A 57,027-nucleotide genomic window follows, 5' to 3' on the forward strand; every position below is an offset into this window, starting at 1 on the left:
ACCCCGCCGAGACCCGGCAGGTCCTCGCCTCCTCCCTCGCCATGCTCCGCACCAAGCACGCCGACCTGCCCAGCCGCAAGCACGGCAACCCACCGATGTGACCGAGGAGCAGAGCATGACCGCAGCCACCACCCTCACCGTCGTCCGCGGCTCCCTCACCGACGAGGAGCTCGCCGCCCTCACCGCCGTCCTGCTGGCCCGCGCGGCCGCCGCCCGGGCCACCGCCGCCGTCGTGGTGCGGCTGCACAGCTGGCGCCCGGCCGACTACACCTCGCCGGTCAGCTGGCGGCGGGCCGCGTAGGCCCGTGGGCCATCCGTCCCGCCGGCCGTCGGCTGTCAGGAAATTGCCAGCCGAATTGAACGCCGGGTGAAGCCCGGAAGTGGTTGGCATCAAGTTGCCGGACCGATTGTCCTCCCGTGTCCGGTCTGAATAACGTGATGAGCACCGCAGAGGACTTCGGCAAGTCGACCGGTCCTTCTCCAAGCTGTCCGAGAGAGAGTGAGGCCCACCATGGCGGCCACCACCGCAGAACGCCGGGAGACCATCAAGGAGATTGTCTGCGACATCCTCGAGATCGACCCGGACGAGGTGACGCAGACCAGCCGTTTCAAGGAGGAGCACGACGCCGACTCGCTGCGTGCGATCGAGATCCTGGCCTCCCTGGAGAAGACGTTCGGGATCGTCATCAACCAGTCCGAGCTCGGCCGGATGGTGAATCTCGACGGCGTGTACGAGGTGGTCGCCGAGTCGGCCGGATGGAATTAGTCCACCGTCGGATTCCGGCCCGCCAGATATCGGGGGTGAACATGTCTGATGTACCGGCAAACAGGGTTGTCATAACCGGGCTCGGCGCGGTTTCCAGTATCGGCCTCGGCACCGCCGAGTTCCTGGCCGGGCTCCGGTCGGGACGCAGCGCCGCCAAGCCGATCACCGCGTTCGACACCGAGGGCTTCGAGCACGCCAACGGCTGCGAGATCGTCGACTTCGAGCCGGGGGAGTGGATCCGGAACTTCGACGTCGACGAGCTCGGCAGGGCCAGCCAGTTCTCGGTGGCGGCCTCCCGGATGGCGGTCGCCGACGCCGATCTGGCGGAGGAGGACCTGCGCACCCGCCGCTGCCTGATCTCGATCGGCACCACCGACGGCGAGTCGCGGGACCTGGACCAGCTGGTGGAGACCGAGGTCAGGGAGGGCCCCGAGCGGATGGACCGGACGGTCGCCGCGCGGGTGCCGGCCGGCCGGCTCTCCGCCGCCGTGGCCCGCGAGTTCAGGCTCAGCCAGGTCGAGGCGGTGACGCTGCCCACCGCGTGCGCGGCGGGCAACTACGCCATCGGCTACGGGTACGACGCCATCCGCTCCGGCGAGGTGGAGTTCGCCCTCTGCGGCGGCGCCGACGCGCTGTGCCGGAAGACCTTCACCGGCTTCTACCGGCTGGGCACCATCGCCCCCGAGCGCTGCCAGCCCTTCGACATCGACCGCAAGGGCATCCTCACCGGCGAGGGCGCCGGGGTACTGCTGCTGGAGAGCCTGGAGTCCGCGCTCTCGCGGGGCGCGCACATCTACGCCGAGGTGCTCGGCTACGGGCTCAACTGCGATGCGTACCACCCGGTCGCGCCGAACCAGGACAGCGTGGCGCAGTGCATGCAGCGGGCGCTCGACGGCGCGGGCGTGAAGCCCGAGGAGGTGGACTTCATCTCCGCGCACGGCACCGGGACCAAGGCCAACGACGTCACCGAGGCACGGGCGATCCGCCAGGTGTTCGGCGACCGGACCCCCAGGACCGTCTCGATCAAGTCGATGATCGGCCACAGCATGGGGGCGGCGAGCGCGCTGGCGTCCATCGCCTGTGCGCTGGCCATCACCGAGGGGTTCATCCCGCCGACCATCAACCACGTGGCGACGGACCCCGAGTGCAACGTCGACTGCGTGCCGAACCGGGCCATCGAGGCCGACCTGCGGGTGGTGCAGAACAACGGCCTGGCGTTCGGCGGCAACAACTCGGTCGTGATCTTCGGCAAGTACCAGGCGGCCCGCCCGTGACGGCGGCCCTCCCGGTGGAGCCGGGCACGCTGAGCCAGGCGGTGGTCGGCCTGGGTGCCGTCACCAGTATGGGCGAGGGGGTGGACGAGGTCTTCGACGCGCTCTGCGCGGGCCGTTCGGGCCGGGCCGAGCTCCGGGGCTTCGACCGCAGCCGGTTCCGGGCGCAGCACGCGTACGAGATCGACGACCGCCCGGCCGGCGGCGGGGACGTGCCGGGCCGGGCCACCCGCTGGCTGGTCCGGGCGATCGAGGAGGCGGCCAGGGACGCCGGTCTCGGCGAGGACCTGGCCGAGGTGCCGATCCTGATCGGCACCGGACTGCGGGAACTGCGCTCGGCCGAGCTGAAGTGGCGGGACGGGGCCGAATTCGACCTGGCCGCCCTGCACTTCGGGACGGCGCTGCGGGCGCGCTTCGGCGCGGTGCGCACGTACACCTTCTCCAACGCCTGCTCGGCCTCGCTCTACGCCCTGGCGCTGGGCAGCGACCTGCTGGCGGCCCACGGCGCGGACGCGGTCATCGTCGCCGGGGTCGACACGCTCACCGAGAGCATGTACGGCCTGCTCGACCGGGTGCACATGGAACCGCCGGACCGGGTACGGCCGTTCGACCGCGACCGCAAGGGCGTCCTGATGGGCGACGGGGCCGCCGCGGTGGTCCTGCGCCGGGACGGCGCCCGGCCCGGTGGCCGGGTCCGCGGCCGGCTGCGCTCGGTGCACGTCAACTGCGACGCGTACCACGTGACCGCGCCCGACCCGGACGGCGTCGCGGAGGCGGTCCGGGGCGCGCACCGGCTCGCGGGTGTCAAACCCGAGGACATCGACCTGGTCCTGCTGCACGGCACCGGGACGCTGCTCAACGACGAGGCCGAGGCCACGGCGATCGGCCGGGTCTTCGGTCCGCACACGGGCAGCCCGCTGATGACCGCGGTGAAGTCGATGACCGGGCACACCTCCGGCGGCTCGGGGCTGCTGAGCCTGATCGTCGCCCTGCGCTCACTGGAGTCCGGCCGGGTGCCGCCGACGGTCGGCCTGCGGACCCCGGTGGCCGAGGCCGCGGACTTCCGCTTCGTGCAGGGCACTTCGGCCCTGGCCGAGCTGAGGCTCGCCCAGGTGGACGCGTTCGGATTCGGCGGCGTCAACGCGGTCGCCGTGGTGGAGAGGGCGGACCAGTGAACCCGACGGGAATCCTGGTGACCGGGGTCGGACTCGCGCTCCCGGGGGCGAGCCGTCCGGCGGACCTGCTGCGGTCCGCGCCGACCGCGGGCGAGCCCGCGGTGGACCCGGCGGCCGTGCTCGGCAGGCGCGGACTGCGGTACAAGGACCGGGCCTCCCAGCTCGCGCTCTGCGCCGCCCGGGACGGGCTGCGCGCGGCCGGGCTGCTGGCGGACGAACTCACCGTCCCCGGCGGATCGGTAGGCGTGGTGGTGAGCTCCAACCTGGGTAATCTGGACACCGTCTGCGGCGTCGCGGACGAGATCAGGGAGCTCGGCGTCAACGGCATCAGCCCGATGGGCCTGCCGAACGCCTCCAGCAATGTGATCGCCTCCTCGGTGGCGATCAGGTACGGGCTGCGCGGGCCGAACCTGATGGTCTGCAACGGCGCCACCTCCGGCCTGGACGCGGTGTACTGGGGTGCGGCCATGGTCGCCGCCGGTCGCGCGGAGCGGATCCTGGTGGTCGGCGTCGAGACCAGGAACCGCTGGGTGAGCGGCCTGTCGGGCGCGCCGGAGGAGCAACTCCTGGACGGGGCGGTGGCCCTGGTGCTGGAGCGGGCCGAGGCCGCCGAGGCGCGCGGGGCCGTCGGCACCGCCGTCCTCGGCCGGTATGCCAGAGGGGCCGGGGAGGAGCGCTGCCTGGACCGCCTGCTCGACGGGTCCGGCGAGGCGCCCGTCGCCTGGTTCGTCCCGGAGGGCGGCCCCTCGACCGGCCGGCTCGCCGCCGACGTACCGCGCAGCGACCTCAGCGAGGTGTTCGGCCGGTCCTCGGGCGCCCTCGGGGTGCTCCAGTGCGCCGCCGCCACCGGCTGGTTCGCCGCGAACGGGGCGGACGGGCGGCGCCCGGTGCTGGTCACCTCCGGCACCGACCGGGACGACGCGGTCGCCGGGTTCCTGCTCACCCCGGTCGGGGCCGCCGGATGACCGCCGGCCCCGCCCCGGTGACGGTGCGGCTGCGGCGGGCCGGGCACGGCGACGCACCCCTGCGGGTGCTGCTGCTGCACGGACTGGCCGGCGGCGCCAACGTCTGGGACGACTACCTCGGCCTGGCCGGCCACGGCCATGAACTGTGGGCCGCCGAACTGCCGTGGCGCGCCGAGGCGGTACCGGACTGGTCGCGGCACCCGCCGGCGCACTGGACCGCCCGGGCGATGGCCCAGGTGCCCGGCGGCCCGGACGTGGTGGTGGCGCACTCCTTCGGCGCCGCCGCGCTGCTCGCCCTGCTCGACGGGCAGGGCATGCCGGCGGCCGACCTGGCGCCGGCCGGGGTGGACGCGTTCAGCTGGCACCGGCTGCGCGGGGTCGTCCTGGTCTCGCCGTTCTACCGGGCCGACCCCGGGCAGTTCGACTGGGAGACGATCTCCTACTACCTGAACGGGTTCGACCGGATCCTGGCCGACGGTCTGCGGGTGCGCTCCGGCGGCCGGATCGTCGGAGAGCTCCGCCAGGAGATGGCGCTCAAGGTGCGGGAGCGGATCGGACCCTACGGGTGGACCGGCTTCTTCGACACCTATCTGCGGACGCCGTACCTGGACACCCGGCGCCTCGCCGGGCCCTGCCTGGTGATCGGCGGGGAGGACGACTTCGCGGCCTTCCCCTCCGACAGCGAGGCGCTGGGCGCGGCACTCCCGGACGCCACCGTGAAGATCCTCGGCGGCTGCGGCCACTTCGCCATGATCGAGCGCGCCGCCGAGTTCGCCGCGCTGACCGACAGCTTTCTGGGCGCTGCCGCCACCCGGACCCGACCGGGTCCGGGCGGCGGGTGCCGGACACCCAACCAGCATGCAAGGGAGCAGTTCTGATGCCCGCAGTGACCGCCGAGGCCGTCAAGGCGCTCGTGGAGACCGAGACCAGCGTGCAGCTGCGGCCGCGCTACGAGGGCTCCAACATCAACACCTGGATCGGCTTCAAGCACGTCAACTACCTGGTGGAGGAGGCGATCCTGGAGCACTTCCGGGGCGCCGGCCTGGGCAGCCGCCTGCTGTTCGAGGAGTACGGGCTCGGCCTCGACCTGGTCGATCTCGACACCCGGATCCTGCACGCCTTCCACCAGGACGACGTGGCCCGGGCCGCGGTGGTCCCGAAGGCCGCGGACGCCGGCCTGCTCGGCTTCACCGTCGTCCTGTACGTCGAGCGCGACGGCAAGGAGCTGAAGGCCGTCACCGCGAAGGCCAAGGTGGCGCTGCGGGTGGACGGTTACCTGGAGCAGGCGGCGGTGCCCGCCGAGCTGGCGCGCTTCGCCGTCGAGCGGATCGGCGCCCTCGCCGAGCCGGGCGAGCACCACGGCGCCGAGGTGGCGGAGGCCGCCAACACCGCGCTCTCCGAGGGCCGGGGCACCTCCGGCGCCGACCCGGTGCTGGCCCTGCTGCTGGCCGGGTCGAACGCCTTCGGCTGGAAGTGGCGGATCCCCTACCCGTACTGCCACTTCAACGAGCGGCTGGCGATGTCGGGCTACCTGCGGCAGGTCGAGGAGGTCGTCGACCTCTTCCTGGCCGACCGGGGCATCTCGATCAAGACGCTGCTGGACGACCGGAAGTGGATCCCGGTGGTGCCGCACTCCCGGATCCGGTTCCTCGACGAGGCGCTGATGGAGGAGGACCTGTACACCGTGTTCACGGTGGAGGAGGTCTTCAAGGACTTCACCTACACCGCCAGGACCGACTTCTACGTGGTCCGGGACGGCCGCCTGGTGCAGACCGCCACCGGCCGGATCACCCACGGCTACGCGGTGTTCGAGAACCGGCGCGACTGGAGCCTGGTCACCTTCGACGACCGGGTGGTGCGCGCGTTCAACGGCGAGCCCGCAGCGCACTGAGACCGACCCGACCGGAGGGGGACCCGATGAACGACGTGCTGATCACCGGCCTGGGTGTGATCTCCCACCTGGGCAGCGGACTCGATGCCTTCTGGCAGGGGCTGAGCGCCGCACAGAGCGCCCCGTCGCGGGTCCCCGACCCGGACGCACGGATGGACCTGCCGCTGATGTACGCGGTGCCCGAGGCCGACCTGCCCCGGGGGCCCGAGCGGTACGGAGACCTGGTGCTGGGCCGGGGCTCCCGGCTCGCCGTCGAGGCGGCCGCCCAGGCGGTGGCCGACGCGGGCCTGGGCGACGTGCCGCCGCACCGGGTCGCGGTGGTGATCGGCACCGGGATGGGCGACTCCGGGCTGCACGAGGAGTGGCGGACGGCCGGCCGGCCCGGCCCGGGCCCGTGGTCGCCGGTGTTCTCGGTGGCCTCGGCGGTCGGCTCCTGGTTCGGTGCCGAGGGCGCCAACTCCAGTGTCAGCAACGCCTGTGCGGCCAGTGGCTTCGGGCTCTCGCTGGCCGCCGACCTGATCCGCTCGGGCGAGGCCGACGTGGTGGTGGCCGGTGGCGCCGAGGCGTACTCGCGGGTCGCGCTGGCCTGCTTCAACCGGCTCGGCGCGATCGACCCCGAGCGGTGCCGTCCCTTCGACCGGCACCGCAAGGGGACCCTGTTCGGCGAGGGGGCCGGGATGATGGTCCTGGAGTCCGCCGCCCACGCGCGGGCCCGGCACGCCCCCCGCTCCTACGCCAAGCTGGCGGGTATCGGCTGGAGTTGCGACGCCCACCACGCGACGGCACCCGAGCCGACCGGGGTCCAGATCACCCGGGCGATGCGGCAGGCGCTGGCCGAGGCCGGGGCCGGGCGCGAGGAGGTCGGCTGCGTGGTGCCGCACGGCACCGGGACCGAGCTGAACGACACGGTGGAGAGCCAGGTGCTCAACACGGTGCTGGACACCGGGCCCGACCGGGTGCCGCTCTACAGCCTCAAGGCCCTGCTGGGGCACACCGGCGGCGCCGCCGCCGCGCTCGCCACCGTGGCGGCGGCACAGATCCTCTACCGCAGGACCGTCCCGCCGAACGTCGTCACCGGCGAGCAGGACCCGGAGTGCAAGGTCTTCCTGCCGACCGCGGCGCTGCCCCTGGCCGGACGGTTCGCCCTGGTCAACGCGTACGCCTTCGGCGGCAACAACGTATCGCTCGTCCTGCAGGAGGCCGGGGTATGACCGCGTCGCAGAGCTTCACGTCTCCGGTGGACCTGGTGGTCTCCGGCATCGGGGTGGTCACCCCGTGGGCGGACGCGCCGGTGGCGGCGGCCGGAGGGCCCCGCCCCCCGGGTCCGGAGGACTGGTTCGACCACCGCAGGCGGCTCGGCCCGCGCGGCTACAAGTACCTGCCCGGTGCCACCCAGTACTTCCTGGCGGCGACCAGGCAGGCGCTCGCCGACGCCGGGGAGATCCGCCAGGACGGGGACCTGGCCGACGAACAGCGGCGCGGTGCGGCGGTCGGGACCAACAGCGCGGCCGTGGCCCTGCACGAGTCGATGGACCGCACGGTGATCGCCGAGGGCGCGAACGCGCTGAGCCCCGCCACGGCGCCGTACTTCTCGATCAACCTGTTCGGGAGCCGGCTGGCCACCGAACACGCGCTCAAGGCCTTCAACCTCACCCTCACCTCACCCCGGGTGGCCGGTTTTGAGGCGCTGGAGGCCGGGGCCAGGTCGGTCTCGGCGGGCCGGGCGTCCTGGCTGCTGGCCGGCGCCACCGAGGAGGCGCTGCCGGCCGCCCACCCGGGGTCGGCGGAGAGCGAGCGCGGAGCCGTCGCCCTGGTCCTGGAACCGGCGGCGGACCTGCGGTCCAGGGGTGGGCGCGGCTACGGCCGCTGCCGGGCGCGCAGCTTCTTCCTGGCGCCCGACGGCGCGGCGTCGCCGCAGGGGCCCGAGCGGGCCGGAGCCCTGATCGACCGGGCCCTGGCCGGGCTGGGGGCTCCGGCCGGACTCGGCCGGTTCACGGGCACCGGCGGCCGGGTGGTCGCCGTGCTCGACGACTCGCCGGTCGCCGCCGCGGTGGCCGCCGCCCTGGGCTCCGGGGCGAGCCGGGTGGCGGCCGGTGCGGGATCGCTGGAGCCGCTGCTCCAGGTCGCCGGGGCGCTGGCCGGGCTGCCGGGACCGGTACTGGTCGTCACGGCGGCCCGCGAGGGGAACCTGGCCCTCGCCCTGCTCACCCCGACGGCCGCCCGCCGGGCCGGCTGAGACCGGCCACCGGGACCGCCCCGCCGGGCCGACGGCCCGCCCACGAACGAGGAGAGAGAGTTCATGACGACGTCACTTGAGGGGACCTGGGCCCTGATTCTCGGGGCCTCCAGCGGGATCGGGCTGGCGAACGCCAGAGCCCTGGCGCTGGAAGGGGTCAACATCCTGGGCGTGCACTTCGACACGGCCGAGGGGCAGGAGAAGACCGCCGCGACCGTCGAGGAGCTGCGGGCGACGGGTGTGGCGGTGCACTTCTTCAACGCCAACGCCGCCGCCGCGGCCACCCGGGCCGAGCTGGTCCCGCGGTTCGCCGAGCTGACCGGCGGCAGGCCGCTCAAGATCCTGCTGCACTCGCTCGCCTTCGGCACCCTGCTGCCGTACCTCCCGGCCGACGGCGGACCGGCCATGACGAACCGTCAGATGGACATGACCCTCAACGTGATGGCGCACTCCCTGGTCTACTGGACCCAGGACCTGCACCGCACCGGCCTGCTCGGCGAGGGGTCCGGCATCTTCGCCATGACCAGCGCCGGGGACCAGCGGATCAGTGCCAACTACGGCGCGGTCTCCGCCGCCAAGTGCGCGCTGGAGTCGCACGTCCGCCAGCTGGCGGTGGAGTTGGCGCCCAGCCGGGTCGCGGTCAACTCGCTGCGGGCCGGGGTGACCGTCACCCCGTCGCTGGAACGGATCCCCGAGCACCGGACGCTGGTCGAGCTCGCCACCCGCAACAACCCGCACCGGCGGCTGACCCGGCCCGAGGACGTCGCCGAGGCGGTGGTGCTGCTGTCGCGCGCCTCCTCCTCGTGGATCACCGGGAACATCATCGGCGTCGACGGCGGAGAGGCGCTGACCACCTGATGCCCGCCACCGCCCCCACCGACCGGCAGCCGGGCGGCTCCGCCCGCCGGCTGCCCGGCCCGCTGCGCGTGCCGTACGCCGTGCTGAGCGCGGTCGGCCTGGCGGCCCGGCACGCCTTCGAGCTGTACCACCCGCCGACCGCCAAGCCCGGCCGCACCCCGCGGAACAAGGGCCTGCCGCTGCGCGAGTTCGTCCTCACCACCAGCCGCGACCGGATCCCGCTGCACGGCTGGGTGGTGCCGGGCCAGGGGCCGCACACCGTGGTGCTCTGCCACGGCATGGGGCGCACCAAGTCCAGCACCCTGGGGCACATCGAGCTGCTGCACCGGGCCGGCTGGCACGTGGTCGCGTACGACCTGCGCAACCACGGGGAGAGCGGCCGGGACCGGCGCCGGCTGAGGATGGCGGACCGGTTCACCGGGGACCTCGCGGACGTGCTGCGCTGGGTCCGCGCCGACCCGGAGCTCGGCGGCGGCGAGATCGCGGTGTACGCGTTCTCGTTCTCCACCTGGGTGGCGCTCAGCGTGCTGAAACGGCTCGACGACCGGGTGGCGGCGGTGGTCTGCGACAGCGGCCCGATGGCCGACATCGGGGCGGGGCTGGCCCACTACGCCGGGCTGCGCAGGTCGACGCTGCCCGAGCAGCTCCGCGAGGGGTTGGGCTTCGCGGTGTACCGGGCCGGCTTCAGCGCGATCTGCGGCCGCATGCTGGCCGCGCCCGACTGGCCGCCGGACCTCGGCCGGGTGCCGACCCGGCTGATGTTCGTCGCGGGGGGTCAGGACCCGGTCGTCCCCGAGTCCCGGATCGCCCCGGTGGCGGACCGCTACCCGGACGCCGAGCGCTGGACGGCACCCAACGCCATGCACATGAACGCGATTCGCTTCGACCGGGAGGAGTACCGGGAGCGGCTGCTCGGCTTCCTGGCCCGGTCCTTCGCGACCCCCGACCCCGAGCACAGGAGGAGGACCGCCGCCCGTGGATGAGTACCTGCTGATCGAGTCCCAGGGCCCCTGGGGCGGTCCCGGTGCCGACCGCTTCGTCGCCGACGCGGTACGGCTGCGCGAGAGTGGCTGCCCGGTCTCGCTGTTCCTGGTCGAGAACGGCGTGACGGCCGCGCTCACCGGCGGCGCGCCGGTCCTGCACGACCTGCTGAAGCTCGGCGGACAGCTCTGGGTGGACACCTTCTCCCTGGACCACCGGGCGCTCGCTCGGGAGCGGCTGCTGCCCGGAGCGCAGCTGGTGGACATGGACCGGGTGGCCGCGAAACTGCTCGAAACCGGGGTCCGGGGGGTGTGGCACTGAGATGGGACGGCAACTCCCCCGTGCGGACGTCCTCCTGGCCGTGATGGGCGGTCCGCACGTCAACGACACGGTCACCAGCGCCGTCCGGCTCGCCCAGGCGCTGCTGGAGCGCGGCGCCACCGTCCAGATCTGGACCTGCGGCCACGCCACCGGACTCACCAAGCAGTCCCTCGGCGGCTCCAAGCCGCGCAACCTGGAGAACTGGGAGTACGACTACCCCTCCAGCGCGATGCTGGCCAAGGAGCTGCTGGACAGCTTCCCCGAGCAACTCACCTGGTACTCCTGCCGGTTCTGTACGGAGGAGCGGGGATCCCAGCCGCACATCGAGCAGATCAGACTCCGCCCGCCGTTCAAGTTCACCGAGCACCTGGACGCCGTCGACAACGCGCTGTTCCTGGGGGTGTGCTGAGATGGCCGACCACCGGAGAAGGCTACTGATCATCGAGCGGGCCTACCGGGGCGCGCTGGAGACCCAGTTCGCCGACGTGCTCTACCTCGCCCGGGAACTGAACCGGCAGCAGGGCGGCACGGACATCCTGCTGCGCGGGCTGGCGGTCACCTTCGCGGCGGCCGACCCCGGTCCGGCACCGGCCATGACGGTCGGCCGCCGGAAGCTCGAAACCCTGCCCGCCCCACGGGACTCGGTGCGGAGCCTGCTGGAACACGGGGCAACGGTCTGGGCCGAGGAGGTCGACCTGGCCGCCTTCGAGACCGGCCCCAACTGGCTCAGGGCCGGCGTCCGCAGAGCCGGGCCCGCCGATCCGCTGCCGGACTGGTCCACGTACCGGGGCGTCTACTTCCTGTGATCCTCCGGATCCCGAACTCCTCGAAGGAGCAAGCCCGATGGAAACCTCCGCCGCCGCACGCGGCCCCCTGATCTCCGCCTGGTCGGTGGTCTCCCCGTTCGGGATGGACACCGCCGGCTTCGCCTCCGGACTGCGCTCGGGCCGCGCCGCCGACCTCCCGCTCGACCCCGAGTCCTGGCAGGTGCCGGTCGAACGGGCCTGCCTGGTACCGGGGTTCAGCAACCGCGAGGTGCTGGGCCGCAAGGGCACCCGGTCGATGGACCGGGTGACCGGACTCGCGGTCGCCGCCGTCGGCCGGCTGCTCCAGGACGCCCGGGGCGAGCGCATCCCGGGCGTGGGCGAGGACGCGGCCCTGGTGCTGGGCACCAACACCGGAAGCGCCCAGAGCATCATGGACTTCACCCGGGACTCACTGGTCCAGGAGAAGCCGTTCTTCGTCGACCCGGCGCGGTTCCCCAACACGGTGATGAACTGCGCGGCCGGCCAGTCCGCGATCTGGCACCGGCTCAAGGGCCCCAACACCACCATCGCGGGCGGCCGGGCCTCCGGCCTGCTCGCCCTCAACTACGCGATGCGGCTGAAGAAGTCGGGGCACGCCACAACCGTGCTGTTCGGCGCGGTCGAGGAGTTCTCCGCGGCCAGGTCCTGGCTGGAGTGGCACACCCGGGGCCGCACCGAGGCGGTCCTCGGCGAGGGCGCCGCCGTCCTGCTCCTGGAGTCGGACGAGGTCTCCGCCGAGCACGGGCGGCCCGGTCTGGCCCAGGTGCTGGGCCTGGAGTTCGGCGTCTACCACGAGCCCGGGACGGAGTACGCCGTACTCGTCGACTGCGTCCGGCGGCTGCTGGCGAGGACCGGCCTGCGGTCGGACGAACTTCGATACCTCGCCGACTCGCACGCCGGACAGGACGCCGCGACGGCCGAACAGGCCGCGCTGGCCGAGGTGTTCGGCAGCCACCGGCCGGAGCGGGTCCGGTGCGCCGAGCTGATCGGGGACACCAACGCCGCCGCGGCCGCGTTCCAGATCGCCGCCGTGCTGGCCGCCGCCGAAGGGCAGCCGGACGCCGCGGGCGGGGTCGCCCTGATCACCTCCATCGACCGGGACGGCGTGGTCGGCTGCGCCGCACTCCGGCTGTGCTGACCGTGCCGGGCCCCGGCCGTGCCGAGGCGCCCGCCGCCGACGAGAGGAGACCGATCGTGACCGCCGAACCCACCGGGAGTACCGGAACGGCGCTGCTCTTCCCCGGGCAGGGCACCCAGCGTGCGGGCATGGGCGAACCCTGGCGCGGCACCGACAGCTGGTCGCTGGTGCCGGAGCTGTCCGAGCTGACCGGCGCCGACGTCGAGGAGCTGCTGCTCAGGGCTGACGACGAGTCGCTGCGCCGCACCGACCTGGCCCAGATCGCCGTCTTCAGCCTCTCCCTGCTGGCCCACCGGGAGTACGTCGGGCTCGGCCTGGACGAGGAGCCGCCCGGCTTCTTCGCCGGGCACAGCCTCGGCGAGTACACCGCGCTGGTCGCGGCGGGCGCGCTGTCCTACCGGGACGCGGCCCGGCTGGTCGCCGTCCGGGGCCGGGCGATGCAGGCGGCCGCGACGCTCCGCGAGGGCAGTATGTGCGTCCTGCTCGGGGTCGAGGCGGAGACCGTGCTGAAGGCCGTCGAGGAGGCCAGGGCGGCCGGCCAGGAGGTCTGGGTCGCCAACCTCAACGCGCCCGGCCAGGTGGTGATCTCGGGGACCGCGTCCGGTCTCGGCCATGCCACCGGCCTGGTCGAGGCTCCCGGCGTCAAGGCGGTCTCGATCCCGGTCGGCGGGGCCTTCCACAGCCCGCTGATGGCCCCGGCCGCCGAGCTGCTCCGACCCGCCCTGTCCGAGGCCCGGTTCGCCGACGGGCACCGGCCCGTGGTGGCGAACGTGGACGCCGCCGCACACACCGGCGTCGACGGCTGGTCCGCTCTGCTGCTCGACCAGTTGGTGAGCCCGGTCCGCTGGGCGCAGAGCGTCCGGGCACTGACCGGCCCGCTCGGCTGCGGCCGCCTGGTCGAGCTCGGCCCCGGCCGGACCCTGGCCGGAATGGCCCGCCGGATCAGCCGGCCGACCCCGGCCGTGTCCCTGAACACCCCGCAGGACCTGCGCGCACTGCGCCCCTGACCACCCACCGAACCACCCACCCAACGGGAGAGAACATGTCCGAGACCGCAGCCACCGCCCTGGACAAGGAAGACCTGCGCCGCACCGTCGCCGACGTCCTCGACGTGGACGAGGCCGAACTGACCGACGAGGCCGACTTCGTGGAGAACCTCGGGGTCGACTCGCTGATGGCCCTGGAGGTCATGGTCGTGCTGGAGAAGAAGTACTCGGTCAAGCTCGGCGAGTCCGAGCTGAAGGAGGTCACCTGCCTGCAGAAGGCGTACGACCTGCTGGCCGCCAAGCTGCAGGACGCGGCCTGATGCCGGTCCGCGCGGCCGGACCGGTCCAGGGCACGCCGAAGGTGCTGGCGAACGGCCCCGACCTGGTCGCGGTCGAGGTCACGGTCGAGCCGGGGGAGCAGGTCTTCCCCGGTCACTACCCGGGCTTCCCGATCTTCCCCGGGGTCTGCGTGGTGGAGTACGTCCACCTCGGGGCCCTGGCCACCGCACCCGCCCCGGGCCTGCGGCTGGAGGCGATCGAGTCGACCCGCTTCCTCAGTCCGGTCTTCCCCGGTGACCGGCTGGTGGTCGAGCTGGACTGGCAGCGCAAGGGCGGCAGCTGGCGCTGCAAGGCCACCGCCGGCACCGGACGCGGCCGGGCCGCGGCGGTCCGGCTCCGCTTCGCCGAAGGGAGTGCCCGGTGATCACCATCAGCGGGATCAAGCGGATCCTGCCGCACCGCTACCCGATGCTGCTGGTCGACCGCGTCGACGAGCTGGTCCCCGGCGAGCGGCTGACCGCCCGCAAGGCCGTCACCGCCAACGAGCCCTGGTACCGGGAGCTTTCGGCGGGGGCAACCGATGAGCAGCACGCCTACCCGCCGGTGCTGCTGGTCGAGTCCTGGTGCCAGGCGGCCGGCGTGCTGGCGGCCTGGGACACCCCCAACCCCGATGTCCTGGCCGGGCAGGTGATGCTCTTCGGCAGCATCTCGGAGGTGGTCTTCCACCGCCCGGTCCTGCCCGGGGACGTCCTGGAGCACCGGATCCGACTGGTCCGGGCGCTCAGCGACACCGTGATCTTCGAAGGCGAAGCCCTGGTGGACGGCGAACCGGTCCTGGAGGTGGGACGGGTGGTGATGGCCATGCGTCCGGCCACCGAGCTCACCGAGGCCGCCGCAGGTCACGTCGTCGCCGACCAGGCCGTCGCCGCCGCTCGGGCCGTCGTCACCGACCGAGCCGTCGCCACCAACTGAGTCGCCACCAACGGAGGAGAAGGACAGATGTCGGCCACAACAGGCAGGGTGGCGCTGGTCACCGGAGGCTCCCGGGGAATCGGCCGGGCCACCGTGCTGCGCCTCGCACGGGACGGCCACGACGTGGCGTTCTGCTACCGCTCACGACCGGACGCCGCGCAGGAACTGGAGAAGGAGGCGGCCGAACTCGGCGTCCGGGTGGTCGGCCTGCAGGCCGACGTCGCCGAGGCGTCCTCGGTCCGGGCGCTCGTCGCGGCCGCCGAGGACCGGCTCGGTGCGATCGACACCGTGGTCACCTCGGCCGGGATCGTCCGCGACCAGCCGCTGCTGCTGATGAAGGACGAGGACTGGCACCAGGTGCTGGACACCAACCTGGACGGCACCTACCACGTCTGCCGCTCGGTGGTCTTCGAGATGATGAAGCGCAAGTCCGGCTGCATCGTGAACATCTCCTCGGTGGCCGGGGTCTACGGCAACCCCACCCAGAGCAACTACTCCGCCTCCAAGGCGGGCATCATCGGCTTCACCAAGGCGCTGGCCAAGGAGGTCGGCCAGTACGGCATCCGGGCCAACGTGGTGGCCCCCGGCTTCATCGAGACCGACATGACCTCCGGCCTCTCGGACAAGGTCAGGGAGCAGGCGGTCCGGAGCGTCCCGCTCCGCCGGCTCGGGCGGCCCGAGGAGGTCGCGGACATGGTGTCGTTCCTGGTCGGCGCCGAATACGTGACGGGAGCGGTCTTCCAGATCGACGGGGGCATCGTTGTCTGAGTCCGCCGTGCCGGCGCCGCGCGGGGCGAAGCGCGGCCGCTCGCGCCGGATCCCGCCGCGCTTCTACTTCTCGCTGCGCAGCCCGTACTCCTGGCTCGCCTACCGCGATCTCCTGGACCGGTACGGCGAGCTGGCCGGACGGCTGGAGTGGCGGCCGTTCTTCGAGCCGGACGAGCAGAGCGCCAAGGCCCTGGCGGAGGCCGGCGGCAGCTTCCCGTACGTGGCGATGTCGCGGGCCAAGCACCTCTACATCCTCCAGGACGTCCGCCGGCTCGCGGGCGAGCGAGGGCTCCGGATGGCCTGGCCGATCGATCACGAACCCTGCTGGGAGGTGCCGCACCTGGCCTATCTGGCGGCCCTCGACGCGGGCCGCGGACCGGAGTTCATCGCTGCCTCCCACCGGGCCCGGTGGGAGGAGGGCCGGGACATCTGCGACCGGTCGGTGATCGCCGAGCTGGCCGCCGAGCTCGGCCTGCCGGGCGGGCGGCTGGCCTCGGCGGCCGACGACCGGCAGCTGCGGGCCCGAGGCGTGCAGGCGCTGCTCGCGGTGGACCGGGACGGCGTCTTCGGGGTGCCGTTCTTCGTCGACCGCTACGACAAGTACTGGGGCGTCGACCGGCTGCCCGCCTTCGCCGCCGCCCTCGACGGCGCCCTCGACGGCGGCAGCGCGGCAGTCCGGCAGCAGCCCGCCGCCGCGCTGGCGGAGGCGCGGCCCACGGCTGCGCCGGGCGGCGACGCGGGGCACGCCGGAGGTTGCGGCTGACGCCCAACTGGGCTGTGCCGTATGCATAATGAGGTCGGGGGACATGTCACCGTGACCGGGGGAGGACTCAGATGGACGGTAGTGCACAGGACCCGGTGGACCCCGGCGGGACGGCCGGGGCGCCGCCCGCTTCCCGCCCGCACCGGGTGACTCCGCTGACCAGGGCCATTGCCGCGCTGGCCGTCCCGGTGGTCCCGCTGTACGCGGCCTTCCTCTCGTACCTCGTCTTCCATCCGCCGCGCCGTCCCCACCACCGGACTCCCGAGCAATTCGGCCTCGATGCGGAGGAGTTGCTGATCCCGCTGGACGACGGCCCGGCCGGCCGGGGGCGGAGCCTGCACATCTGGCTCTGCCCCGGCGGCCCGGACCGGGTGGTGGTGGTCGGGCACGGAATCGGCCTGAGCAAGTCGGCGAGCCTGGCCCAGGCGCAGTTCCTGCACGAGGCCGGTTACACGGTGGCCATGTTCGACCACCGCAACCACGGCCGCAGCGGTACGGACCGGGCCTCCTGGGGCCTGAGCCGTCGGCACACCGACGATGTGGCGGCGGTGCTGGACCACCTGCGCCGCAAGGCCGGGTACGCCGACGCCAGGTTCGCGGTCTTCGGCTTCTCGTTCTCCACCTTCCCGTCGCTCTATCTGCTCCGGCGCCCGGACTGCGCGGTGGACGCGATCATCTGCGACAGTGGCCCGGCGCTCGAACTGCCGCCGCTGTTCCGGAACTTCGTCCTGGCCAAGGGGGTTCCGGTGCCCGCGCCGCTGCGCACCGAGCCGTCGCTGGGGCTGCTGGGCCGGGTGTTCGGCTCGATCGGCACGGCGATGCTGCACGCCGAGTGGCCGCCACCGGCCGAGGACGCCTACCTGCGGACACCGGTGCTGATGCTGGCGGGCGACAGCGACAGCATCATCCCGGTGGAGGGGGTCCGCGCGCTCGCCGACCGCTACCCCGGGGCCGAGGTGCGGGTGCTCCCGGGGACGGGGCACCTGCAGGGGATGAAGACCGCCCCGGAGGAGTACCGCAGCGCCGTACTCGACTTCCTCAAGCGGGCGTTGGGGTAGCGGCCGCGATGCGCAACCCACGGGTCTGGGGCACCCGCCCCGAGGAGCTGACGGCCGGCTACCCCTGCGACGGTCTGCTGGCCGGGCCGGTGCAGGAGTGGTTCCGGGCCGTCACGGTACGGGCCGATCCGGACACCGTCTTCCGCTGGCTGTGCCAGCTGAAGGTCGCGCCGTACAGCTACGACAGCCTCGACAACTTCGGCCGGCGCAGTCCCAAGGAGCTGACGCCGGGGGCGGATTCGCTGGAGCGCGGGCAGCGGGTCATGACCATCTTCGAGCTCACCTGCTTCGAGCCGGGCCGCCATCTCACCATGGTGATGGAGACCCCCTGGGCGCGACGGCTGTTCGGCGACTACGCGCTCAGCTACACCGTGTCCGGGGACGCCGCCGGCCACACCAGGCTGGTGGTCAAGATGCGGGTGCGCCACGGCACCGGGCTGATCGGGTCGATCCGGGACCGGGCGATGCCCTGGGGCGACCTCCTGATGATGTCGCGGCAGCTGAACACCCTCCGCGAGCTGGCGGAGCGGAGCGCCCGGCCATAGGGCCCGTCTTCAAACTCCCGCCTGCCGGGCAACACCGGGGCACGTACCTCGCCGCGTTGTCGTCGGTCGCCGATGGCCTCCAGCCTCCGGCCGGGCGGTGCCCCCACCGCATGGACTCTCCCCCAGCCTTCGGCCGGGAGGTACCCCCATCCTCCGCCTTGCGATGCACGCACCCCGACGCCGCCCGGCCCGCCCTCCGGGCGGACGACGGGAGTTCGAAGACGGGCCCAAGGCCGCCGCCCACCGAAATGGCAGGTAACTGCCAAGCAGCCGGGATTCGTTGACCGTCGATCGGCAGCATGAGGACGATTGGTCGCGGCGCGGCGGGTCCGCGAACCGATTCCGAGAGGTACTCCCATGGTTCAGCAGCTCGCCGGGCACGAGTCGGAACAGGACGGGGTGAAGGCCCCGGCCCCGCCGGGACTCCGGCGGTGGTTCGCGCTCGGTGTCCTGATCCTCGCCCAGCTGACCGTCTGGCTGGACAACACCATCCTGAACGTGGCCCTGAACACCCTGGCCTCACCGGACGAGGGAATCGGCGCCACCACCAACCAGCTCCAGTGGAGCATCAGTTCCTACACCCTGATCTTCGCCGTGATGCTGTTCACCGGCGGTGCGCTCGGCGACCGCTACGGCCACCGCAAGCTGCTGCTGACCGGCATGGTGGTCTTCGCCGCCGCCTCGCTCTGGGCCGGGCTGTCGACCACCGCGCCCCAACTGATCACCGCCCGCGGTGCGATGGGCATCGGCAGCGCGCTGATCATGCCGGCCACGCTGTCCCTGCTCGCGGTGGTCTTCGACGAGCGGGAGCGCCCGCTGGCCATCGCGATCTGGTCCGGCGCCAGCGGTCTGGCGATCGCGGCCGGTCCGCTGGTCGGCGGCGCGCTGCTGGAACGGTTCTGGTGGGGCTCGGTGTTCCTGGTGAACCTGCCGCTGGTCGGTATCGCCCTGATCGGCGCACTGTTCCTGCTCCCGGCGGCCCGGACCGTGCACCGGGTCAAGCTCGACCCGCTCGGCGTGCTGCTGTCCACCGTCGGTCTGCTGGCCGTCGTCTACGGCATCATCGAGGGCGGCCACCGCAGCGACTGGACCAGCCCGGTGGTGCTCGGCACGATCATCAGCGGCCTGGTCGTGCTGGCCGTCTTCGTCCGGGTCGAACTCCGGGTGGAGAACCCGAGCTTCGACGTCCGGCTGTTCGCCAGCAGCAAGTTCGCGGGCGCCAGTGTGGCGGTGATGCTCACCTTCTTCAGCCTCAGCGGGTCGATGTTCTACACCTCCTTCTACCTGCAGGGGGCGCTGTCGCAGACCCCCTTCGAGGCCGGTCTCAACCTGGTCCCGGTGGCCGTCGGTGTGCTGCTGGGCGCGCCCCTCTCGGCGCCGCTGGTCCGCAGGCTGGGAGTCGGTCCGGTGGTGGCGGCGGCGATGCTCGTCGCGGCGGTGACCTTCCTCGCCTATCTGGGGCTGGGGCTGCACACCGCGATGGCGTGGTTCTGGCTGCTGCTGCTGGTGCAGGGGCTGGCGATGGGCGCCGCCGTCGCGCCGACCACCGAGGCCGTCATGTCGGTGCTGCCGCCGGACCGCACCGGCGCCGGATCGGCGGTCAACAACTCCATGCGGCAGATCGGCGGAGTGCTCGGCGTCGCGGTCCTGGGCTCGCTGCTGAGCAGCACCTACAGCGCGGACGTGGCGCCCAAGCTGGCGGCGCTCCCCGCGCCGGTGGCGGCGGTGGCGAAGGAGTCCGCCGAGGCGACCCGCCAGGTCGCCGGGAAGGCCGGCCTCCCGCAGCTGGTGGACGCGGCCGACCGGAGCTTCCTGCACGCCATGCACGTGACCTCGGTGGTCGGCGCGATCGTGGGCGGACTCGGCGCCGTGGTCATCTGGTTCGCCTTCCGGCGGGCCCGGAGCTGAGGCCGGATCAGGCCGTCAAGACCTCGGCCGGCTCGGTGGACGGCGTCCGGGGGTCCAGGCCGACCCGGTGCCAGGCACCGCTGCCCGGTACGGAGTTGAAGTCGTACCGGGCTTCGGCCGGCCCGAGTGCGACCAGCGAGACGGACGTGCTGCCCCAGATCCGCCCGTCGCCGAAGTCGCGGCGCTGGATCAGGGCGGCCGGGTCGTCGAGGTCCAGTCCGTCACCGGCGGCGATCGGCAGCCACTGGCCCCACGCCTCACCGGTCGGGGCGCCGGTCGGGCTCACGGTCGGTTCCGGACGCGCGGCGGCCGCCAGGCGGGGACGGAAGTGCGCGACCCGCGCGGCCATCATCCCGCCGGCCCGCTCCGAGGCCGTACGGTTGGCCGCCCGGCCCTCCAGTCCGTCGTTGACCACGACATGCAGTCCGGGCGGCAGCAGCCGCTCCACCAGCTCGTGCCCGGACCAGCTCAGCACCCGGACCTCACCGGCCTGTGCGCAGACGAGATGGAACGGGTCGTACCGCTCCGGATCGAGCAGGTCGAGGCCGCCGTCGGCCACGGCCATCAGCGGCAGGTCCCCGCGCGACAGGCGCACCGTCGGGTCGGCCGCCGGACCGAAGCCGTTGAGGAGGCAGGCCATCCTGGGCGGCTCACCGGCGCTGCCCGGATTCAGCGCGAGCCAGCTGCCGCCCGCCAGCAGATCCTGGCCGCCGACCAGGGCGGGCCGTGACGGCCAGTACCGGTCCGGTGGCAGCCAGTCCCGGCCGGCGTACTCGTCCCGTACGGAGAGGACGACAACCGGCGTGGGAGAGCCCGGATCTATGCTGACGAACGCAGTGCACACGACGGGCCCTTCGGCTTGGATCTACCGCTGTCAGCCATTGTGTACCGAAAATTCGTGCCAGAAACGCGCAGATGTTCGGGAATTGACACGTTCGCGGACCGCTGCGATCTTGGCGTGGCTACGCCGACCGGCCTGCCGACCGCTCCGGGCGACCGGATCCGGACCGGACACCGCCGGAGCCGAAGAACGAAGGTGCGCGATGAGTCCGCTGCCCGTCCCCGGCCCCCTGGTCACCGTCGACTGGCTCGCGGAGCGGCTGGACCACCCCGATCTGATGGTGCTCGACGCAGGTGTGGGCGCCCACCGCAACGCGGAGCTGCGGATCCCGGGCGCGCGGCCGTTCGACATCGACGGCGCGCTGTCCGACCAGGCGAGCCCCGTGCCCCACACGATGCCCGGCACGGAGCACTTCACCGGGCAGCTGCGCGCGCTCGGGGTGAACAACCGCAGCGCCGTCGTGGTCTACGACGGCGCGGGCATCTACTCCAGCGCCCGCGCCTGGTGGATGCTGCGGGCGATGGGCTTCGACCGGGCCGCCGTCCTCGACGGCGGCCTGCCGGCCTGGATCGCCGCCGGCCTGCCCGTCCAGTCCGCGGCCCCGGCGGAACCGGTGCCCGGCGACTTCGCGGCCGAACCGCGCGAGGGCCTGATCGTCGACCGCACGGTGGTGCGGGCGGCGCTGTCCGACGACACCACGGCGGTCCTCGACGCCCGTACCCGGGAGCGCTTCACCGGGCAGGCGAAGGAGCCGCGGCCCGGGCTGCGGAGCGGCCACATGCCCGGTGCGCTGAACCTTCCGTTCGGCGACCTCCAGGAGGGCGGCCGGATGCTCCCCGCCGACGAACTCCGGGCCCGCTTCACCGAGCTGGCCGGGCAGCGCGAACGCCTGGTCTTCAGCTGCGGCTCCGGGGTCACCGCCTGCGTCCTGGCCCTGGCCGCCGACCTGGCCGGATTCCGCGACCTCGCCGTCTACGACGGATCCTGGAGCGAGTGGGGCCTGCCGTCCGACCTGCCCGTGGTGTCGCCGGCCCGACTCCGGTGAGCGGCCTGCGCCGTGGCCGGGGGCCGGTCAGGGCTGCTCGACCTCGACGAACTGCGCACCCTGTGCGCCCGTTCGCCCCTGCCGGTCAACGCCATGGCCGTTGCGGGCGGCCCGAGCGTCGCCGAGCTCACGGCGGCCGGGGTGCGCCGGATCAGCCTGGGCACGGCCCTGGCCCAGTCCGCCTACACCGCGGCCCATCGGGTCGCCGTGGAACTGCTCGGCCAGGGAAGCAACACGGCGCTGGACGGCTCGCTCGGCTTCGGCGAGCTGAACGGCCTCTTCCGCCGCTGAACAGGCGCACCAGGAGCGCCTTCGGCGGTGCGGCCGCCCGGGGTTCCACCCGGGTCCACGGCACTGGTCCGCCTCGGTCGGTCCCGCCGGCTGCGTCGCCCGGCCGGACGAGTGGTCAAAGCCGGGTGCCGGGCGCGGTTCTCCTGGCTGCGTCGGGCTCCCGAACTCCTCTGCGCGGGCGCTCCGGCAGGCTACCGTTGAGCCGGACGCAACAGGCTTGGAGCGGTGGTGGACCTCTGCGCCGCGACGGACCGGGGGGATGTGGTGTGGTGGATCCGCTGTCGTTGTCGGCGGTGACGGCCTTCCTGGGCGCGGCCGGCGCGGGGATGGCCAACGAGGCGGGGAAGCGGGCCTGGGAGACGGTGGGTGGGCTGGTGGCCCGGGCGGTGGGCCGGGAGGTTCCGGCGCCGGCCGGGGCGGCGGAGCGGGAAGCGGTCGCCGGTCTGCTCATGGCGGCAGCCCTCCGTGACCCCGACCAGGCCAGGGCACTGGCCGCCGTGATGAGCAGGAACGGTACCGGCCGGGCGACGGTGCACGGGGTACCGCGGCTGCTGCCGGCCTCGGCCCGCTTCTTCACCGACCGGAAGGGACCGCTGGCACTCCTCGACCGCGAGGCCGCTCGCAAGCCCGACGGGCTCCCGAAGGTGGCCGTCCTGCACGGCCCCGAGGGAATCGGCACCAGCTCCCTCGCCTTCCACTGGGGCGGTCGTGAAGTCGGCAGGTTCCCGGACGGAAGCCTGTACGCGGACCTCCGAGGCGGACCGGCTGTCAACGCCCCGACCACCGCCACGGTCCTGAGGCACTTCCTGCTCCAGCTCGGCGTACCGGCGGAGCACGTTCCGCCTGCGGTCGAGGACCGGATCGATCTCTTCCGGACCGTGCTCGCGGGCCGGAGCCTGCTGGTCGTGCTCGACCACGCGCAGTCGGCCGCCCAGGTCCGGCCGCTGATCACGGCCGCGCCCGGGGTGTTCACCGTGATCGTCGCCCGTCGCCCGCTCACCGGCCTGGACGCGGTCACGATTCCGGTCGGCCCGCTGTCCGACAAGGACGCCAAACGCCTGTTGACCGAACTCGCCGGCAAGTCGGCCATGACGGCAGCCCGTGCCGCCCTGCCGTCGGTGCTGGAGCGTTGCGCGGGCTCCCCGTTCGCGCTGCGTGCCGCTGCCCCGCAGTTGGCGGATCCGCCGGTGCCGCCTCCTCCCGTCGCCGGCGGCGGCGCGGCGAGCGCGGGCGGCCCGGTGCGGGTGGCAGCCGAGCAGGCATATCGCCGGCTCGGACCGGAAGCGGCCAGAATCTACCGGCTGGGATCGCTGCGGCCCTGGCCCTCCCTCAGCGCGGCCGCAGCAGCTGCGACGGCCGACGTGTCAGAGGCCGAGGCGGGACGACTGATGGCCGAACTCGCCGATCTCCAACTGCTGGAGAGCACTGCGGACGGCCGCTACCGGTACCGTCCGGCGGTGCGTTCCCACGCGGAGGAGACCGCCGCCCGCGAGGACGGCCTGGCCGGGTGCGCCGCGACAGTGGCCCGTACGGTGGACTGGTACCTGCGCTTCGCCGTCCAGGCGGACTACGCGGCGCTGAAGGAACGCTGGCATCTCGGTCCGCTCTACGGCGAGCTCGGACCAGGCGGATACGAGGGCGAGGGTGCGGCGATCGCCGCGCTGGCGGGCGAGTTGGGCAATCTGGTGGAAGCCGCGCTCGCCGCCGAGGAGTTCGGCCACTACGACATCGTCTGCCAAACCGTCGAGGCTCTCTGGGCGGTTCAGCTCAAGGCCGGTTGCCACGACGCCGTGCTTCCTGCGCTGCGGGCCGGGGTCCGCGCTGCCGGACGGCACTGCGCGGGCACCCGGATGGCCGGCCGGATGCACACCCAACTGGCCCTGGCCCTACTGGAGTCGCAGCGCTACGAGGAGGCCGAGAGCGAGCTGCTGGCAGCCGCGGACGACGAGGCCCGGGCCGGGCACGCGCGCGGTCGGGCGACCGCCATCGAGACTCTGGGCCTGCTGCGGCTGCGGCAGTGGCGCTTCCAGCCCGCACTGGAGTGCTTCGAGGAGGCCGACCGGCTGCTCGGAGAGATCGGTCCTGCCGACGAGGGCGCCGCCGATCTGCCGCGTGCCCGCGCGCTGTTGCGACGCCATCGGGGACGGGCCCTGCGGGGCCTCGGCCGATTCGACGCGGCGGGTCAACGGCTCGGGACGGCGCTGGAATTCTTCCGGGAGACCGGGGAGCGCTACAACACGGCCCGGGTGCTGACGGACCTCGCCGAGATCCATCTCGACAGGTTCGACCACGTTGCGGCGCTCCCGCTGATCGACGAGGCCACCGCTCTGCTGAGCCGGGAGAACGCCACGATCCACGTCAACTACCTCGCCGCTCTCCGCGTGCGGTGCCTTCCCGGACAACCGTGACCCGTACGTGTTGCGTGCTCGCTCCGGTCCGCACGGTCAGCCCGGCTGCCACCAGCTCCGCTACGTCCGAGCCGGTGCTCAGCCAGGCGTGCAGCGCCGAGGCGTGCGCAGCCGGATCGGCGGCCGACTCGGCCGTCAGCCGGAGCAGCAGTCCACTGCGGTGCAGCACGCTGCACTCGTCGGGGCCTGTGACGTAGGCGGCGAGCGAAGCGGACGGGTACCGGTCGAGCACCTCGGCTGCCCACATGCAGGGGGAGCCCAGCCGGGGGTCGTCCGCGTCGCCGTACCGGAGGATGACGTCGGCGATCTCCAGCACGCTGGGATCGAGAGTGTCCTCGTGCGCCGCGATATGCCCCTCGCCGCCGCCGTCGGGTTCGTAGCGGGGCTCGACGAAGCGTTGGACGGCGATGCTGCCGTCCGCTGCGGTGTGGGTGAGGACGCGCAGTGGTGCCGTGCGCAGCGGCGGCTCGTACGGCGGCAGGGGCAGTGGGTCGAGCACCGCCGGAGCGGCGGGCTCGGCGACGCCGATCAGCCGGTAGAAGAGGCCGCGCAGCAGTGCCGCCGACCGGCCTGGCGCGGAGGTCGTCAGGCCGGCCGGTCCGTCGAGGGGGCGGTGCTCGGCCAGGAGCCTTTCCAGCTGGGGCAGCAACGCGCCGTACGGATCGAGGCGGGGTGCGGATCGGACGAACGCCGCCACTGGTGACGACGCTCCAAGCGCCTCCAGCGGGGCGGCTCCCAGGAGAACGGGGGTGCCGCAGGCGGCCGCGTAGTAGCTGACCGATCCGAAGTCGCCGATGACCGCGTCAGCGGCTATCAGGGCCTGGCGCCAGCCTTCCAGCGGGTCGATGAGCGCGAGCCCCGCCCGCCGGGCCCGGTCCAGCCACAGACGGACCTGACCGGGGCCGTGGCCGTGCCAGATGTTCGGGTGGAGCACCGCGGCGACCCGGTACTCGTCGGCGGGGAGCTCGGAGGTCAGCCGGGGCAGCAGGAGCGGGAGGACGTCATCGGGGCCGGCGTCGCCGAAGAGCGAGGTCGGATTCCAGGTGGAGTTCAGGAGAACGAAGCGCTGCCCGGGACGGACCCCCAGAGCCCGGCGGTACCGGTCGCGGTGGTGCCGGGCGGCGAGGATACGGTCGAAACAGGGATCGCCGCCCAGTACGGCGGTCGGCACGGCCTCGGGGCAGGCATCGGCCAGCCGTCCGATCTGCTCGGGATGGGAGAGGACCATGGCATCCGCGACAGGGATGCCATCGGAGAGGAGCCACTCGGCCCCGAGCCCGAACACCGGTGCCTGGTTTCCGGTTTCCGGTTTCCGGTTTCCGGTTTCCGGTTTCCGGTTTCCGGTTTCCGGTTTCCGGTTTCGCCAGCTTCTTATTGTATCCGACGCCATGGGAGAGGACGGCCAACTTCCCCTGAACGTCAGCGAGTTGGCCGCCGAAGCTGGCGGATATGGCCAGGTCCACGGGAGTGGAGAGCGCCTGCTCCCACGGCAGTACCGGAACGCCCGTCGAGGCGAGTAGTTCCGTCACGCCGGCCTGGAAGGGCGATGATCCGGTGCAGGTCGCCAGCAACTGGAGTCGCAGATCATCGCGGAACAGCGGAAGCACATCGAGCAACCGAGTCGCCGCCGTCACGTTGTGAACGACCAACAGGACTCGGCGACATCGCCCGCGGGTGGCCCATCGGGTCGCCTCGGGGCCCACGGGTACGCGGACCCGGTGCTTCAGGTCCTCGTCCACGTTGGCACTCCTCCAGCCCTGCCGCATCGCCGTCGTCCCGATGTGGCCGATCCGTGTCCGACGGAGGCCGGCAGCGCCAACCTACCGTGTCGGGTGGTCGGTGTTGCAGGCGGTTCGAAACTTGATCGTTTCTGGCTTGCAGCTGAGCTCGGGCTGGCTTACCCGGCCCGCCCCACACGTCGGCACGTGTACCTGCGAGGGCCGGCGTCGGCCGCTGGTGCGAACGATCTCCACACGACGGACTGCACCGCCGAGCATCCTGGGCCGGGCTTGATCCGCCCAGTTCCCGCAGATCTCCATCCTGCAATCGGGCCAGGTCGGGGCCGATCCGCGCGACCACTTCCCGGGACTCGTCCCGCTATGCGGGGCCGCGCTGCCCAGCGAAACGGACCTCGGGGTGAAGCGTTCGGCGCAGCCTTCGTGCATGGCAGAGAGCAAGGTCCGGAAGGCCGCGGCCAAACCGGCGGTGAAGGCGGTGGCGAAGCCGACGAAGCCGGAGTCGCATCTCGCGATGGTGCGGCGGGCGCGGAAGATCAACCGCGAGCTGGCGGAGCTGTATCCGTACGCGCACCCCGAGTTGGACTTCGATTCGCCCTTCCAACTGCTGGTGGCCACCGTGCTGTCGGCGCAGACCACCGACCTGCGGGTGAACCAGACGACACCGGTGCTGTTCGCGAAGTACCCCACCCCGGAGGACATGGCGGCGGCCGTCCCGGAGGAGCTGGAGGAGATCATCCGGCCGACCGGGTTCTTCCCGGCGAAGGCCAAGTCGCTGCTCGGTCTCTCCGCCGCCGTCCGCGACCGCTACGACGGCGAGGTCCCGGGCCGCCTGGAGGACTTGGTCACGCTCCCCGGCGTCGGCCGCAAGACCGCCAACGTCGTCCTGGGCAACGCCTTCGGTGCGGCAGGGATGACGGTGCTCGCTTCAGCCGCGTAGCCGGGCCTGGGCCCTGGGCAGCCGGTTGCCCAGGTGGCCACCGTCTCCGGCAGGAATTGTCCGTGTATGGGCATGGATCTCGCGAACCGCCGCAGTCCGCGCACGAGATCCGGCAGAATCGGGGTCGTGACACGCTCCGACGACCCGCACGCGAACCGACCAATCGGCGCCGCCGCCCGCGGGAACGGTTCGTACCAGCCCTTCGCCCATCTCACGACGGAGCACTCGGCTCTCTACCGCCAGGTCATGGGTGCGTTCGTCCGAGCCAAACAGGAGTTCACCGTCCACCTCCGGCCGGAGGACGTTCACCTTGGTCTGCCGGCCGACGGCCGGCCGCCGGTGGAGAGTGTGGCGACGGCGCTGGAGCGGCTCGCCCGGTGGGGAAATCTTCGGGCGGACCCTGACACCGGCCGGGTCACCGCGCTGGAGGATTTTTACCGCTCCCGCTACATCTACCAGTTGACCCGGGAGGGTGAGGCCGCCGAGGAGGCACTGGCGGCTTACGACGAGGCGCTGGGAAGGCGCGGCGAACTCCAGGCGGTGGCGCTCGCTGACATCGCCGTACAGCTGCGGGCGCTGCTCGCGCTGGCTGGGCAGCCCGTGCCGGATCCGGGGGTGGCCCACCTTGCCCTGCTCGCCCTGGTGGACCGCTTCTCCGGCCTGGCCGAGAACGCGCGGGCGTTCATGAGTTCGCTGCAACGCACGGTCGACCTGCACGATGCCGAGGTCGAGGTGTTCCTCGCCTACAAGCAGCGGCTGATCGAGTACCTGGAGCGTTTCATCGAGGATCTGGTCACCCGAGGCGCCGAGATCGCGGGGCTGTTGGAGCGCCTGGGGACACCGCACGAGGGCTCGGCCGGCCCGCTGCTGCGGCTGGCCGCCGCCCGTGAGGCGTCCGACACGGCTCCGGACGCCTCGGCCGAGGCACTGACCGCCGCCGAGCAGCGCTGGTACGGGCGGTGGGAGGGGCTGCGGGCGTGGTTCCTCAGCGTGCCGGGCCGCAGTTCCCAGGCGAAGCTGCTGCGCTCGGCGGCCCGCCAGGCGGTCCCGCAACTGCTGGGTGTGGTGCAGGCGCTGAACGAGAGAAGGTCCGGTCGGTCGGACCGCTCCGCAGACTTTCGGGAGCTGGCCCGCTGGTTCGCTGAAGCGCCCGACGACCAGGCCAGGCACCGGTTGTGGCGCTCGGCGTTCGGGTTGTACTCGGCCCGGCACCTGACCATCGACCCGGAGGCACTGGCCGTCCGCGGGGCCGACCCGGTGCCCGCCTCGGCCTCGTGGTACGACGCGCCGGGCGTACGGATCAGTCCGCAGCTGCGCCGCACCGGCTCGTACGAGCGGCGTGGCCGGGCACGGGCCGTCCAGGACCGCGGCGAGGCCAAGGCGTACCTGGCGGAACTGGCCCGCAAGCAGGCCGAGCAGACGGCGGCGGCTAGGGCGCGGCTGGCGACCGACGGCGAGGTGCGGCTGAGCGATCTGGGAGAGCTCGACCCGGCGGCCTTCCGGCTGTTCCTGCGACTGCTCGGAGACGCCCTGTCCGCATGGCGGCCCGGTACGGACACGGTCGCTGTCACCATCAGCGACGGGACGATGGAGATCAGACTCACCAGGCTGCCGGGCGGCGCTGCCGCGGAGATCCACACCCTCGACGGTGTACTGCACGGGCCGGAGCACCTGGTCGAGATCACGGACCTGGCGGCGGACCGCGAGAGCGCCGGGAGCCCGCGATGACCGACAGGACGACGGGCAGGACGGCTGGCAGCCGCCTGGGCGACGCGCTCGCCGCGCAGCGGGCGGACGAGGTCCGCCGGGCGGCGCGGGCGCTGCTCCGCAGACCCCTGCTGCGTGCGGGCAGCGACGACTTCCGCCTGGTCCGGCAGCACGCAACCGAATTGCGGACCTGGTTCGACCGCAACACCGGATGGGCGTTGCTGGTGGACTCCGAGGTGGCCCGGCTGCGCCGCGTTCCCGGTCGGGACACCGACCCGAGCCACCCGGCCCGCGACCAGCGCAGCGGGCTGCCCTTTTCCCGCCGTCGCTACGTGCTGGTGTGCCTGTGCCTGGCCGTGCTGGAACGCGCCGACCAGCAGATCGCCCTCGGTCGGCTGGCCGAGCAGGTGGTGCTCGCCGCCGCAGACCCGGCCCTGGAGGCGGCCGGTGTCACGTTCACGCTGGCCGACCGAGAGCAGCGCACCGACTTGGTCGCCGTGGTCCGGCTGTTGCTCACCTGGGGCGTGCTGGCCAAGGTGGCCGGTGACGAGGACGCCTTCCTCAAGTCCGCCGGCGACGCGCTGTACGACGTGGACCGCCGGGCGCTGGCCGGGCTGCTGATCTCCCGGCGAGGGCCGAGCACCGTCCGGGCGTCCGGCTTCGAAGAACGACTCGCCGAACTCAACGCCGAGGCGCTGCCGGACAGCGACGAGCTGCGCAACCGCGCGCTGCGGTACACCCTGACCAGGCGGCTGCTGGACGATCCCGTGCTCTACCTGGACGAGCTGTCGGAGGCCGAGACCGCGTATCTCACCTCACAGCGAGGTGCGTTGACCCGTCGCATCGGCGAACTCACCGGCCTGGTGGCGGAGGTGCGGGCCGAGGGTCTGGCGATGGTCGACCCGGACGACGACCTGACCGACCTGCGGATGCCCGAGCAGGGCACCGAGGGCCATGCGGCGCTGCTGGTCGCCGAGTACCTGGCGGGCAAGGGCGCTACCGTCCCGCTGACCGAACTGCACCGCCAGGTCGCCGGCTGGGCCCTCGACCACGCGGGCTTCTGGCGGCGCAGTGCCACCGTCCCCGGCGCCGAGGTGGAGCTGACCGAGCAGGCCGTGGAGCGGCTGACGGCGCTCGGCCTGCTGGAGCGTGTGACGGTCGCGGACGGTGCCCCGGCGGTCCGGCCCCGCCCGGCGCTGGACCGCTACCGGGTCGGCGAGACCATCCTGCTGGAGCCCGGCGGCCGTGCCCCGAAGAAGAGCGCAGCGCAGCGGACGAAGAGTACGGCGAACCACCGGAAGGCCAAGACCAGATGAGCACCAACGTCTCCACACCGTTGCCCGTGCCGGGCCGCACCCGCTGGCAGCCACTCCGCACCGGCCTGGTCGACCTCTTCTACTACGACGTCGAGGAGTTCCACTTCCGCGACGGCCGTCTGCTGCTGCGTGGCAACAACGGCACCGGCAAGTCCAAGGTGCTCGCCCTCACCCTGCCCTTCCTGCTGGACGGCGACCTCTCCCCGCACCGGGTCGAGCCGGACGCCGACCCCAAGAAGCGGATGGAGTGGAACCTGCTGCTCGGCGGCGAGCACCCGCACCCCGAGCGCCTCGGCTACACCTGGATCGAGTTCGGCCGACTCGACGAGGACGGTACCGCCCGCTACACCACCCTCGGCTGCGGGCTCAAGGCGGTGGCCGGCCGGGGCATCGCACGGCACTGGTACTTCGTCACCGACCGGCGCGTCGGCGCGGACCCTGGCGACGGCGGCCTCGGGCTGCTCGACTCCACCGGCGCAGCGATCGGCCGCGACCGGTTGACCGAGGCGATGGACGGGCGCGGCCTGGTGTACGACTCCGCCCGGACCTACCGGCGCGCGGTGGACGAGGCGCTGTTCGGTCTCGGTGAGCAGCGTTACGCGGCCCTGGTGGACCTGCTGGTGCAGCTGCGCCAGCCGCAGCTGTCCAAGCGGCCGAGCGAGAAGGCCCTTTCCCAGGCGCTCACCGAGTCGCTGCCGCCGATGGACCAGGCTGTGGTCGCCGACGTCGCCGAGGCGTTCCGCTCGCTGGACGAGGAGAAGGAGCAGCTGGCGGTGATGGTCGCGGCCGAACGCGCCGCCACCGCCTTCCTCCAGCACTACCGCCGCTACGCCCAGGTGGCCGCCCGGCGCAAGGCCCGCGCGCCGCGAGCCCAGCACTCCCGGTACGAGTCGCTGCGTGCCGAACTGAACACCGCCGAGGTGGACTTCGAGGCTGCTGGCACCGCCCTGGAGGACGCCGAGGCCCGGTTGGAGGAACTGGACCGCAGTCGCACTGGTCTGCGGGCCAGAGACGAGGCGCTGCGGGCCGGCCCCGAGATGCGCAGTGCCCGCGAGCTGGAGCAGGCGGCCGAGCTGGCTGAGCGCACCGCGCGGGACGCCGAGCGCGCGGAGGCTGACCGCACCCGGGCCGACGGCGAGTTGGCCCGGTACGCGGCCCGGCTGGGCGCCGCACGTTCGCGGGCCGATGCGGCCGGGCGGGCGCAGCAGACCGGGCTGACCCGGGCCGGCGAGGCAGCGACGAAGGCCCGGTTGGAGCGGCAGCACCACGACCTGATCGCGGACCCGCTCGCCGCCGGGGACACCCTGGAGGCCGCCGGGCAGGCCGCCGACGAGATCACCGACCGCCGGCTGCGCTCCGTCGCCCTGGTCGAGGGGCAGCTGGCCTCCGCCCAGGAAGCCACTCGGACGCTTGACCGGGCCCGCAGGCGGCTGGAAGACGCGGACGCCGAGCTGGCCCGCCGGGCGGACCTTGGGGCCGAGGCCGTGGAGAGCGCGGTTCAGGCCGGCGAGGACCATCTCGCCAGGGCCCGCGCCCATTTCGCGTCCTGCACGCTGCTGCGCCCGGACGACCCGGAAGGCATGCTGGACGAACTCGCCCAGTGGGTCGAGACTCTGGACGGGCCCGATCCGGCCAGGATCGCAGCCCAGCAGACCGCCGCCACCACCGGCAGCGAACTCGCCCGCCGCCGGGCCGCCCTCGCACTCGGGCGTACCGAGACCCGGCAAGGGATCGACAAGCTCCAGGCCGAGCTGGCCGAGCTGCGCTCCGGTGCCCGACGCGGGCCCAAGCCGCCGTACACCCGCTCAGCAGGGGACCGTCGGGACAGGCCCGGTGCCCCGCTCTGGCGCTTGGTGGACTTCACCGACGACTCCGGTCTGACGGACAGCGCGCGGGCCGGTCTGGAAGCGGCCCTGGAGGCGTCCGGGCTGCTCGACGCATGGGTCGGCCCCGACGGAACGGTCGCCTCCGCCGACACCGGGGACACCCTGCTGACCGCCGGCGCACCCGTGGACGGGCCGTCGCTCGCTGCCGTCCTGCACCCCGCCGTCGACCGGGAGGACTCCGCGGCTTCATTCGTACCGGACGAAGCGGTGTCCCGGCTGTTGGCCGGAATCGGCCTGCTCGGCCCGGTCGAGGAGCTTCCGCACAGCGGGAGCTGGATTGCTTCCGACGGCCGTTTCCGGCTCGGCGTGCTCACCGGAGCCTGGTCCAAGCCCGCCGCTGAGTACCTTGGGGAGGGCGCCCGCGAGCAGGCCCGGCGCGCCAGGATCGCCGCCGTGGAAGCCGAACTCGCCGAATATGCGGCTCAGCTGGGTGCCCTGGCAGACCAGGACGAGGCTCTGGAGGCCGACGAGCACCGGCTCGCCGCCGAGCAGGCCGGGCTGCCGGACGACTCCGCCCTGCGCGCCGCCCACGCCGCGTCGACGGCAGCCCGCGTCGAATACGCCCGGACCGTCGAACGGCGTCAGGCAGCCGATCAGGAAGCCGCGGACGCTTCCGCCGAGGTGGACCAGGTCGTCGGCGAACTGCACAGCCTCGCCGACGAACTCGTTCTCCCCGTCACCGGTGGGGAGCTGCGCGAGGCGCGCGAGGCCGTGAGCGCCTACCGGGAAGCCCTTGCCGCGCTCTGGCCCGCCGTCCGCGAGGCGCGCGCCGCGCGGTCCGCGCTGGCGGTCGAGGAGGCCGACCACGAACGGGCCGCCGAGCACGGCGCGGAGCTGGCCGAGCGTTCCCGCGCGGCGGCCCGGGAATCCGTCGCCGCCGGCGAGCGCCACCAGACGCTCCAGGCCACCGTCGGCACGGCCGTCGCCGAACTGCAGCGCCAACTCGCCGCCGTGGTGGTGACCCTGCGGGACATCGACGAGCGCGAGCGGGCCACCCGCCGCGAGCAGAACACGGCCACCGGCCGCCAGGCCGCTGCCGACGCCCTGCGCACCCGGGTACGTGCCGAGATCGAGGACACCGCCGGTACCCGTGCCGAGGCCATCGACGCGCTGCGCCGCTTCGCGGCCACCGGTCTGCTCGGCGTCGCCCTGCCCGACCTCGACCACCCCGGGGACTCCTGGGCCCCCGAACCCGCCGTCCGCCTCGCCCGCGCCGTCGAACGCGAGCTGGAGTCCGTCGACGACTCCGACCCGGCCTGGGAACGGGTCCAGCGCCGGATCACCGAGGAGCTCAAGGACCTCTCCGACGCCCTCTCCCGGCACGGCCACACGGCAGCGGCCCGAATGCTGGAGGACGGCCTGGTGGTCGACATCCTCTTCCAGGGCCGCGAACGCTCCGTCCCCGAGCTGGCCGGCGCCCTCGCTGCCGAAGTCGCCGACCGGCAACGGCTGCTCTCCGCCCGCGAGCAGGAGATCCTGGAGAACCACCTGGTCACCGAGGTCGCGGGAACCCTCCAGGAACTGGTCGGTGCCGCCGAGCACCAGGTCCTCCGGATGAACGCGGAGCTGAAGGACCGCCCGACCAGCACCGGCATGCTGCTACGCCTGGTCTGGCGACCGGCCCGCAACGCCCCCGGTGGCCTGGCCGCAGCCCGCGACCGCCTGCTGCGCCAGTCGTCCGACGCCTGGACCGCCTCCGATCGGACGGCCCTCGGCGAGTTCCTCCAGGCCCAGATCGACCGGGCCCGCACCGACAATCCCGCCGGCACGTGGCTGGAGCACCTCACCACCGCGTTGGACTACCGCTCGTGGCACGAGTTCGGCATCGAGCGGCACCAGCACGGGAAGTGGCAGCCCGCCACCGGGCCGGCCTCGGGCGGCGAACGCGTCCTGGCCGTCTCGTTGCCGCTGTTCGCCGCCGCGTCCTCGCACTACGCCTCGGCCGGCAGCCCGCACGCCCCGCGCCTGGTCACCCTGGACGAGGCCTTCGCGGGCGTCGACGACGACTCCCGGGCCAAGTCCCTGGGTCTGCTCGCCGCCTTCGACCTGGACGTGGTGATGACCTCCGAACGCGAGTGGGGCTGCTACCCGCAGGTCCCGGGCCTGGCGATCGCGCAGCTCTCCCGGGTGGACGAGATCGCCGCCGTCCTGGTGACCCGCTGGGAGTGGGACGGCCGCCAGCGCACACGTACACCCGATCCGGTCGTTCCGGCCCAGCGCCGGGATGGTCCGGGCGAGTGACCGCCGACCTGCCGCGTCTACGCCGCCTGCTCGGCACGCCCGAGACGGCCTGGCTGGTCGACCGGGTCCGTCGACGCCTCGAAGCCGGGCAGCCGCTGGACACCACGCTCACCCGCAGTGGCGCCGACGACGCCGAACGCGCCGCCGTCGCCCGTCTCCTGGGACGCGCTCCCAGGCCCGGACGGTCGTTGTCGGTGCCGCTGCCGGCCGTGGACGGGATACTCCGGGCCAGTGGTGCCTGCTCGGACGGACTCGCCGCCGCCGTCGTCGCCCTCACCGGGCCCGTGACCTCGCGTCGGGGGGCCGCCGAGGAGCTGAGCCGAGCCTGGGACCACGCCTTCGCCGCCCTGGCGGATGCGGTCGCCGCCCGGCCCGAGCTGGCCGACTGGTACCGGGAGCTACACGCCACCGGCCTGGTCCGCCGCCTCGCCCGCACCCCGGAGGAGGCCGCACCGCTCCTCACCGCGCTCGCCCGGATCCTCCCCCGACTGCCGCTGTCACCCCCGCAGTCGCTGAGCACCTTCGCCGCCAGGACCATCGGTGACGCCCACGCCCTCGACCACGGGCCGCTCGCCACCCTCACCCTCGACGCCGTCCGCGCCCTCACCGGGGCGCTGGCCGGGCCCGGTGCCGGTCGGCGCCGCGACACCTGGGCCGCTGCCGGGCTCCTCCTGGACGAGCTCTCCTCCCAGGCTCTTGTGCTCAATCTGCCCGGTGGCGATCACACCGCCACCGGCCGCGCGCTGACCGCTCTGGCCGCCGCCGGCCAGCCCGCCGTGCTGACCCTCCGCCAGCTCCTCGGGGACGCTCCGCAACCGCCTCGCGGCGGGGTGGCGTACGTTTGCGAGAACCCCGCCGTCATGCTCGCCGCCGCCAACCTGCTGGGCGCCCGCTGCCCGCCCCTGGTCTGCCTCCAGGGCCAGCCCAGCACGGCTGCCCTGCACCTGCTCCGCCTCTACGCTGACGCCGACTGGACCTTGCGGTACCACGGCGACTTCGACTGGGGCGGCGTCCGTATCGCCACACGCCTCCTGGCCCACGTGCCGTGGACTCCGTGGCGGTACACCGCCGACGACTACCGGGCGGCCCTCACCGCCCACCCGCACACCGGGCCCCTGGCAGGCAGCGCTGCCGAGACCCCGTGGGACCCCGCTCTCGCGGCCGAACTCAGTCGGGCCGGCCGCCGGATCGAGGAGGAACTGGTGCTCGCCGCCCTCCTCGGCGACTTGGCGGACCTCGCGCCCTGAAGGCGACCGGCCCAGGCATGGCCGACCGTGGTGCGAGCGCCGACGATGCCGTCATCCGGCCCGACCCCGGAGATCTCCCGTAGAGCTGCGGGCATCCGGCGTAACCTGCCTTCATGGCAGAGAGCAGGGCCCAGAAGACCGTGGCCGGACCAGCGGTGACGCCGACGAAGCCGGAGTCGCACCTGGCGATGGTGCGGCGGGCGCGGAAGATCAACCGGGCGCTGGCGGAGCTGTATCCGTACGCGCATCCGGAGCTGGACTTCGAGTCGCCGTTCGAGTTGGTGGTCGCCACCGTGCTGTCGGCGCAGACGACGGACCTGCGGGTGAACCAGACGACGCCGGCGTTGTTCGCGAAGTACCCGACTCCGGAGGACATGGCGGCAGCCGTGCCGGAGGAGTTGGAGGAGATCATCCGGCCGACCGGGTTCTTCCGGAACAAGGCGAAGTCGCTGATCGGCCTGTCCATCAAGCTCAGGGACGACTTCGGCGGCGAGGTGCCGAAGACCCTGGCGGAGATGGTCACTCTGCCAGGCGTGGGCCGTAAGACGGCCAACGTCGTCCTTGGAAACGCACGTGATCCTAAAACGGGAGAACCCTTCGGCGTGCCGGGGATCACCGTGGACACCCACTTCGGGCGGCTCGCCCGGCGGTTCGGCTGGACAACCGAGGAGGACCCGGAGAGGGTCGAGGCGGCCGTTGCCGAGATCTTCCCGAAGTCCGAGTGGACGATGCTCTCGCACCGGGTGGTCTTCCACGGCCGCCGGATCTGCCACTCCCGCAAACCCGCCTGCGGCGCCTGCCCGATCGCCTCGCTCTGCCCCTCGTACGGGGTGGGGGAGACCGATCCCGAGAAGGCGCAGAAGCTGCTGAAGTACGAGATGGGCGGTCAGCCCGGGCAGCGGCTCAGGCCGCCCGCCCACTACCCGGGCCGGGCCGCGGCGGCGAACGGCGAAGCCGCGGCGGGCACGGGGGCGAAGGCCACGGAGACGACGGAGGGTGCCGCGTGACGGATGTGACGGGAGAGGTGGAGCGGGACGGGCTGCCCGACTGGCTGGAGCCGGTGCGGGCGGCGGCCGAGTCCGTCCGGCCCGAGCAGCTGAGCAGATTCCTGCCGCCGGCCGAGGGCGGTCGCCGCTCCGCGGTCCTGATGCTCTTCGGCGACGGCCCGTCGGGGCCCGACCTGCTGTTGATCGAGCGGGCCCGCTCGCTGCGCTCGCACGCCGGTCAGCCGTCCTTCCCCGGCGGCGCGCTGGACCCGGAGGACGGCGATCCGGACGGCGCCGGGCCGGTGGCCGCCGCACTGCGCGAGGCCGAGGAGGAGACCGGCCTGGACCCGTCGGGTGTGCAGGTCTTCGCGACGCTGCCCGCGCTCTACATCCCGGTCAGCGGATTCGTGGTGACTCCGGTGCTCGGCTGGTGGCACCGGGAGACGCCGGTCGGGCCGGTGGACCTGGCGGAGACGGGGGCGGTGTTCCGGGTGCCGATCGACGAGCTCACCGACCCGGCGAACCGGGTCCGCCTGCGGCATCCCTCCGGCCACCTCGGCCCGGCCTTCCAGGTGGCCGGACGGCTGGTCTGGGGATTCACGGCCGGGGTGATCGACCGCGTGCTGCACTACAGCGGACTGGAGCGCCCGTGGGACACCACCCGTACCCTCACCCTCTCCGACGAGGCCGCCGGCCTCGCCCTGCGCAGCGCCGCCGGCCCGCGCAGCTGACGGCCGTCGGCCCGGCCGCCCGCGCCGCCGGGCCTGAGTCGCAACCGGCCGGGCCGTGCCGCCGGGTCCCGGTCCGGCCGTGATGCCGGGCGCCGGACCGGCCGCGGGCTCCTGCCGGACCACGGGGCCCGGCCCGGCCGTAAGGTCGTGCCGGGCCATGAGCGTCCGCCCGGCCGTGCGGTCGGAGCCGGGCACCACGGCCCTGACGACCGGGGCCGCCGCCCTCCGGGTGGGTGTACATGGGAGGGTGTCGGGGTGAATGTCCTGGATGTACTGCTGATCGCCGCCGCGCTCGGCTTCGCCGTGTCGGGGTACCGGCAGGGTTTCGTGGTGGGTGTGCTGTCCGTCCTGGGCTTCCTGGGCGGCGGGCTGATCGCGGTCCAACTGCTGCCCCTGCTGCTGCGCCAGCTCAGCCCGGGGACCACGGCCTCGGTGGTCGCGGTGCTCGTGGTGATCGTCTTCGCGGCGGTCGGCCAGGCCGTGACCACGCATTTCGGCTGGAAGCTGCGCGGCCACATCGGCCGCCGCCGGACCATGACGGTCGACGCGATCGGCGGCTCGGTGGTCAACGTGATCTCGATGCTGCTGGTCGCCTGGCTGATCGGCTCCGCGCTGGCGGGCACCTCGCTGCCCACCATCTCCAAGCAGGTCCGCACCTCCCGGGTGCTCGGCGGGGTGCAGAGCACGCTGCCGTCCGATGCGCCGAACTGGTTCTCCGACTTCACCAAGGTGCTGGCCCGCAACGGATTCCCGCAGGTCTTCAACCCCTTCGAGCACGAGCCGATCACCGAGGTCGAGGCCCCGGACCCGGCGCTGGCCGGCAGTCCGGCGGTGGCCAGGGCCCGGCAGAGCCTGGTCAAGGTGGTCGGGACCGCCACCGCGTGCGGCAAGACCCTGGAGGGCAGCGGCTTCGTCTTCGCCCCGCACCGGGTGATGACCAACGCCCACGTGGTCGGGGGCGTCAACGAGCCGACCGTGCAGATCGGCGGTACGGGGCAGCTCTACGACGCCACGGTGGTCCGCTACGACTGGCAGCGGGACATCGCGATCCTGGACGTGCCCAGGCTGAACGCGCCCGCGCTGAACTTCGCCGGTGACGCCAGGACCAACGACAGCGCCATCGTGGCGGGCTTCCCGGAGAACGGGGCCTTCAACGTCCAGCCCGCCCGTATCCGTGGCCGCATCCAGGCCAACGGCCCGGACATCTACCACCGGGGCCAGGTGGTCCGCGACGTCTACTCGGTCCGCTCCCTGGTCCGCCAGGGCAACAGCGGCGGCCCGCTGCTCAGCCCGGACGGCCAGGTCTACGGAGTGGTCTTCGCGAAGTCCCTGGACAGCTCGGACACGGGGTACGTGCTGACCGCCGACGAGGTCCGCGAGGACGCCGCGCTCGGCAGCACCGCCACCTCCCAGGTGGACACCGAGGGCTGCGCACTCTGACCGGCCCCCGGACGGCCCGGAGCGCGGCACCCGGGGTCCAACCCGGACCACCGCGCCCGAAGCAAGCCTGACGCACCGTCGAGTCACAGATCCGGCGGTGCGTCAGGTCCTCCTGGTAGCGTCTGCCGCGCTCACCCGTTCGGCTCAACCGAGCAGCATCGGAACGGGGCCAACGGGAGGTCGGAGAACGTCATGATGGGTCACTCGCACGCGGTCAGCGGTGCAATGCTGTACGCGGTCTCCGCGCCGTTCCTGCCCCCGCTGCTGCTGGGCACCCACCTGAGGCCGGCGGACATACTGATGGGCACGGTGCTCTGCGCGGGCGCCGCACTGCTGCCGGACCTGGACCACCACGACGGCACCATCGCCAACTTCCTGGGCCCGGTCTCCAAGGCGCTCTGCCGATTCGTCGCCTGGGCCTCCGGCGGCCACCGGCACGCCACCCACTCGCTGCTCTTCGTCGCCCTGATGGGCGGCGGCACCTGGGCAGGCGTGACCTTCGGCGGGCGCTGGTTCACCATCGGCATGACGTTCTTCCTGCTGGCCATGGCACTGAAGGCGCTCAACGCCCACGTCCCGGGCCACGGCCACCACACCTGGCTGACCGTGGTCGGACTCGCCGCGCTGGGTACGGTGGCCCTCGACCGCTTCCTGCCGGACGCGCCCGGCTGGCTGCCGTACTCGGTGGCGCTGGGCACGCTGGCGCACCTGCTGGGCGACTGCCTCACCAAGATGGGTGCGCCGCTGCTCTGGCCGCACAAGGAGCGCTACGAGATCGTCCTTATCAAGCGCACGGGCAACAAGATGGAGACCAACATCCTGGTCCCGATCATGAGCGCGGTGACCTTTGTGATGCTGGGGTTCGCCTTCCTGGGCCCCACCGTCGTCAACTGACGGAGGCACGGGCACCAGCAGGGGCGCGCGCCTCAGCCTTCGCGCCGGAGGCGCGCGCTCACCCAGCGGGCGCGCCGCCCCAGAATGCGCGGGATGCCCAGCTGGTGCGCCCCTGGTCGACGAGGGCGCCCGGCGCCGTCGTAGGGCCGGTCGGGCTGCTGAACGAGGTGCTGCGAGCTGCTGCGGTTACGGCGCGTGGCAGCCTCGCGATCGGGCATCCAGGTCATACCGGATGGATGCCCGTGGGCGGAGGGGGGTAACCGCGCACGGGCGGTCCATTTGTCCTATGCGATTGTCATATGATCCGCCATCAAATCCGGCTGCTGGTCACGTACCGGCGCCGGCCCTTCGTCCACCCGGCCGGCGGCCCGTGGGCGCTACGCCTTGTGCTCCCGCACCCAGCTGGTCAGCTCGGCCGAGAACTGCTCCGGGACCTCCTCGTGCGGGAAGTGCCCGACCTCGGGCAGCAGCCGCCACCGGTACGGCGCCGACACGTACTCGCCCGCGCCGAGCGCCGTGTGCGAGAGCACCACCGGGTCGGCGGCGCCCTGGATGTGCAGGGTGGGCGCGGCGATCGGCTTCTTCATCCGCCGGGCGAACTGGATCCCGTCGGGCCGGGCCATCGAACGCAGCAGCCAGCGGTACGGCTCGATCGAGCAGTGCGCGGTGCTGGGGATCTGGATCGCCTGCCGGTAGGCCCTGAGGGCCTCGGGCGGCAGCCGGTTCGGTCCGGTCCAGGCGTTCAGGTACTCGGCGACCAGCGCACCGTCGTCCGCGACCAGGCGGCGCTCCGGTATCCACGGCCGCTGGAAGCCCAGGACGTGGTCGAAGGCGGCGATCTGCCGACGGTCGGTCAGCAGGGACCGGCGCAGCTGGCGCGGGTGCGCCGCAGAGACCACGGTCAGGCTCTGGATCACCGAGGGGCGCATCACGGCCGCCACCCAGGCCAGCGAGCCGCCGCTGCCGTGGCCGACCAGGTGCGCCCGGCGCTCGCCGAGCGAGCGGATCACGCCGGTGATGTCGAGGGCCAGGTTCCCGGGGTCGTAGCCGCGCGGGGTGCGGTCGCTGCCGCCCATGCCGCGCAGGTCGAGGGCGACGGCCCGGAAACCGGACTCGGCGAGCGCGGTGAGCTGGTGCCGCCAAGCCCACCAGTACTCGGGCCAGCCGTGCACCAGCAGGACCAGCGGGCCCTCGCCCGCCTCCGCGATGTGGAAGCGGGCCCCGTTGGCCGCCAGGTCGCGATGCGTCCACGGCCCGTCCGAGCGGACGGTCCAGGCGGTATCGGCTGGCCCGGGGTCGGAGGCCGGGGCGGGCACGGGCTTCTGGTCCAACGGCATACCGAGAGCCTGTCATACCTTGGGGGAGAACACGCCCCCGGCACTCGCCCGGCAACTGCCCGGCCGTCGAGCGCCCGCCGCACCCCGGCGCGGCCGCGGTGCGGCCCCGCCGCTACTGCGGGATGCGGCCCAGGGCGCGGTCGATCTCCTCCTTGGTGGCCGGGCGCGGGCGGGCGTTCTTCAGCACGTCCGCCGTCGCCTGGGCACCCTCGATGGTGCGGTGCGGCTTCTCGATCTTCTTGAACGAGCGCAGCGCCAGCAGCCCGAGCAGCGCGGCCAGTGCCAGGTAGGCCCCGGCCACGATCAGGAACGACCAGCCCAGCGTCAGCCCCAGGGCCTGCAGGCCGTACGCGGCGGCGAAGCTCAGCATCGGGATGGCGGCCAGTGCCACGACACCCGCGACGGCCAGTGAGACGCCGCCGGAGACGCCGCGCTTGACGTCCTGTCGGAGCTCCGCCTTGGCGAGCGCGATCTCGTCGTGCACCAGGGCGGACAGGTCGGCGGTGGCCGCGGCGAAGAGCTGGCCCACCGAACGCTCGCCCTCGTAGGGCACCCGGCCGTTACTGGACGGGTCTGCGGTTCCTGAGGGCATCAGCGGTTCTCCTTCAACACGGTCAACACGGCTTCCGTCTGCTCGACAGCTCAGAATCATGCCCCTACCGGCCAGTCAGGCACCACTCCGGGGGGCTCTCCCGGGCGACGTGTCACCGCCGGAGCCGCCGCGGTGCGGGGGCTCTGCGGCCGGAGCGGTCACCCCGCCTGCTGCCGGTGCACGTCGGGGAGGCCGTCCCCGTCCGAGTCGAGGTACTCCTCGTCGCACAGCTGCCGGTAGTGCCGGTTGCGCAGCTTCAGCAGCACGGTGGCGACCAGCGCGCAGAGCAGCGAGCCGACCAGGACGGCGGCCTTGGCGCGGTCGGCGAGCGCCGGATCCCCGGGAAAGGCCAGCTCGCTGATCAGCAGTGAGACGGTGAAGCCGATGCCCGCCAGGGTGGAGACCGCGAACAGGTCGGCCCAGGTGAGCTGCGGATTGAGTTCGGCCCGGGTGAACCTGGCGGCCAGCCAGGTGCCGCCGAAGATGCCGACGGTCTTGCCGACCAGCAGGCCGAGGATGATGCCGAGCGGCGTCGCCTGGGTGAAGACCTGCATGAGCGCGGGGCCCGAGAGGGTCACCCCGGCCGCGAGCAGGGCGAAGACCGGTACCGCGAACCCGGCCGAGAGCGGGCGCACCAGGTGCTCGATGTGCTCGCCGGGGGAGTGCTTCTCGTCGCCCTCGGTGTGGCAGCGCAGGATCAGGCCCATGGCGACACCGGACACCGTCGCGTGGATCCCGCTCTCGTGCATCAGCGCCCAGATCACCAGGGCCAACGGCACGTACAGGTACCAGCCGTGCACCCCGCGCCGGTGCAGGAACCAGAAGAGCACCAGGCCGGCGAAGGAGAGTCCGAGGGCCCAGAACCTGATGCCGGAGCTGTAGAAGATCGCGATGATCAGGATGGCGATCAGGTCGTCCACGACCGCGAGGGTGAGCAGGAACGCCCGTAGGGCGGACGGCAGATGACTGCCCACCACGGCGAGTACGCCGAGGGCGAAGGCGATGTCGGTGGCGGTCGGGATGGCCCAGCCCGCAGGATGGCCGCCCGCACCGCTGTTGGCGACGGCGAACACGATCGCCGGCAGCGCCACTCCGCAGACCGCGGCCACCACCGGTAGCGCCGCGGCGCTGGGGCTGCGCAGCTCACCGGCCACGAATTCGCGTTTGAGCTCGATCCCGGCGACGAAGAAGAAGATGGTCAGCAGGCCGTCCTTGGCCCAGTTCTCCAGGCTCAGATCGAGGTGGAGCGGGGTGGAGGGGCCTATGGTCCGGTTCAGGACGCTCTCGTAGGCGTGCGGCCAGGCGTTGGCCCATATGAGCGCGACGACGGCTGCGGCCAGCAGCAGGATGCCACCCAAGGTCTCGGTGCGCAGCGCGTCGGTGATGTATCTGCGCTCGGGGAGCGAGAGCCGACCGAGAAACTGGCGGCGATCGGTGGACGGCGGCGTGGCCACGGCGGGACCTCCAAGGCGGGGACGGCAGGTGGATGCACGGGTGGTGCAGTGCCGACCAGACTTCCCGGCGCGCCTCAGAAACCTTGTTGCGTTTTTGACAGTCTACGGGGAACCTCGGCGCGATATCCAGGTTGTCGCATTTTATGACCTATGTCTGTTTCTGTTGGGGTCATGAAGCCCGACGGCGGCGGAAGAGGGCGGCAGTGGAAGAAGGCGGCAAGCGGAGGAAGGCACGGCCGAGCGCTCCGGCGGCGCCGCCCGTCCCGGGCTCTCGGACCCGGATCGCCCGCTCTCAGGCGCCGAGGTAGCGCAGCACGGCCAGCACCCGGCGATGGTCCGCCGAGGAGACGGGCAGGTCCAGCTTCAGGAAGATGTTCGCCACGTGCTTCTCGACCGCCCGCTCGGTCACCACCAGCTGGGCGGCGATGGCTCCGTTGGACCGGCCCTCCGCCATCAGTCCGAGCACCTCGCGCTCGCGCGGGCTGAGCCCGTCCACCGTCCGGCGGCTCGGGCTCGCCCCGAGTAGCTGGATCACCACCTCGGGGTCGAGCGCCGTGCCGCCGCCGGACACCCGCTCCAGTGCGTCCACGAAGTCCTGGGTGTCCAGGACGCGCTCCTTGAGCAGGTAGCCGACCCCCGCCGAACCGCCGGCCAGCAGCCGGGCCGCGTACTCCGTCTCCACGTACTGGGAGAAGATCAGCACCGCCAGGCCCGGCTGAGCGGCGCGCAACTCGATCGCCGCGCGCAGGCCCTCGTCGGTGTGGGTGGGCGGCATCCGGATGTCGGAGACCACGACGTCGGGCCGGTGCTCGGCCACCGCCGCCTTCAGCTGTTCGGCATCGCCGACGGCGGCCGCCACCTCGTGGCCCTCGTCCTCCAGCAGCTGTACCAGGCCGACCCGCAGGATCGCTGTGTCCTCGGCCACCACCACTCGCACGGGGCCCTCCCCCTGTCAGTCCATCAGATCGCCGCGAAGCCGGTGCACTCCGGCGTCGCACCGGTGCCGTCACAGTCTGCCGGGAACGTCGATCGTCACCGTGGTCGGCCCACCGGGCGGGCTGTCCACCGCCAGGACGCCGTCCGCCGTGCGGACCCGTTCGGCCAGTCCGCGCAGCCCGCTCCCTGCACCATCCAGCCGGGCACCGCCCCGGCCGTCGTCCATGACCAGCAGCCGCAGGCCGTCCCCGTGGCCGCGCACCGAGACCGCGATCCGCTCGGCGCCGCTGTACTTGCCCGCGTTGGCCAGCAGCTCGGCGGCGGCGAAGTACAGCATCGTCTCCACCGAGGCCGACGGACGCCCGGACGTCTCGACCCATACCGTGGCCGGGATCGCCGACCGAGCCGCCAGGGTGCTGAGCGCGGGCCCCAGACCGGAGTCGAGCGCGGGCGGGTGGATGCCGCGTACCAGCTCGCGCAGTTCCTGGATGATCTCCTTGGTCTCCTGCCGGGACTCCTTGAGCAGCTCCTGCGCCTTGGTGGCGTCCCCCCTGGCGAGCCGACTCTCTGCTCGCCCGAGCCGCATCCCGAGCGCCACCAGCCGGGCCTGCGCGCCGTCGTGCAGATCGCGCTCGATCCGGCGCAGCGTGGCGGCGGCCTCGTTGATGGCGTGCTCCCGGGTCTCGACCAGCTGGGCCAGCCGGAGCGAGGTCCGGGACGGCCCGAGCAGCCGGGGGAGCAGCAACCGGTCCAGTGCGAGCGGCCCCCGGGCCAGCCACGGCGCGAGCAGCAGGACCAGGACCCCGACCGCGCTGACCAGCAGGGCCCGCGGCCAGGTGTCGAAGTAGAAGCCGTTCAGCTCGAACCCGAAGCTGTGCACGACCCCGTGCGAGTCCGTCCCGTGTATCGGCTCCAGCTGCCACAGCACCGGGTAGCAGAGGAACAGCACCCCGTACGCCCACCAGAAGAAGCCGAGCGCGAACTGCACCGGCCCGATCGGCACCCGCAGCGCCAGGTACGCCACCGCCCGCCAGGACGCCGGGTCCCCGAGATGGTGGCCGAGGAAGCCGGAGAGGCCGGGGGAACGCGGCGCCCGCGGCGGGGTCGCGATCTCCAACTGCAGCAGCCGCCGGGCCAGTCGACGGTGCAGACCGCCGAAGCGGCGGTCCAGGTCGAGCAGGAGTGCCAGCAGCGGTGCGACCAGCAGCCCGGCCGAGAGGATGCCGATCACGACGGTCAGCACCACCGCGGCCAGGCCGAGCAGCGACAGCGGCAGGCTCAGCAGCGAGTACAGCACCCCGCGCCAGGCCCGCGCCGTGAACGGCTCCCGCAGGATCCGGCGGACCGGGCGTGCGAGTCGGCCCGTGCGCTTCTTCGCTTCCACCGCGCTCATGATGACGTCACACATCCCGCTGCTTGAACGAGCGCTCGGACGCCGGCGGCTCGGGAAACCTCGGGTCACTTGGGTGGCCACCGGCCGTCAGCGGCGAGGCGTCCACAGTCGTCTCTCCTGGCTCAGTCTTCGACGTACGTCCACCGGCAGACGCCCGTCGGCCCGCGCCCAGCGGGCGGCCGTGCAGGATGTCGTTGTCGAAGGTCTCAGCTGTCCTGGCCATAGGGCAACAGTGCCGTCCGACGGGGGCCGGTGACGAGGGGGCTGCCACCCGTCTTCGGGGGTGTGGCCAGCACGAACACGGGGCCGGGGGCCGGGTGTGCCGGTGTGCGCTCGCTCTGACGGCCGTACTCGGGTGCGGGCCCGTTGGGCCGATCGTATGGTCGGTGGCGACGCAGCCCGGTCGGGTGGCGCGCTCCTCCGTGGAGGCATTCCATGCCCGGTCAGCAACCCGTCGACATAGCACTGGGAGGCGAGGACCGACTGGGAGGCGAGGGCTCTCAGACCGCCCCGCCCCTGTCATCCGAACCGTTCCCGACCCTCTCCCCGGAACTCGCCCGGCCGCTGCGCCCGCTGTTCAGCGGTGCTGCCCCGAGCAGCGGGATCGCCGTCGCGGTGATCCGGGGCAACGAGCGGACCGTGGTCTGTCGAGGCCACTCGGACTATGTCGGCGAACGCCCGGTCCGGGCCGACACCCGGTTCGAACTCGGCTCCATCACAAAGACGTTCACCGCCCTGCTGCTCGCCGAGATGGTGGCCAGGGGCGCAGGTGGGACTGATCGCCATGGCCAGCACCCTGCCGGGACGCAGGCGGTGATTCGCCCAGACCGCTACGACGTGCTCCGGCATCTCGCTGACTGACTGATGCGGCCGCCGCCGCTGCCCGAGGGACCGGGAACGGCCGGGGCCGGTGGGGGCGCTTCGCCGGCGCCCCCACCAGCCGGGCGATCAGCTCTCGCCGCCCGCCCCGCCGGACGGCAGCTGGGACTGGATCAGGTTCATCACCGAGGAGTCGGCGAGGGTGGTGGTGTCACCGACTTCGCGGCCTTCGGCGATGTCGCGGAGCAGGCGTCGCATGATCTTGCCGGAGCGGGTCTTGGGGAGCTCGCTGACGACCTTGATCTGCTTGGGCTTGGCGATCGGGCCCAGGGTGCGGCCGACGTGGTTGCGCAGGTCGGTGATGAGTTCGGCGCTGTCGGTGGCGGTGCCGCGCAGGATGACGAAGGCGACGATGGCCTGGCCGGTGGTGGGGTCGGTGGCGCCGACGACTGCGGACTCGGCGACGGCGGGGTGGCCGACGAGGGCGGATTCGACTTCGGTGGTGGAGATGTTGTGGCCGGAGACGAGCATGACGTCGTCGACGCGGCCGAGCAGCCAGATGTCGCCGTCCTCGTCCTTCTTGGCGCCGTCGCCGGCGAAGTAGCGGCCCGGGAAGCGCGACCAGTAGGTGTCGATGTAGCGCTGGTCGTCGCCCCAGATGGTGCGGAGCATGGCGGGCCAGGGCTCGGTGAGGACGAGGTAGCCGCCGGAGCCGTTGGGCACCTCGCGGCCCTCGTCGTCGACGACCGTGGCGGCGATGCCGGGCAGGGCGCGCTGGGCGGAGCCGGGCTTGGTCTCGGTGACGCCGGGCAGCGGGCTGATCATCATGGCGCCGGTCTCGGTCTGCCACCAGGTGTCGACGATGGGGGTGGTGCCGGCGCCGATGTGCTCGCGGTACCAGATCCAGGCTTCGGGGTTGATGGGTTCGCCGACGCTGCCCAGGATCCGCAGGGTGCTGAGGTCGAACTTGGCGGGGATGTCGTCTCCCCACTTCATGAAGGTGCGGATCGCGGTGGGGGCGGTGTAGAGGATGGTGACCCCGTACTTCTGGACGATCTCCCAGAAGCGGCCCTGGTGGGGCGTGTCGGGGGTGCCTTCGTAGATGACCTGGGTGGCGCCGTTGGCGAGCGGACCGTAGACGATGTACGAGTGGCCGGTGACCCAGCCGATGTCGGCGGTGCACCAGTAGACGTCGGTGGCGGGCTTGAGGTCGAAGACGGCGTGGTGGGTGTAGGCGGCCTGGGTGAGGTAGCCGCCGGAGGTGTGAAGGATGCCCTTGGGCTTTCCGGTGGTGCCGGAGGTGTAGAGAATGAAGAGCGGGTGTTCGGCGTCGTGCGGCTGGGGGGTGTGTTCGGCGGACTGGCGTTCGGTGATCTCGTGCCACCAGACGTCGCGGCCGGGGGTGAAGGAGACGTCCTGGCCGGTGCGGCGGACCACGAGGACGTGTTCGACCTGGGGGCATCGGTCGAGGGCCTCGTCGATGGCGGGCTTGAGCGAGGAGGGCTTGCCGCGGCGGTAGCCGCCGTCGGCGGTGATGACGAGTTTGGCGTCGGCGTCCTGAATGCGGGAGGCGACGGCGTCGGAGGAGAAGCCGCCGAAGACGACGGAGTGCGTGGCGCCGATCCGGGCGCAGGCGAGCATCGCCACGACCGCTTCGGGGATCATCGGCAGGTAGACGGCAACCCGGTCGCCCTTGGTGACGCCGAGTTCCAGCAGGGCGTTGGCGGCCTTGGAGACCTCGTCCTTGAGTGCGGCGTAGGTGATGGAGCGGCTGTCGCCGGGCTCGCCCTCGAAGTGGATCGCGACGCGGTCGCCGTGGCCGGCTTCGACGTGCCGGTCGACGCAGTTGTAGGCGACGTTCAGTCGGCCGTCGGCGAACCACTTGGCGAAGGGCGGGTTGGACCAGTCCAGTGTCTCGGTGGGCTCGACGGCCCAGTCGAGGCGGCGGGCCTGTTCGGCCCAGAAGCCGAGCCGGTCCTCGGAGGCCTGCGCGTACGCGGCCGCGGTGACGTTGGCGGCCGCGGCGAGCTCCGCGGGCGGAGCGAAGCGGCGCTCCTCCTTGAGCAGGTTGGCCAGGCTCTCGTTGCTCAACGCGCACTCCTCATCAAGTTTCATATGCCGGGTGATCCCGTGCGGAGGGATTGTCCCGTGTGTCCCAGCGCACAGCTCACCAGGTGAACCGCCATGTTGACAAGAGGCTCCCTTTAATTGGTGTAGACCTTTGATTGCTGCAGGTCGAAGCCGTGGGCGTCATCTCGGGCCGGAGGCCTTGCCCCGCCTCGGGCGAACGCCGACTCGCGGATCCGGGCAGGTCCCGACGGGATCCGCGGCAGCCGTCCGCTGCGGGAGGTCTTGACGGGACGTCCGGTCGGTACTCCACTGACGGTACGGGCCCGTTGCCGCCACTCGCGGGCCCGCTCCTCAGCGCACCGCTCCTGCACGAGGGGACGAAGCATGCCCGGAACTCCCGCGACTCCCACCGCCTCGGCCCACCCCGAGGCGCCTCTCCTGCCTCCCCTCCCCGGGGACTTCGCCGTTGTCCGGATGAGCGGTCGGATCGGCCGCCTGATCAGGATCGGACAGTGGCTCAACGGCGACGGATTCGCCGATTTCGAGCACGCCTTCGTCTACGTCGGTGACGGCGAGTTGGTGGAGGCCGAACCCGGCGGCGCCCGGCTCGGGCCGCTGACCGCCTACCAGGGCCAGCCGATCCGTTGGTCGACCGGCCGGTTCCCGCTGACCGAGGAGCAGCGGCACGCCATCGTCGCGGCGGCCCACGGCTTCCTCGGTGTCCCCTACAGCGCGGCCGACTACTTCGCGCTCGCCGCGCACCGCTTCCATCTCCCGATCGGCCTGCTGATCAAGGCCTATGTGGCGGACAGTCGGCACATGATCTGCTCCCAACTCGTGGACCAGTGCTACCAGGACGCCGGTGTCCACATCTTCCGCGACGGCCGCTGGCCGGGATACGTCACACCGGCGGACCTGGCCACCCTGCTGCGCTCCTGAACCGTCCCCTACGCTCCCGAATCACCTTTCCGAGCCTCCGAACCGTCATCCCGTGCTTCTGAAAAGCTCTGCCGTCAGTGCTTCCAAGTGTCTGCCGTCTGAGAGCGGTTCGGTTCCGAAGCTCCCGAAGCTCCCGACGGGCCCGCAATGGCCGGGCCCGGTCCTGTCCGACCGGGCCCGGCAGGCGCCGGAGCGCGCGACGTCAGGCTGCCACTGGCCGTTCGTCGTGCTCTTCCTCCGACACGGACACGAACCGGCCCCTCTCCCGGTCCAAGACGTACGCCTGGGCGGTGGCGAAGTCGAAGTACATGCCGACCAGCCGCAGGGTGCCCGCGTTGACCCGGCGCTCCACCGCCGGATTGGCGAGCAACTGGTCCAACTGCTGGACCACGTTGGTGATGCAGAGCTGTTCCGCGAGATCGATCACCGGTCGGCCGGCGAACTCGGCGGGCGCCCGCTTCAGCCGGGCCAGCGACCCGCGCCCGTTGCGCAGCCAGCGGGCCAGTGGTGTCGGTGGGCCGGGACGCTCGTGGACCCCGTCCAGCAGGGCCTTCATGGCACCGCAGCCGGAGTGCCCGCAGATGGTGATGGAGCGGACCTCCAGCACCTCGACGGCGTACTGCACCGCCGCCGCCACCGAGTCGTCGGCGGCTCCCGGTTCGTACGGCGCGGGGACCAGGTTCCCGATGTTCCGCACGGTGAACAGGTCACCCGGGCCGCTGTGGGTGATCATGCTGGTGACCAGGCGGGAGTCGGCGCAGGTCAGGAAGAGCTGCGAGGGGGTCTGGCCCTCGCGGGCCAGCCGGGCCAGCTCGTGGCGGACCAGGGGCGCGGTGTGCTGCTGGAAGCCGCGGACCCCGTCCAGCAGGCGGCCGTGCGGGTCCTCGTGGCTCTGCTCGATGCAGTGGTGGCCGCCCCAGGGCGTCCAGGCCCGGCAGCGGTGCGGACCCGGGGAGCTGCCGGCGCGGACGGTACCGTCCGGATCCAGCACCTCGTCGTCATGGCGCTCGGTCAGCACAGCGACCCGGCCGCCCCCGGCCTGGTGGCCGACCCGCCAGGTGTGCACCTGTTCGTACGCCGCATGGTCGAGGAACGATCCGTCGTGGGCCACGGTCACCCGGGCACCTGCGGGGATCAGGGCGAGCGCCCGGCTCAACCGGGGTACGGCGGCGAAGGTGAGCGGGCCGTGGGTGCGGACCAGGTACGAGCCGTCGGACTCTTCCGACACGTCGACATGGGCCCGGGTCAGCCGGTACAGGGCCAGCAGGGCGGCCACCGAGCCGCCCAGCAGCACGCCGAGCGGGACACCGAGCAGGACCACTCCGAGCACCGTGGTGAGGTAGACGGGGAACTCCCGGTGCCGGTGCACCCGCCGGATGTGCGCGAAGCTCACCATCTGGATGCCGACCACCAGGACCAGCGCGGCCAGTGCGGCCAGCGGGATCCGGCGCAGCCCGCCGACCAGGGTGAGAGCGGCCAGGGCCACCCAGAGCCCGTGCAGGGCGGCGGACCTTCGGGTGGCGGCGCCAGCCCGGATGTTGGCGGTGCTGCGGACGGCGCCGCCGGCCACCGGCAGCCCGCCGAGCAGCCCGCTCAGCAGGTTGGCGGCGCCCTGCCCGCGGAGCTCGCGGTTGAGGTCACCCGAGCTGTGGGTCATCCGGTCCACGGCGACGGCGGAGAGCAGCGACTCCACGCTTGCCACGGCCGTCACCGTCAGTACGGCGGTGAGCAGCACGGGCCAGTGCTGGACGAACACGGCGAGGCTGGGGGCCGATGCGAGGTCGTGCTCCGCCCAGGCGGGCAGTTCGACCCGGGCGAGGCTGAGCCCGAGGCCGATGGAGAGCCCGGTGCCGGCGGCGACGGCCACCAGGGCGGCGGGCACCCGGGCCAGCGCGCTGCCCACCCGGCCCGCCGTGCCGGGGAGCCGGCCGAGCCGGGGCCAGCCGCAGAGCACGGCCACGGCGACCGCGCCGACCGCGAGCGCGGGCAGGTGCGGGACGGAGAGCTGGCCGGGGAGCGCGAGCAGGTTGGCCAGCGCGGAGCTCTGCGGTGAGCCGCCGAGCACCACGTGCAGCTGGGCGATGGCGATGCTGAGGCCGACGCCGGCCAGCATCCCGTGTACGACCGCGGGCGAGACGGCCAGCGCGGCGCGCGCCACCTTCAGCGAGCCGAGCAGCAGCTGCAGCAGCCCGGCGACCACGGTGACGGCGCAGGTGACCTGCCAGCCGAACTGCGCGATCAGCCCGGCGACGATCACGGTGAGCGCCGCCGAGGGGCCGCTGACCTGGAGCGGCGTACCACCGAGGAGCCCGACCACCAGACCGCCGACGGCGGCGGCCACCAGCCCTGAGGTGAGCGGTGCGCCGGTGGCCAGGGCGATACCGAGCGAGAAGGGGACGGCGACCAGGAAGACCACCAGGGAGGCTGCGAGGTCGCGCAGGAGGAACGCGGGCCGCACCGGAGGGGCGGCTGCGGTGTCCGGTGGCGCGTGGTCGGTGGTGTCGGAGGCGATCGGTGCGCTGGAGATGTCGAGGGTCATGTCTTCCCGTCTTTCCGGGGAACGAACGCAGTCAGGTCCGGGGATGGGGCGCGGGGTCGGATCGGCTGTCGTGGGTCGCGGCGGTGTGGCGGGATGGCGTGGGCGCGGCGGGGGAGTGTCGCAGGCAGCCCATGGACCATCAAGAATCGGTAAATTGAGAGTAATGAAATCTTTGCATGGAGTGAAATCGGGGAGAAGGAAATGGCTCGGGATTCATCCCTACGGGTGGTAGCCCTGCTGCCCGGGAATACCTCCTGAGCAGCGCGAAGGCCGACACCCGGTCAGTAGGTGTCGGCCTTCGCGCGGACCTCGGGCGGCTCTGCTCCCGGTCTGGTTCCTGGCCATGCTCCTGGGGTCGGCGGCTGTCAGGCGTGGGCGGTGTCCAGCCGGTCCGCGGTGTGCTCGGCGCCGAGCACGAACTCCTCGTCGACCTGCGCCGCGAGGTCGATGCCGACCTTGGCGTTGCCCCAGCTCTCCGCATTGCGGAGGTGGAAGTGGACGGCCTGCCTGGTGTAGCGGTGCGGGTCGCGGAGCCCGAAGGTCGCGTCCGCCTCCGCCTTGAGCCGGGCGAGTACCGCGCGGTTGGCGGGCTCCAGCGTCCTCAGCTCCGGCTCGGCGCCCTGCTCCAGGCGCCGCACCCAGGCGGACTGGCCGAAGACGGCGAGCAGGTCCTCGCCCACCTCGCGCCGGAGGAAGGTCAGGTCGTCGGAGCTCTGCACCTTGTTGCCGACGACCCGCAGGGCGACGCCGAAGTCCCGCGCGTAGTCCTTGTACTGGCGGTACACCGAGACGCCCTTGCGGGTCGGTTCGGCCACCAGGAAGGTCAGGTCGAAGCGGGTGAACAGGCCGGAGGCGAAGGAGTCCGAGCCCGCCGTCATATCGGTGACGACGTACTCGTCGGGGCCGTCGACCAGGTGGTTCAGCAGCAGCTCGACGGCGCCGACCTTGGAGTGGTAGCAGGCGACGCCCAAGTCCTCCTCGGCGAAGGCCCCGGTCGCCAGCAGGCGTACGGAGCCCTCGCCGAGCGCGATCGGCCGGGCGCAGCCCGCGTACACCGGGTTCTCCTCGACGATCCGCAGCAGGCGTGAACCCCGGCCGGGCGGCGTGGTTTTGATCATCTCCTCGGCGGAGCCGATCAGTGGGTTGCTGCCGCGCAGGTACTCCTTGATCTGCGGCAGGTGTTCGCCGAGAGCGGGCAGCTTCGCGGTCTGATCATCGGTCAGCCCGAGTGTGGTGCCGAGGTGTTGGTTGATGTCGGCGTCGACGGCGATGACCGGGCGCCCGGCAGCGGCCAGATACCGGATGAACAGCGCCGACAGCGTGGTCTTGCCGCTGCCGCCCTTGCCGACGAAGGCGATCTTCATCTGAGACCCCGACTCTCACTTCGGCAGGCTGTGCGCTACCGAAGGTTGTTGGAAACCGTTATCGTCACCGATAGTGGCCATGCTAACCGTGGTCTGGGGTCGCACAGGGGCGGGAATCGAGGATTGCCTCAAACGGGTGATGCCGGGGTTGCTGTGTCGGCACGTACGGGTGGTTCATTACTCTCAGGTAGGTGACCACTGGAACTGATCCCCTCGCCCCGCTGGCAGAGCTCCCCGGGGTGCCCGAGGCCGTTGCCGAGGTGCGCAAGGCCGTGGACCGGCTGTACGGACACCGCGTGATGCGCCGCCGCTCGCCCGAGGTGACCTCGGAGGCCGCCCTGCGCGGAGCGCGTGCCTCCGCCTCCCTGGACGGCGCGGACTGGCCGCTGGAGGAGGTGCGCCGCCGCAGCGACTTCGGGGCCGATCCCGAGGCGCGCACGGTCGGCGGCGCGCTGCGGATCTCCGCCGAGGCCGGGCAGCTGCTGAGCGTCTGGCGGCACTCGCCGCTCCAGGTCCTGGCCCGGCTGCACCTGCTGGCGGTCGGGGACGCGGACCCCGCTGCCGGGCGGCCCCGACGTGCGGGGGAGGTCGCCGGGGAGCTCTTCCCGCTGGAGCTGGCGGCCGCGGAGGGCATGGGCGCGGACCACGAGCCGCAGGCGTCCGGTGCGGCAGCGCTCCCCGCCGCACCGCCGGCCGAGGAGGTTGCGGCGCGCCTCGACCAGCTCTCCCAGCTGCTGGTGGCCCGCGCCGAGGGCGCGGCGAGCGGTACTCCCGCGCTGGTGGTGGCCGCGGTGGTCCACGGGGAGTTGCTCGCGCTGCGGCCGTTCGCCTCGCACAACGGTGTGATCGCCCGTGCCGCGCAGCGCATCGTGCTGATCGCCGAGGGGCTCGATCCGAAGGCGATCTGCCCGTCGGAGGTCGGTTTCGCCGAGTTGGGTACGGCGGCGTACCGAACTGCCCTGCAGGGCTACCTCAGTGGGACGGCCGAGGGCATGGCCGCCTGGATCGCGCACTGCGGTCGGGCGCTCCGCCTGGGTGTCCGGGAGAGCACGGCGGTCTGTGAGGCGATGCAGCGCGGCATGGTCTGAGCGCGCCACGGGGCCGCCCGGGCATGGCCGGGCGGCGAAACGTTTCGCACATGGTTGCGGCGGCACCTGATCCTGCTGGGTGCCGCCGCTGGTACAGGTACCGGGTTACCAAGCATGCACCGTAAGTGCCCATCAGGCGGGGATCCTGCCCGTTCACCTGGTGCGGCGGCCCGACAGCGGGTCGGCTGCATGTGGGTGCTCAGTTATCTGTACGCGGTCCGTGTGGCCTGAACTGCGTTGTCGGAATGACCCCTATGGGTCCTGACCGGGTCTCGCGGGCCGTAACTCATTTCTATCGCGGTTTGGCGAAAAGCGGAACCCGAAACGAGAAGTCTTTACTTTTTGTCCGAATCGTCCTGATCCGTTGGCTTTCAGGTCGGGCCCGCAGTCGCCTGTGAGCGCCGGGCCCGACCCGCGTTCCGCCGGGGCCTGTCCGGGTGGATCAGGCGGTCGGACGGCGTCGCTTGGCCGCCGCGTACCAGATCGCCCCGGCCGTCAGCAGTGCGGTGCCGACCGCGACGGCCGTCACCACGGAACGGCTGGGCGCACTGAAGTCCGGGAGCCGGCGCCGGAGTTCGACCGGGCGGTCGAAGACCAGGATCGGCCAGTCGCGGGCCAGGGCCTCCTTGCGCAGGGCGCGGTCCGGGTTCACTGCCGACGGGTGGCCGACCGCCTCCAGCAGCGGCAGATCGGTCGAGGAGTCGCTGTACGCGTAGCAGTTGGTGAGGTCGTAGCCCTCGCTCGCGGCCAACTCACGGATCGCCGCAGCCTTGTTCTCCGCGTAGGCGTAGTACTCGATCTCGCCGGTGTACCGGCCGTCCTCGATCTTCAGCCGGGTGGCGATCACATGGTCCGCGCCGAGCAGCGCCCCGATCGGCTCGACCACCTCGGAGCCCGAGCTGCTGACGATCACGACATCGCGGCCGGCCGCGTGGTGCTGCTCGATGAGCGAGGCGGCCTCGTCGTAGATGATCGGGTCGATCAGGCCGTGCAGGGTCTCGGCCACGATCTCGCGGACCTGCTGGACGTTCCAGCCCCGGGTCAGTGCAGAGAGGTACTCGCGCATCTTCTCCATCTGGTCGTGGTCCGCACCGCCGACCAGGAAGACGAACTGGGCATAGGCGCTCTTCAGTACGGCCCGACGGTTGATCAGCCCGCCCTGGTAGAAGGGGCGGCTGAACGCCAGGGCGCTCGACTTGGCGATGATCGTCTTGTCGAGGTCGAAGAAAGCGGCGGTTCGTACCGCGCCATACTGGCGACGGGGGGCGGCTGCGGGTGCCGGTTCGGCGGCCTCCGGTGCGGAACGGTGCGCGGAGTTCCCGTCGTGCCCGGCGATGTCGGCGTTCTCGGTGGTGTCCACGGGATCCGAGGATAGAGGGCCCGGCAAAACACCCCGCCATTCGGCGTACTCGCGGGCGTGCGGGTTTGTGTTTCTGGCCGCTCGGGTACACCATGGAAGTCACGGATCGTTCGCGACCGTGCTAACCCGGTCCGGCTCCTCCCCCCCGAGTCGGGCTGTGGATAGACGACCCCCGCTCTCCCCCCCGGCGGGGGTCGTCGCACGTCCAGGGCCATTTTCCGGGGTTCCTGGGGGTGTCGGGGGAGCCTCGCCGAAGGTTTTCGCGGCGAGTGGGGGTGATCGTCCCGGTCGGTTGGCCCACCCCGATTCGTCACTCTCCGTATCCATTGGACCTTGGTCCGTGAGGCGCGGCTCCGCTCCCTCGCAGTGGCTTCCGGATGAGATGCGACCACTGGGTTCCCGTGCTTCTCGACAGCCCCGATGGCGTCAATTCTTCGGTCATTACTCCACCGTACGGGTGAACACGGTTATCCACAGCCCCGACTTATCCACAGGTAATCGGAAGGGGGATGACGGATTCGGTCGCGCCCGTCACCTTGGTGCCCGGGCAGCTGCCGCTTCGCAGTCGGGGAGGCCGCTGACAACCCACCGGCAGGAGCCGGGGCCGAACACGGGCCCGGCGTCCGGACAGCACCCCACCGGGGGAGACAGCCATGTCAACACCCACCACAGACCGCCATCCGGCCGATCGGCCGGCCTCCTCGGGTCCGCTCATCGTCACCGAGGACGAGACCCTCGTCGAACATCTGCTCAGGCTCTGCGCCGCCGCAGGTACCGACCCGCACCTGCTGGGCGGCGCGCCACCCTCCCGGGACCTCTGGGAGAGCGCGCCGCTGGTGCTGGTCGGCGACGACCAGGCGGAGCGCTGCGCAGGTCTGGGGCGCCGGGCCGGCGTCCTGCTGCTCGGCCTCGACCTGGACGACTGCGAGGTCTGGGTCCGAGCCGTCCAACTCGGTGCCGAGCACGTCCTGTTCCTGCCCGATGCGCAGGCCTGGCTGCTGGACCGGATCGCCGATGCGGCCGAGGGCGTCGGCCCGCCCGCCCTGACGGTCGCCGTGCTCGGCGGCCGTGGCGGGGCCGGCGCCTCGACGCTGGCCTGCGCCCTCGCGATCACCGCAGCCCGGGCGGGTCACCGCACCATGCTCATCGACGCCGACCCGCTGGGCGGCGGGCTCGACGTCCTGCTCGGCGGCGAGGGCACGGGCGGCCTGCGCTGGCCCGACCTGGCCGGATCACGAGGACGGGTCAACGGCGCCGAACTGGCCAAGGCCCTCCCCGAGTTGCACCATCTGACGGCCCTCTCCTGGGATCGTGGCGACACACTCACCGTGCCGCCCGAGGCGATGCGCAGCGTGCTGGCCGCAGCCCGCCGCCGAGGCGGGCTGGTCGTCCTCGACCTGCCGAGACACCTCGATTCGGCCGCCGGGCAGGCACTCGAACAGGCCGACACCGGGCTGCTGGTGGTCCCGGCGGAGCTGCGCGCCATGGCGGCGGCCGACCGGGTGTCCTCGGCCGCCAGGATGCGCCTCTCCGACCTGCGGGCGGTCGTCCGAGTGCCGGGGCCGGCCGGGCTGGCGGGCCCGGAGATCGCCCGGGGCCTGGGGCTGCGGCTGGCCGGCGAGCTGCCGCAGGAGCCGGGGCTCGGTATCGACGTCGAACGAGGAGCGCCGCCCGGCATCCGCGCGAAGGGGCCGTTGGCGCGCTTCTGCAGCAGTTTTCTGGACGAGGCCATGCCGCCGG

51 protein-coding genes (1 of these 51 only partly in view) are annotated in these 57,027 nt (G+C 72.6%); 40 read left to right on the forward strand and 11 right to left on the reverse strand.

The window, feature by feature from the left end; translation table 11 throughout:
• The first annotated feature begins 115 nt into the window (after nucleotides 1-115).
• The 24 genes from UK12_RS03350 to UK12_RS03465 all read left to right on the forward strand — a co-directional run bounded on the left by UK12_RS03350 (nucleotide 116) and on the right by UK12_RS03465 (nucleotide 19,687).
• Nucleotides 116-301 carry an acyl-CoA carboxylase epsilon subunit gene (locus UK12_RS03350; protein ID WP_045299304.1) on the forward strand — a complete coding sequence of 62 codons (186 nt, stop codon included), beginning with the start codon at nucleotides 116-118 and terminating at the stop codon, nucleotides 299-301.
• 210 nt (nucleotides 302-511) lie between these two features.
• Nucleotides 512-766, forward strand: coding sequence for an acyl carrier protein (locus tag UK12_RS03355; protein ID WP_045299306.1), 255 nt, complete (start codon nucleotides 512-514; stop codon nucleotides 764-766).
• 41 nt (nucleotides 767-807) lie between these two features.
• The gene (locus UK12_RS03360) at nucleotides 808-2,040 is read left to right on the forward strand and encodes a beta-ketoacyl-[acyl-carrier-protein] synthase family protein (protein WP_156178512.1); all 1,233 of its coding nucleotides are present in this window, start codon (nucleotides 808-810) and stop codon (nucleotides 2,038-2,040) included.
• Nucleotides 2,037-3,212: a beta-ketoacyl synthase N-terminal-like domain-containing protein gene (locus UK12_RS03365; RefSeq protein ID WP_231591020.1), complete on the forward strand. Its 1,176-nt coding sequence runs from the start codon at nucleotides 2,037-2,039 to the stop codon at nucleotides 3,210-3,212. Before UK12_RS03360 ends, UK12_RS03365 begins: the two co-directional genes overlap by 4 nt.
• Nucleotides 3,209-4,177 carry a beta-ketoacyl synthase N-terminal-like domain-containing protein gene (locus UK12_RS03370; protein ID WP_045299308.1) on the forward strand — a complete coding sequence of 323 codons (969 nt, stop codon included), beginning with the start codon at nucleotides 3,209-3,211 and terminating at the stop codon, nucleotides 4,175-4,177. The genes UK12_RS03365 and UK12_RS03370 overlap by 4 nt, the downstream gene beginning before the upstream one ends.
• On the forward strand, nucleotides 4,174-5,055 hold the full coding sequence (locus tag UK12_RS03375; RefSeq protein WP_052681459.1) for an alpha/beta fold hydrolase: 882 nt from the start codon (nucleotides 4,174-4,176) through the stop codon (nucleotides 5,053-5,055). Before UK12_RS03370 ends, UK12_RS03375 begins: the two co-directional genes overlap by 4 nt.
• Nucleotides 5,055-6,068, forward strand: a complete 1,014-nt coding sequence (locus UK12_RS03380) for a thioesterase family protein (protein WP_045299310.1) — start codon at nucleotides 5,055-5,057, stop codon at nucleotides 6,066-6,068. Before UK12_RS03375 ends, UK12_RS03380 begins: the two co-directional genes overlap by 1 nt.
• 26 nt (nucleotides 6,069-6,094) lie before the next feature.
• Nucleotides 6,095-7,279: a beta-ketoacyl-[acyl-carrier-protein] synthase family protein gene (locus UK12_RS03385; protein ID WP_045299311.1), complete on the forward strand. Its 1,185-nt coding sequence runs from the start codon at nucleotides 6,095-6,097 to the stop codon at nucleotides 7,277-7,279.
• Complete coding sequence (locus UK12_RS03390) at nucleotides 7,276-8,304, forward strand: beta-ketoacyl synthase N-terminal-like domain-containing protein (protein ID WP_156178513.1); 1,029 nt, start codon at nucleotides 7,276-7,278, stop codon at nucleotides 8,302-8,304. Before UK12_RS03385 ends, UK12_RS03390 begins: the two co-directional genes overlap by 4 nt.
• Before the next feature lie 63 nt (nucleotides 8,305-8,367).
• The gene (locus UK12_RS03395; protein ID WP_045299312.1) at nucleotides 8,368-9,162 is read left to right on the forward strand and encodes an SDR family oxidoreductase; all 795 of its coding nucleotides are present in this window, start codon (nucleotides 8,368-8,370) and stop codon (nucleotides 9,160-9,162) included.
• Nucleotides 9,162-10,145 (forward strand): alpha/beta hydrolase, encoded by a 984-nt coding sequence (locus UK12_RS03400; protein WP_045299313.1) that lies wholly within the window; start codon nucleotides 9,162-9,164, stop codon nucleotides 10,143-10,145. The genes UK12_RS03395 and UK12_RS03400 overlap by 1 nt, the downstream gene beginning before the upstream one ends.
• Complete coding sequence (locus tag UK12_RS03405) at nucleotides 10,138-10,464, forward strand: hypothetical protein (RefSeq protein WP_045299314.1); 327 nt, start codon at nucleotides 10,138-10,140, stop codon at nucleotides 10,462-10,464. Before UK12_RS03400 ends, UK12_RS03405 begins: the two co-directional genes overlap by 8 nt.
• A 1-nt stretch (nucleotide 10,465) precedes the next feature.
• Nucleotides 10,466-10,873: a hypothetical protein gene (locus UK12_RS03410; protein WP_045299315.1), complete on the forward strand. Its 408-nt coding sequence runs from the start codon at nucleotides 10,466-10,468 to the stop codon at nucleotides 10,871-10,873.
• Nucleotide 10,874: 1 nt separating this feature from the next.
• Entirely contained in the window at nucleotides 10,875-11,270 is a 396-nt protein-coding gene (locus UK12_RS03415) for a hypothetical protein (protein ID WP_045299316.1), read from the forward strand.
• A gap of 37 nt (nucleotides 11,271-11,307) precedes the next feature.
• Nucleotides 11,308-12,408, forward strand: coding sequence for a beta-ketoacyl synthase N-terminal-like domain-containing protein (locus UK12_RS03420; RefSeq protein ID WP_045299317.1), 1,101 nt, complete (start codon nucleotides 11,308-11,310; stop codon nucleotides 12,406-12,408).
• 56 nt (nucleotides 12,409-12,464) lie between these two features.
• On the forward strand, nucleotides 12,465-13,415 hold the full coding sequence (locus tag UK12_RS03425) for an ACP S-malonyltransferase (protein WP_197084519.1): 951 nt from the start codon (nucleotides 12,465-12,467) through the stop codon (nucleotides 13,413-13,415).
• Nucleotides 13,416-13,450: 35 nt separating this feature from the next.
• Entirely contained in the window at nucleotides 13,451-13,714 is a 264-nt protein-coding gene (locus UK12_RS03430; RefSeq protein ID WP_045299318.1) for an acyl carrier protein, read from the forward strand.
• Nucleotides 13,714-14,097, forward strand: a complete 384-nt coding sequence (locus tag UK12_RS03435; protein WP_045299320.1) for a 3-hydroxyacyl-ACP dehydratase FabZ family protein — start codon at nucleotides 13,714-13,716, stop codon at nucleotides 14,095-14,097. Before UK12_RS03430 ends, UK12_RS03435 begins: the two co-directional genes overlap by 1 nt.
• On the forward strand, nucleotides 14,094-14,645 hold the full coding sequence (locus tag UK12_RS03440; RefSeq protein ID WP_231591021.1) for a 3-hydroxyacyl-ACP dehydratase FabZ family protein: 552 nt from the start codon (nucleotides 14,094-14,096) through the stop codon (nucleotides 14,643-14,645). The genes UK12_RS03435 and UK12_RS03440 overlap by 4 nt, the downstream gene beginning before the upstream one ends.
• Before the next feature lie 27 nt (nucleotides 14,646-14,672).
• A complete protein-coding gene (gene fabG / locus UK12_RS03445; RefSeq protein ID WP_045299322.1) occupies nucleotides 14,673-15,413 on the forward strand; it encodes a 3-oxoacyl-[acyl-carrier-protein] reductase in 741 nt (246 codons plus the stop codon).
• The gene (locus UK12_RS03450) at nucleotides 15,406-16,176 is read left to right on the forward strand and encodes a 2-hydroxychromene-2-carboxylate isomerase (RefSeq protein WP_231591022.1); all 771 of its coding nucleotides are present in this window, start codon (nucleotides 15,406-15,408) and stop codon (nucleotides 16,174-16,176) included. Before fabG ends, UK12_RS03450 begins: the two co-directional genes overlap by 8 nt.
• A gap of 71 nt (nucleotides 16,177-16,247) precedes the next feature.
• Nucleotides 16,248-17,234 carry an alpha/beta hydrolase gene (locus UK12_RS03455; protein ID WP_082119260.1) on the forward strand — a complete coding sequence of 329 codons (987 nt, stop codon included), beginning with the start codon at nucleotides 16,248-16,250 and terminating at the stop codon, nucleotides 17,232-17,234.
• 8 nt (nucleotides 17,235-17,242) lie between these two features.
• Nucleotides 17,243-17,779: a hypothetical protein gene (locus UK12_RS03460; protein WP_045299324.1), complete on the forward strand. Its 537-nt coding sequence runs from the start codon at nucleotides 17,243-17,245 to the stop codon at nucleotides 17,777-17,779.
• Nucleotides 17,780-18,136: 357 nt separating this feature from the next.
• On the forward strand, nucleotides 18,137-19,687 hold the full coding sequence (locus UK12_RS03465) for a DHA2 family efflux MFS transporter permease subunit (RefSeq protein WP_045299326.1): 1,551 nt from the start codon (nucleotides 18,137-18,139) through the stop codon (nucleotides 19,685-19,687).
• A gap of 7 nt (nucleotides 19,688-19,694) precedes the next feature.
• Here the strand turns inward: UK12_RS03465 and UK12_RS03470 are convergent, their stop codons facing one another.
• The gene (locus tag UK12_RS03470; RefSeq protein WP_045299328.1) at nucleotides 19,695-20,531 is read right to left on the reverse strand and encodes an NRDE family protein; all 837 of its coding nucleotides are present in this window, start codon (nucleotides 20,529-20,531) and stop codon (nucleotides 19,695-19,697) included.
• Between the two features lie 199 nt (nucleotides 20,532-20,730).
• Between UK12_RS03470 and UK12_RS03475 the strand changes: the two genes are divergently transcribed.
• The 3 genes from UK12_RS03475 (at nucleotide 20,731) to UK12_RS03485 (ending at nucleotide 24,272) form a co-directional block, all read left to right on the forward strand.
• Nucleotides 20,731-21,573 carry a sulfurtransferase gene (locus UK12_RS03475; protein WP_045299330.1) on the forward strand — a complete coding sequence of 281 codons (843 nt, stop codon included), beginning with the start codon at nucleotides 20,731-20,733 and terminating at the stop codon, nucleotides 21,571-21,573.
• 12 nt (nucleotides 21,574-21,585) lie between these two features.
• Nucleotides 21,586-21,864: an isocitrate lyase/phosphoenolpyruvate mutase family protein gene (locus tag UK12_RS03480; protein ID WP_052681462.1), complete on the forward strand. Its 279-nt coding sequence runs from the start codon at nucleotides 21,586-21,588 to the stop codon at nucleotides 21,862-21,864.
• Between the two features lie 266 nt (nucleotides 21,865-22,130).
• Nucleotides 22,131-24,272, forward strand: coding sequence for a tetratricopeptide repeat protein (locus tag UK12_RS03485; RefSeq protein ID WP_045299332.1), 2,142 nt, complete (start codon nucleotides 22,131-22,133; stop codon nucleotides 24,270-24,272).
• Here the strand turns inward: UK12_RS03485 and UK12_RS03490 are convergent.
• Complete coding sequence (locus UK12_RS03490) at nucleotides 24,223-25,500, reverse strand: hypothetical protein (protein ID WP_045299487.1); 1,278 nt, start codon at nucleotides 25,498-25,500, stop codon at nucleotides 24,223-24,225. The genes UK12_RS03485 and UK12_RS03490 overlap by 50 nt on opposite strands.
• Nucleotides 25,501-26,435: 935 nt before the next feature.
• On the opposite strand from UK12_RS03490, the gene UK12_RS03495 reads away from it, so the two are divergent.
• From UK12_RS03495 to UK12_RS03535, 9 genes are all read left to right on the forward strand, one after another.
• Nucleotides 26,436-26,948, forward strand: coding sequence for an endonuclease III domain-containing protein (locus tag UK12_RS03495; RefSeq protein ID WP_197084520.1), 513 nt, complete (start codon nucleotides 26,436-26,438; stop codon nucleotides 26,946-26,948).
• Nucleotides 26,949-27,074: 126 nt separating this feature from the next.
• Nucleotides 27,075-28,676 carry a TIGR02677 family protein gene (locus UK12_RS03500; RefSeq protein WP_231591023.1) on the forward strand — a complete coding sequence of 534 codons (1,602 nt, stop codon included), beginning with the start codon at nucleotides 27,075-27,077 and terminating at the stop codon, nucleotides 28,674-28,676.
• Entirely contained in the window at nucleotides 28,673-29,971 is a 1,299-nt protein-coding gene (locus UK12_RS03505) for a TIGR02678 family protein (protein WP_045299334.1), read from the forward strand. Before UK12_RS03500 ends, UK12_RS03505 begins: the two co-directional genes overlap by 4 nt.
• Entirely contained in the window at nucleotides 29,968-34,098 is a 4,131-nt protein-coding gene (locus tag UK12_RS03510; protein WP_045299336.1) for a TIGR02680 family protein, read from the forward strand. The genes UK12_RS03505 and UK12_RS03510 overlap by 4 nt, the downstream gene beginning before the upstream one ends.
• Nucleotides 34,095-35,345, forward strand: a complete 1,251-nt coding sequence (locus UK12_RS03515) for a TIGR02679 family protein (RefSeq protein ID WP_045299338.1) — start codon at nucleotides 34,095-34,097, stop codon at nucleotides 35,343-35,345. Before UK12_RS03510 ends, UK12_RS03515 begins: the two co-directional genes overlap by 4 nt.
• A gap of 113 nt (nucleotides 35,346-35,458) precedes the next feature.
• The gene (nth, locus tag UK12_RS03520; RefSeq protein ID WP_045299340.1) at nucleotides 35,459-36,352 is read left to right on the forward strand and encodes an endonuclease III; all 894 of its coding nucleotides are present in this window, start codon (nucleotides 35,459-35,461) and stop codon (nucleotides 36,350-36,352) included.
• A complete protein-coding gene (locus tag UK12_RS03525; RefSeq protein WP_045299342.1) occupies nucleotides 36,349-37,062 on the forward strand; it encodes an NUDIX hydrolase in 714 nt (237 codons plus the stop codon). Before nth ends, UK12_RS03525 begins: the two co-directional genes overlap by 4 nt.
• A gap of 255 nt (nucleotides 37,063-37,317) precedes the next feature.
• Entirely contained in the window at nucleotides 37,318-38,502 is a 1,185-nt protein-coding gene (locus UK12_RS03530) for a MarP family serine protease (RefSeq protein ID WP_045299345.1), read from the forward strand.
• Between the two features lie 192 nt (nucleotides 38,503-38,694).
• Nucleotides 38,695-39,396, forward strand: coding sequence for a metal-dependent hydrolase (locus tag UK12_RS03535; RefSeq protein ID WP_045299347.1), 702 nt, complete (start codon nucleotides 38,695-38,697; stop codon nucleotides 39,394-39,396).
• A 377-nt stretch (nucleotides 39,397-39,773) separates the two neighbouring features.
• On the opposite strand, the gene UK12_RS03540 is transcribed toward UK12_RS03535, so the two are convergent.
• The 5 genes from UK12_RS03540 to UK12_RS03560 form a co-directional block, all read right to left on the reverse strand.
• On the reverse strand, nucleotides 39,774-40,733 hold the full coding sequence (locus UK12_RS03540; protein WP_082119261.1) for an alpha/beta fold hydrolase: 960 nt from the start codon (nucleotides 40,731-40,733) through the stop codon (nucleotides 39,774-39,776).
• 112 nt (nucleotides 40,734-40,845) lie between these two features.
• Nucleotides 40,846-41,325 (reverse strand): phage holin family protein, encoded by a 480-nt coding sequence (locus UK12_RS03545; RefSeq protein ID WP_045299349.1) that lies wholly within the window; start codon nucleotides 41,323-41,325, stop codon nucleotides 40,846-40,848.
• 158 nt (nucleotides 41,326-41,483) lie between these two features.
• Nucleotides 41,484-42,779: a Na+/H+ antiporter NhaA gene (gene nhaA, locus UK12_RS03550; RefSeq protein WP_045299351.1), complete on the reverse strand. Its 1,296-nt coding sequence runs from the start codon at nucleotides 42,777-42,779 to the stop codon at nucleotides 41,484-41,486.
• A gap of 292 nt (nucleotides 42,780-43,071) precedes the next feature.
• Complete coding sequence (locus UK12_RS03555; protein WP_082119262.1) at nucleotides 43,072-43,716, reverse strand: response regulator transcription factor; 645 nt, start codon at nucleotides 43,714-43,716, stop codon at nucleotides 43,072-43,074.
• Between the two features lie 69 nt (nucleotides 43,717-43,785).
• Nucleotides 43,786-45,099 (reverse strand): sensor histidine kinase, encoded by a 1,314-nt coding sequence (locus tag UK12_RS03560; RefSeq protein ID WP_197084521.1) that lies wholly within the window; start codon nucleotides 45,097-45,099, stop codon nucleotides 43,786-43,788.
• Nucleotides 45,100-45,543: 444 nt separating this feature from the next.
• Between UK12_RS03560 and UK12_RS03565 the strand changes: the two genes are divergently transcribed.
• The gene (locus UK12_RS03565) at nucleotides 45,544-45,969 is read left to right on the forward strand and encodes a serine hydrolase domain-containing protein (protein ID WP_045299357.1); all 426 of its coding nucleotides are present in this window, start codon (nucleotides 45,544-45,546) and stop codon (nucleotides 45,967-45,969) included.
• Nucleotides 45,970-46,056: 87 nt separating this feature from the next.
• Here the strand turns inward: UK12_RS03565 and acs are convergent, their stop codons facing one another.
• A complete protein-coding gene (acs, locus tag UK12_RS03570) occupies nucleotides 46,057-48,018 on the reverse strand; it encodes an acetate--CoA ligase (protein WP_045299359.1) in 1,962 nt (653 codons plus the stop codon).
• Nucleotides 48,019-48,471: 453 nt separating this feature from the next.
• Here acs and UK12_RS03575 point away from each other — a divergent pair, with 453 nt between their 5' ends.
• On the forward strand, nucleotides 48,472-48,936 hold the full coding sequence (locus tag UK12_RS03575) for a hypothetical protein (RefSeq protein ID WP_197084523.1): 465 nt from the start codon (nucleotides 48,472-48,474) through the stop codon (nucleotides 48,934-48,936).
• A 202-nt stretch (nucleotides 48,937-49,138) separates the two neighbouring features.
• On the opposite strand, the gene UK12_RS03580 is transcribed toward UK12_RS03575, so the two are convergent.
• Both UK12_RS03580 and UK12_RS03585 read right to left on the reverse strand, forming a co-directional pair.
• A complete protein-coding gene (locus UK12_RS03580; RefSeq protein WP_052681466.1) occupies nucleotides 49,139-51,475 on the reverse strand; it encodes a SulP family inorganic anion transporter in 2,337 nt (778 codons plus the stop codon).
• A gap of 365 nt (nucleotides 51,476-51,840) precedes the next feature.
• Nucleotides 51,841-52,839: an ATP-binding protein gene (locus UK12_RS03585; protein WP_045299363.1), complete on the reverse strand. Its 999-nt coding sequence runs from the start codon at nucleotides 52,837-52,839 to the stop codon at nucleotides 51,841-51,843.
• A gap of 191 nt (nucleotides 52,840-53,030) precedes the next feature.
• Between UK12_RS03585 and UK12_RS03590 the strand changes: the two genes are divergently transcribed.
• Nucleotides 53,031-53,927, forward strand: coding sequence for a Fic family protein (locus UK12_RS03590; protein ID WP_082119264.1), 897 nt, complete (start codon nucleotides 53,031-53,033; stop codon nucleotides 53,925-53,927).
• Nucleotides 53,928-54,369: 442 nt separating this feature from the next.
• Here UK12_RS03590 and UK12_RS03595 read toward each other — a convergent pair whose 3' ends face one another.
• Complete coding sequence (locus UK12_RS03595; protein WP_082119273.1) at nucleotides 54,370-55,263, reverse strand: HAD family hydrolase; 894 nt, start codon at nucleotides 55,261-55,263, stop codon at nucleotides 54,370-54,372.
• Nucleotides 55,264-55,940: 677 nt separating this feature from the next.
• Here UK12_RS03595 and ssd point away from each other — a divergent pair.
• Nucleotides 55,941-57,027 carry the 5' portion of a septum site-determining protein Ssd gene (gene ssd, locus UK12_RS03600; RefSeq protein WP_045299367.1) on the forward strand. 29 nt of this gene lie beyond the right edge of the window, so 1,087 of the gene's 1,116 nt are visible here — the first part of the coding sequence; its start codon is at nucleotides 55,941-55,943; its stop codon lies off the right edge, out of view.

This window comes from Saccharothrix sp. ST-888 (assembly GCF_000955975.1).
Taxonomy (GTDB): Bacteria; Actinomycetota; Actinomycetes; order Streptomycetales; family Streptomycetaceae; genus Kitasatospora.

Bases quoted from the DNA above. Each gene is read 5' to 3' on its own strand.
- UK12_RS03395 (WP_045299312.1), top strand. From the start codon at position 8,368: ATGACGACGTCACTTGAGGGGACCTGGGCCCTGATTCTCGGGGCCTCC.
- UK12_RS03540 (WP_082119261.1), bottom strand. From the start codon at position 40,733: ATGCCGTTGGACCAGAAGCCCGTGCCCGCCCCGGCCTCCGACCCCGGG.
- UK12_RS03575 (WP_197084523.1), top strand. From the start codon at position 48,472: ATGAGCGGTCGGATCGGCCGCCTGATCAGGATCGGACAGTGGCTCAAC.
- UK12_RS03385 (WP_045299311.1), top strand. From the start codon at position 6,095: ATGAACGACGTGCTGATCACCGGCCTGGGTGTGATCTCCCACCTGGGC.
- UK12_RS03585 (WP_045299363.1), bottom strand. From the start codon at position 52,839: ATGAAGATCGCCTTCGTCGGCAAGGGCGGCAGCGGCAAGACCACGCTG.
- UK12_RS03495 (WP_197084520.1), top strand. From the start codon at position 26,436: ATGGCAGAGAGCAAGGTCCGGAAGGCCGCGGCCAAACCGGCGGTGAAG.
- UK12_RS03465 (WP_045299326.1), top strand. From the start codon at position 18,137: ATGGTTCAGCAGCTCGCCGGGCACGAGTCGGAACAGGACGGGGTGAAG.
- UK12_RS03490 (WP_045299487.1), bottom strand. From the start codon at position 25,500: ATGGTCCTCTCCCATCCCGAGCAGATCGGACGGCTGGCCGATGCCTGC.
- UK12_RS03350 (WP_045299304.1), top strand. From the start codon at position 116: ATGACCGCAGCCACCACCCTCACCGTCGTCCGCGGCTCCCTCACCGAC.
- UK12_RS03430 (WP_045299318.1), top strand. From the start codon at position 13,451: ATGTCCGAGACCGCAGCCACCGCCCTGGACAAGGAAGACCTGCGCCGC.
- UK12_RS03375 (WP_052681459.1), top strand. From the start codon at position 4,174: ATGACCGCCGGCCCCGCCCCGGTGACGGTGCGGCTGCGGCGGGCCGGG.
- fabG (WP_045299322.1), top strand. From the start codon at position 14,673: ATGTCGGCCACAACAGGCAGGGTGGCGCTGGTCACCGGAGGCTCCCGG.
- UK12_RS03410 (WP_045299315.1), top strand. From the start codon at position 10,466: ATGGGACGGCAACTCCCCCGTGCGGACGTCCTCCTGGCCGTGATGGGC.
- UK12_RS03545 (WP_045299349.1), bottom strand. From the start codon at position 41,325: ATGCCCTCAGGAACCGCAGACCCGTCCAGTAACGGCCGGGTGCCCTAC.
- UK12_RS03390 (WP_156178513.1), top strand. From the start codon at position 7,276: ATGACCGCGTCGCAGAGCTTCACGTCTCCGGTGGACCTGGTGGTCTCC.
- UK12_RS03355 (WP_045299306.1), top strand. From the start codon at position 512: ATGGCGGCCACCACCGCAGAACGCCGGGAGACCATCAAGGAGATTGTC.
- UK12_RS03535 (WP_045299347.1), top strand. From the start codon at position 38,695: ATGATGGGTCACTCGCACGCGGTCAGCGGTGCAATGCTGTACGCGGTC.
- UK12_RS03505 (WP_045299334.1), top strand. From the start codon at position 28,673: ATGACCGACAGGACGACGGGCAGGACGGCTGGCAGCCGCCTGGGCGAC.
- UK12_RS03380 (WP_045299310.1), top strand. From the start codon at position 5,055: ATGCCCGCAGTGACCGCCGAGGCCGTCAAGGCGCTCGTGGAGACCGAG.
- UK12_RS03510 (WP_045299336.1), top strand. From the start codon at position 29,968: ATGAGCACCAACGTCTCCACACCGTTGCCCGTGCCGGGCCGCACCCGC.
- UK12_RS03435 (WP_045299320.1), top strand. From the start codon at position 13,714: ATGCCGGTCCGCGCGGCCGGACCGGTCCAGGGCACGCCGAAGGTGCTG.
- UK12_RS03420 (WP_045299317.1), top strand. From the start codon at position 11,308: ATGGAAACCTCCGCCGCCGCACGCGGCCCCCTGATCTCCGCCTGGTCG.
- UK12_RS03455 (WP_082119260.1), top strand. From the start codon at position 16,248: ATGGACGGTAGTGCACAGGACCCGGTGGACCCCGGCGGGACGGCCGGG.
- UK12_RS03565 (WP_045299357.1), top strand. From the start codon at position 45,544: ATGCCCGGTCAGCAACCCGTCGACATAGCACTGGGAGGCGAGGACCGA.
- UK12_RS03475 (WP_045299330.1), top strand. From the start codon at position 20,731: ATGAGTCCGCTGCCCGTCCCCGGCCCCCTGGTCACCGTCGACTGGCTC.
- UK12_RS03460 (WP_045299324.1), top strand. From the start codon at position 17,243: ATGCGCAACCCACGGGTCTGGGGCACCCGCCCCGAGGAGCTGACGGCC.
- UK12_RS03580 (WP_052681466.1), bottom strand. From the start codon at position 51,475: ATGACCCTCGACATCTCCAGCGCACCGATCGCCTCCGACACCACCGAC.
- UK12_RS03400 (WP_045299313.1), top strand. From the start codon at position 9,162: ATGCCCGCCACCGCCCCCACCGACCGGCAGCCGGGCGGCTCCGCCCGC.
- UK12_RS03360 (WP_156178512.1), top strand. From the start codon at position 808: ATGTCTGATGTACCGGCAAACAGGGTTGTCATAACCGGGCTCGGCGCG.
- nth (WP_045299340.1), top strand. From the start codon at position 35,459: ATGGCAGAGAGCAGGGCCCAGAAGACCGTGGCCGGACCAGCGGTGACG.
- UK12_RS03415 (WP_045299316.1), top strand. From the start codon at position 10,875: ATGGCCGACCACCGGAGAAGGCTACTGATCATCGAGCGGGCCTACCGG.